The 57,671-nt window shown below is 64.8% G+C and carries 44 protein-coding genes (1 of these 44 running past the window's edge); 33 read left to right on the top strand and 11 right to left on the bottom strand.

What is annotated here, in order from left to right; all coding sequences use genetic code 11:
* Positions 1 to 1,551 carry the 3' portion of a bifunctional [glutamate--ammonia ligase]-adenylyl-L-tyrosine phosphorylase/[glutamate--ammonia-ligase] adenylyltransferase gene (gene glnE / locus V7D81_RS04080; RefSeq protein WP_324314683.1) on the top strand. Its footprint begins 1,359 nt before the window's first position, so the window shows 1,551 of its 2,910 coding nt (coding positions 1,360-2,910); its start codon lies off the left edge, out of view; it ends in the stop codon at positions 1,549 to 1,551.
* Between the two features lie 264 nt (positions 1,552 to 1,815).
* Entirely contained in the window at positions 1,816 to 2,019 is a 204-nt protein-coding gene (locus tag V7D81_RS04075; protein WP_324314682.1) for a zinc-finger domain-containing protein, read from the top strand.
* An 82-nt stretch (positions 2,020 to 2,101) separates the two neighbouring features.
* Here the strand turns inward: V7D81_RS04075 and V7D81_RS04070 are convergent, their stop codons facing one another.
* The 3 genes from V7D81_RS04070 to V7D81_RS04060 are packed head-to-tail and all read right to left on the bottom strand — an operon-like array spanning position 2,102 to position 5,320.
* A complete protein-coding gene (locus V7D81_RS04070; protein WP_324314681.1) occupies positions 2,102 to 2,494 on the bottom strand; it encodes a DUF6165 family protein in 393 nt (130 codons plus the stop codon).
* The gene (gene asnB, locus V7D81_RS04065) at positions 2,460 to 4,448 is read right to left on the bottom strand and encodes an asparagine synthase (glutamine-hydrolyzing) (RefSeq protein ID WP_324314679.1); all 1,989 of its coding nucleotides are present in this window, start codon (positions 4,446 to 4,448) and stop codon (positions 2,460 to 2,462) included. Before asnB ends, V7D81_RS04070 begins: the two co-directional genes overlap by 35 nt.
* 14 nt (positions 4,449 to 4,462) lie before the next feature.
* Positions 4,463 to 5,320: a glycosyltransferase family 2 protein gene (locus V7D81_RS04060; protein ID WP_324314676.1), complete on the bottom strand. Its 858-nt coding sequence runs from the start codon at positions 5,318 to 5,320 to the stop codon at positions 4,463 to 4,465.
* Between the two features lie 22 nt (positions 5,321 to 5,342).
* Between V7D81_RS04060 and V7D81_RS04055 the strand changes: the two genes are divergently transcribed.
* Positions 5,343 to 6,377 (top strand): CDP-glycerol glycerophosphotransferase family protein, encoded by a 1,035-nt coding sequence (locus V7D81_RS04055; protein ID WP_349257605.1) that lies wholly within the window; start codon positions 5,343 to 5,345, stop codon positions 6,375 to 6,377.
* A gap of 14 nt (positions 6,378 to 6,391) precedes the next feature.
* Here V7D81_RS04055 and V7D81_RS04050 read toward each other — a convergent pair whose 3' ends face one another.
* Together V7D81_RS04050 and V7D81_RS04045 are read right to left on the bottom strand one after the other, a co-directional pair.
* Positions 6,392 to 7,216: a glycosyltransferase family 2 protein gene (locus V7D81_RS04050; RefSeq protein WP_324314672.1), complete on the bottom strand. Its 825-nt coding sequence runs from the start codon at positions 7,214 to 7,216 to the stop codon at positions 6,392 to 6,394.
* A gap of 60 nt (positions 7,217 to 7,276) precedes the next feature.
* Positions 7,277 to 8,341, bottom strand: a complete 1,065-nt coding sequence (locus tag V7D81_RS04045; protein WP_324314670.1) for a glycosyltransferase family 9 protein — start codon at positions 8,339 to 8,341, stop codon at positions 7,277 to 7,279.
* Positions 8,342 to 8,472: 131 nt separating this feature from the next.
* Here V7D81_RS04045 and V7D81_RS04040 point away from each other — a divergent pair, with 131 nt between their 5' ends.
* A complete protein-coding gene (locus V7D81_RS04040) occupies positions 8,473 to 9,201 on the top strand; it encodes a 3-deoxy-D-manno-octulosonic acid kinase (RefSeq protein ID WP_324314668.1) in 729 nt (242 codons plus the stop codon).
* 140 nt (positions 9,202 to 9,341) lie between these two features.
* Here V7D81_RS04040 and lpxL read toward each other — a convergent pair whose 3' ends face one another.
* The gene (gene lpxL / locus V7D81_RS04035; protein WP_324314667.1) at positions 9,342 to 10,247 is read right to left on the bottom strand and encodes an LpxL/LpxP family Kdo(2)-lipid IV(A) lauroyl/palmitoleoyl acyltransferase; all 906 of its coding nucleotides are present in this window, start codon (positions 10,245 to 10,247) and stop codon (positions 9,342 to 9,344) included.
* Positions 10,247 to 11,233: an LpxL/LpxP family acyltransferase gene (locus V7D81_RS04030; protein ID WP_324314665.1), complete on the bottom strand. Its 987-nt coding sequence runs from the start codon at positions 11,231 to 11,233 to the stop codon at positions 10,247 to 10,249. Before V7D81_RS04030 ends, lpxL begins: the two co-directional genes overlap by 1 nt.
* Before the next feature lie 64 nt (positions 11,234 to 11,297).
* Here V7D81_RS04030 and waaA point away from each other — a divergent pair, with 64 nt between their 5' ends.
* From waaA to V7D81_RS03965, 13 genes are all read left to right on the top strand, one after another.
* Positions 11,298 to 12,644, top strand: a complete 1,347-nt coding sequence (waaA, locus tag V7D81_RS04025) for a lipid IV(A) 3-deoxy-D-manno-octulosonic acid transferase (protein ID WP_324314664.1) — start codon at positions 11,298 to 11,300, stop codon at positions 12,642 to 12,644.
* A gap of 406 nt (positions 12,645 to 13,050) precedes the next feature.
* Entirely contained in the window at positions 13,051 to 13,611 is a 561-nt protein-coding gene (locus V7D81_RS04020; protein WP_324314662.1) for an RNA polymerase sigma factor, read from the top strand.
* Positions 13,612 to 13,639: 28 nt separating this feature from the next.
* Positions 13,640 to 14,653, top strand: a complete 1,014-nt coding sequence (locus V7D81_RS04015) for a FecR family protein (protein WP_324314661.1) — start codon at positions 13,640 to 13,642, stop codon at positions 14,651 to 14,653.
* 56 nt (positions 14,654 to 14,709) lie between these two features.
* Entirely contained in the window at positions 14,710 to 17,682 is a 2,973-nt protein-coding gene (locus V7D81_RS04010) for a TonB-dependent siderophore receptor (RefSeq protein WP_324314660.1), read from the top strand.
* Between the two features lie 94 nt (positions 17,683 to 17,776).
* On the top strand, positions 17,777 to 20,692 hold the full coding sequence (locus V7D81_RS04005; protein WP_324314659.1) for a TonB-dependent receptor: 2,916 nt from the start codon (positions 17,777 to 17,779) through the stop codon (positions 20,690 to 20,692).
* A 66-nt stretch (positions 20,693 to 20,758) separates the two neighbouring features.
* The gene (locus V7D81_RS04000) at positions 20,759 to 22,408 is read left to right on the top strand and encodes an amidase family protein (protein WP_324314658.1); all 1,650 of its coding nucleotides are present in this window, start codon (positions 20,759 to 20,761) and stop codon (positions 22,406 to 22,408) included.
* Positions 22,409 to 22,434: 26 nt separating this feature from the next.
* The gene (locus V7D81_RS03995) at positions 22,435 to 24,072 is read left to right on the top strand and encodes an amidase family protein (protein ID WP_324314657.1); all 1,638 of its coding nucleotides are present in this window, start codon (positions 22,435 to 22,437) and stop codon (positions 24,070 to 24,072) included.
* A gap of 29 nt (positions 24,073 to 24,101) precedes the next feature.
* The gene (locus V7D81_RS03990; RefSeq protein WP_324314656.1) at positions 24,102 to 25,730 is read left to right on the top strand and encodes an amidase family protein; all 1,629 of its coding nucleotides are present in this window, start codon (positions 24,102 to 24,104) and stop codon (positions 25,728 to 25,730) included.
* Positions 25,731 to 25,733: 3 nt separating this feature from the next.
* Positions 25,734 to 27,464 (top strand): hypothetical protein, encoded by a 1,731-nt coding sequence (locus V7D81_RS03985; RefSeq protein WP_324314655.1) that lies wholly within the window; start codon positions 25,734 to 25,736, stop codon positions 27,462 to 27,464.
* Positions 27,465 to 27,488: 24 nt separating this feature from the next.
* Positions 27,489 to 29,024 (top strand): amidase, encoded by a 1,536-nt coding sequence (locus V7D81_RS03980; RefSeq protein ID WP_324314654.1) that lies wholly within the window; start codon positions 27,489 to 27,491, stop codon positions 29,022 to 29,024.
* Between the two features lie 9 nt (positions 29,025 to 29,033).
* Complete coding sequence (locus V7D81_RS03975; RefSeq protein ID WP_324314653.1) at positions 29,034 to 31,007, top strand: amidase; 1,974 nt, start codon at positions 29,034 to 29,036, stop codon at positions 31,005 to 31,007.
* 73 nt (positions 31,008 to 31,080) lie between these two features.
* The gene (locus V7D81_RS03970) at positions 31,081 to 32,112 is read left to right on the top strand and encodes an asparaginase (protein ID WP_324314652.1); all 1,032 of its coding nucleotides are present in this window, start codon (positions 31,081 to 31,083) and stop codon (positions 32,110 to 32,112) included.
* A 31-nt stretch (positions 32,113 to 32,143) separates the two neighbouring features.
* Positions 32,144 to 33,268, top strand: a complete 1,125-nt coding sequence (locus V7D81_RS03965) for an asparaginase (protein WP_324314651.1) — start codon at positions 32,144 to 32,146, stop codon at positions 33,266 to 33,268.
* Between the two features lie 39 nt (positions 33,269 to 33,307).
* Here the strand turns inward: V7D81_RS03965 and V7D81_RS03960 are convergent, their stop codons facing one another.
* Positions 33,308 to 33,460, bottom strand: a complete 153-nt coding sequence (locus V7D81_RS03960; protein ID WP_324314649.1) for a hypothetical protein — start codon at positions 33,458 to 33,460, stop codon at positions 33,308 to 33,310.
* A gap of 62 nt (positions 33,461 to 33,522) precedes the next feature.
* On the opposite strand from V7D81_RS03960, the gene V7D81_RS03955 reads away from it, so the two are divergent.
* The 15 genes from V7D81_RS03955 (at position 33,523) to V7D81_RS03885 (ending at position 52,146) form a co-directional block, all read left to right on the top strand.
* Positions 33,523 to 35,100 carry an amidase gene (locus V7D81_RS03955; RefSeq protein ID WP_324314648.1) on the top strand — a complete coding sequence of 526 codons (1,578 nt, stop codon included), beginning with the start codon at positions 33,523 to 33,525 and terminating at the stop codon, positions 35,098 to 35,100.
* Between the two features lie 10 nt (positions 35,101 to 35,110).
* The gene (locus V7D81_RS03950) at positions 35,111 to 36,211 is read left to right on the top strand and encodes an acetamidase/formamidase family protein (RefSeq protein ID WP_324314647.1); all 1,101 of its coding nucleotides are present in this window, start codon (positions 35,111 to 35,113) and stop codon (positions 36,209 to 36,211) included.
* 8 nt (positions 36,212 to 36,219) lie between these two features.
* Positions 36,220 to 37,761, top strand: a complete 1,542-nt coding sequence (locus V7D81_RS03945; protein ID WP_324314646.1) for an amidase — start codon at positions 36,220 to 36,222, stop codon at positions 37,759 to 37,761.
* Positions 37,762 to 37,768: 7 nt separating this feature from the next.
* A complete protein-coding gene (locus V7D81_RS03940) occupies positions 37,769 to 39,784 on the top strand; it encodes an amidase (protein WP_324314644.1) in 2,016 nt (671 codons plus the stop codon).
* A 174-nt stretch (positions 39,785 to 39,958) separates the two neighbouring features.
* A complete protein-coding gene (locus V7D81_RS03935; protein ID WP_324314643.1) occupies positions 39,959 to 40,744 on the top strand; it encodes an energy transducer TonB in 786 nt (261 codons plus the stop codon).
* Positions 40,741 to 41,883 carry a cupin domain-containing protein gene (locus V7D81_RS03930; RefSeq protein ID WP_324314642.1) on the top strand — a complete coding sequence of 381 codons (1,143 nt, stop codon included), beginning with the start codon at positions 40,741 to 40,743 and terminating at the stop codon, positions 41,881 to 41,883. The genes V7D81_RS03935 and V7D81_RS03930 overlap by 4 nt, the downstream gene beginning before the upstream one ends.
* A 133-nt stretch (positions 41,884 to 42,016) precedes the next feature.
* Positions 42,017 to 43,111 (top strand): efflux RND transporter periplasmic adaptor subunit, encoded by a 1,095-nt coding sequence (locus tag V7D81_RS03925; RefSeq protein ID WP_324314640.1) that lies wholly within the window; start codon positions 42,017 to 42,019, stop codon positions 43,109 to 43,111.
* A 30-nt stretch (positions 43,112 to 43,141) separates the two neighbouring features.
* Entirely contained in the window at positions 43,142 to 46,276 is a 3,135-nt protein-coding gene (locus V7D81_RS03920) for an efflux RND transporter permease subunit (RefSeq protein WP_324314639.1), read from the top strand.
* 287 nt (positions 46,277 to 46,563) lie between these two features.
* Positions 46,564 to 47,340, top strand: a complete 777-nt coding sequence (locus V7D81_RS03915; RefSeq protein ID WP_324314638.1) for a DUF3450 domain-containing protein — start codon at positions 46,564 to 46,566, stop codon at positions 47,338 to 47,340.
* Complete coding sequence (locus V7D81_RS03910; RefSeq protein WP_324314637.1) at positions 47,340 to 48,731, top strand: MotA/TolQ/ExbB proton channel family protein; 1,392 nt, start codon at positions 47,340 to 47,342, stop codon at positions 48,729 to 48,731. Before V7D81_RS03915 ends, V7D81_RS03910 begins: the two co-directional genes overlap by 1 nt.
* Complete coding sequence (locus tag V7D81_RS03905) at positions 48,724 to 49,248, top strand: MotA/TolQ/ExbB proton channel family protein (protein ID WP_324314636.1); 525 nt, start codon at positions 48,724 to 48,726, stop codon at positions 49,246 to 49,248. The genes V7D81_RS03910 and V7D81_RS03905 overlap by 8 nt, the downstream gene beginning before the upstream one ends.
* Positions 49,249 to 49,264: 16 nt before the next feature.
* The gene (locus V7D81_RS03900; protein ID WP_349257604.1) at positions 49,265 to 49,675 is read left to right on the top strand and encodes an ExbD/TolR family protein; all 411 of its coding nucleotides are present in this window, start codon (positions 49,265 to 49,267) and stop codon (positions 49,673 to 49,675) included.
* 60 nt (positions 49,676 to 49,735) lie between these two features.
* Complete coding sequence (locus tag V7D81_RS03895; protein ID WP_324314633.1) at positions 49,736 to 50,146, top strand: ExbD/TolR family protein; 411 nt, start codon at positions 49,736 to 49,738, stop codon at positions 50,144 to 50,146.
* Positions 50,147 to 50,159: 13 nt separating this feature from the next.
* Entirely contained in the window at positions 50,160 to 50,861 is a 702-nt protein-coding gene (locus V7D81_RS03890; protein ID WP_324314632.1) for an energy transducer TonB, read from the top strand.
* A 16-nt stretch (positions 50,862 to 50,877) separates the two neighbouring features.
* A complete protein-coding gene (locus V7D81_RS03885; protein WP_324314631.1) occupies positions 50,878 to 52,146 on the top strand; it encodes a tetratricopeptide repeat protein in 1,269 nt (422 codons plus the stop codon).
* A gap of 90 nt (positions 52,147 to 52,236) precedes the next feature.
* Here the strand turns inward: V7D81_RS03885 and V7D81_RS03880 are convergent, their stop codons facing one another.
* The 3 genes from V7D81_RS03880 to V7D81_RS03870 all read right to left on the bottom strand — a co-directional run bounded on the left by V7D81_RS03880 (position 52,237) and on the right by V7D81_RS03870 (position 54,874).
* The gene (locus tag V7D81_RS03880; RefSeq protein ID WP_324314630.1) at positions 52,237 to 53,700 is read right to left on the bottom strand and encodes a TolC family outer membrane protein; all 1,464 of its coding nucleotides are present in this window, start codon (positions 53,698 to 53,700) and stop codon (positions 52,237 to 52,239) included.
* Positions 53,701 to 53,847: 147 nt separating this feature from the next.
* Positions 53,848 to 54,168, bottom strand: coding sequence for a rhodanese-like domain-containing protein (locus tag V7D81_RS03875; protein ID WP_324314628.1), 321 nt, complete (start codon positions 54,166 to 54,168; stop codon positions 53,848 to 53,850).
* A 55-nt stretch (positions 54,169 to 54,223) separates the two neighbouring features.
* Positions 54,224 to 54,874 carry a protein-L-isoaspartate O-methyltransferase family protein gene (locus V7D81_RS03870; protein ID WP_324314627.1) on the bottom strand — a complete coding sequence of 217 codons (651 nt, stop codon included), beginning with the start codon at positions 54,872 to 54,874 and terminating at the stop codon, positions 54,224 to 54,226.
* 515 nt (positions 54,875 to 55,389) lie between these two features.
* Here V7D81_RS03870 and V7D81_RS03865 point away from each other — a divergent pair.
* Entirely contained in the window at positions 55,390 to 57,666 is a 2,277-nt protein-coding gene (locus tag V7D81_RS03865) for an EAL domain-containing protein (RefSeq protein WP_324314625.1), read from the top strand.
* Positions 57,667 to 57,671 lie beyond the last annotated feature (5 nt).

Genomic DNA, 57,671 nt, shown 5'->3' with positions numbered 1-57,671 from the left:
TGGTTCGCGCAAACCGTGTTCGGGCCCGTGGCCGGTGCACCCGACCAGCGACCCGAATCGAACGGCGTCCTGGATCTCGATGCGGCACCGGAGGATTTCGCGCGGGCGCTGCAGCGGCTGGGCGTGTCGCAGCCGTTGTTCGAGCCGCTCGAACAGTTGCGCAACTCGGGTTACTACCGGCGTCTGGACGACACGGGCCGGCGGCGCCTGCGTGATTCGCTGCCGCGCATCCTGCAGAGCGTCGCGGCAACCAGCGACCCGGTGATTTCCTTCGGCCGCATCGCGCGCATCCTCGAAATGATCGGCGGCCGCACGGTGTATCTCGCACTGCTGAACGAGAACGCGGCCGCATTGCAGCGACTGGTGCAGCTGTGTTCGCAGAGTCAGTTCCTGGCCGATCAGGTCGCTGCGCATCCGCTGCTGCTGGATGAACTGATCGACGAACGTCTGATCGAAGAGCCGCCGAGTCGCGCCCAGTTCGTCCAGGACATGGAGTCGCGGCGCGGCGCAATGCAGGGCGAGGACGCAGAGCGGCAGGTCGAACTGCTGCGGCACTTTCAGCGGGCCGCGCTATTCCGCGTCGCCGTCGCGGATCTGACGGGCCGCCTGCCGCTGATGAAAGTGAGCGACCGGCTCACCGACATCGCCGAACTCATCGTGGGCGAAGCCCTGTCTCTGGCGTGGGCCCAGATGACCGAGAAGCACGGCGCGCCGCGCTACCTCGATGCCGCGGGCAACGAGCGGACGGCCAGCATGATCGTCGTGGCCTACGGCAAGCTCGGCGGCCTCGAACTCGGCTACAGCTCCGATCTCGATCTCGTCTTCCTGCACGATTCCGTCGGCGAAACGCAGCGCACCGACGGCGCGCAGTCCATCGACAACAGTGTTTTTTTCCAGCGGCTGGCGCAGCGTCTCATGCACCTGCTGACGGTGCACACGTCGGCCGGTCGCCTGTACGAGGTCGATACGCGCCTGCGTCCGGGCGGCAATCGCGGCCTGCTGGTGCAGACGCTGCAGAGCTTCCGCGAGTACGAATTCCAGGAAGCCTGGACCTGGGAACACCAGTCGTTGCTGCGCGCCCGCGCCATCGTCGGCGAACCGAAGTTGCGCGAAGCCTTCGAGGAAGCCCGCGTCGAAGTCCTGCGCAATGCCGTGCGGCGCGGCGACCTGCGCAATGAAGTGCGCAACATGCGCGCGAAGATGCGCGAGAACCTGTCCAGGGCGAAGCCGGGCGAGGTCGATCTGAAACAGGATGCGGGCGGCATCGCCGACCTGGAATTCCTGGTGCAATACTGGATGCTGAAATGGGCGGATCGCCATCCGGAAATCGTCACCTTCTCGGACAACATCCGGCAGCTCGAAAGCCTGGCCTCCGGCAATCTCGTCCCGCAGTCGCGCGTGGACTTCCTGGTAAGCACCTATCGGCGCTACCGGGAACGCCTGCATCACCTGTCGCTGAACGGGGCGAAGAACATCGTCGATGCCGCGGAGTTCGTCGAGGAGCGGCGCGGCGTGGTGGCGATCTGGGACGAGGTGATGGGGGAGGGGTGAAGAGGTTTCACACGGAGATCACGGAGACCACGGAGAAGGAGATCAAGAGAGAAGAATTTCCACGGGGGAAGAAGGGGGACACGGGGAACACGGGGAAAGAAAATTTCTGTTCCGAGACCCCGTGCTCCCCGTGTCCCCCTTCTTCCCCGTGGAAACTCTTTACTTCTTCTCCGACCTCCGTGGTCTCCGTGAACTCCGTGTGAAATTCCTGAAGCTCCATGGCTACAATGCAGCCCGTCCGATACGTCGCAGCCGAGCTGACCCATGTCCACCCCCGAGCCCGTCGCCAAGCTGATCCAGCCCAACGCCAAGAGCCAGTACACCGTGACGGCGGCGGATCTGCCGCTGTCGTGCCCGATGCCCGGCATGTACCTGTGGAATTCGCATCCGAAGGTGTTTCTGCCGATCGAAAAGACCGGCTGGGCGAAGTGCCCTTACTGCAGCGCGGAGTACACGTTGCAGAGATAAGTGACGAGGGTGACGGAAGTCACGAAAGTGACGAGGGTTCGGATCTCATCCCCGTCACTTTTGTGACCCCTCGTGACTTTCGTCACTTGTATTCCTTGTAGCTCTTCTCCTCCACGATCCGCGATCCCAGCTTCGTATTGATCTGGCGCTTCACGGCCGCCCGCTCGTCGTTGATGACGTAGACGGCGCGGGCCAGTTCGATGAACTTCGCATCGAATTCCTTCGCGCGTTCCTTGTCGCGGATGTCGTCTTCGACGACCCAGAGTTTTTCGTTGATCTTTTTCAGTGCCGCCCATTCGGCGCTGATGTCCTGCTTGCCGTGCGCCGAATCGCGCCACGTCGATTCCAGCAGCTGCAGCTCGACGCGCACGTTGGCGACCTTCGCCGCGTCGCTCATGCGTTCGGACTTGATCTGCAGGATGGTGATCTTGTCGATCAGTTCACCGGGAGAGATGGGGACGAGGATGTCTTGCATGGGAAAGTTCCGTCGTGGCCGATCGATGATGCAGCGCCTGCTGCTGTTGCGCCCACTCCAGCCACGCCTGGAACATGAGCACATTCCAGAGGTGAGTGTGCCATTTTCTCTGTCCGCCGAGGTACTGAGTCCAGAGGTCCGCGATGGGCCCCGGTGCCAGATAGCCTTCGCGCGCGATGCGTGCGGGATCGAGCAGCGCCTGCGCCCAGGTCCGCAGCGCGCCGGATAGCCAGGCGCTGACCGGTGCGGCGAATCCGGTCTTGGGACGCTTGATGAGAGTTTCCGGCAGGTAGCGCCGCAGCAGCTGGCGCAGGATCCATTTCTGCTGGCCATCGCGCAGTTTCAGCGAGGTCGGAATCCGGAAAGCGAGTTCGACCACGCGATAGTCGAGCAGCGGCGCACGCGCTTCCAGCCCGACCGCCATGCTGGCGCGATCGACCTTGGCGAGGATGTCTTCCGGCAGGTAGGTGACGAGATCCAGGTACATGAGACCGTGCGCCATGTCGCGGCCGGGAAGCTGCCAGTCCGCGTGCGTGAACGGCGTCGCATGCTCGTGGCTGTGCAGCGCGACGCTCCCGGGATTGCGCCACTTCGACATGCGATTGCGATAGATGTCGGCGGCGGATTTCGTGCCGAGTTCGGCGGCGACCATTGCCAGCTTGCTGACGCGCGCCTCGCGATTCGCATGCGATCGCAGCGCCCAGGCGAGCGAGCTGCGCACCGGACCGGGAATGCCATGCACGAGCCGCGCGACGCGCAACGCGCGCTGATAGCGCATGTAACCGGCGAACAGTTCATCGCCGCCATCGCCGGACAGAGACACCTTCACGCTCTGTCGCGCCAGGCGCGACACCAGGCAGGTCGGAATCTGCGAGGAATCGGCGAAGGGTTCGTCGAACAGCCGCGGCAGATCGGGCACGAGGTCGAGTGCGCTTTCGCCCGTGACATAGAGCTCGGTGTGATCGGTGCCCAGGTGCGTGGCGATGGCGCGTGCTTCCGGGGCTTCGTTGTTCTTCGAATCGTTGAAGCCGATGGAAAACGTCTGCACCGGTCGCGACGACTGGGCCTGCATCATGGCGACGATCAGCGAGGAATCGACGCCGCCCGACAGGAATGCGCCCAGCGGTACGTCGGCATGCATGCGCATCGACACGGCATCGCGCAGCAGCGTGTCGAGCGTGTCGATGGTGGCGGCGGTGTCGGTGCGCAGGGGATCGGATACGGCGGCACCGAGTACCTGCCGCGAATCCCAGTACGGCCGGCACGCCTCGTGCGGCGAGTGATCGCGACCGCCGCTGGCGGCGTCCGCGGACGTGAGCGTCAGGCTGCTGCCCGGCGGCAATTTGTAGATGTTCTGCAGGATCGACCACGGCCCGGGAACGTAGCCGTGTCGCAGGAACAGGGCCAGCGAGTCGCGGTCGATGCGCAGCTCGAACGCCGGATGGGCGAAGAACGGTTTCAGCTCGGAACCGAACACGATCGTGTTGCCCAGCCAGCCGTAGTACAGCGGCTTCTTGCCGATGCGATCGCGCGCCAGATGCAGACGGCGTTCCTGGCGATCCCACAATGCGATGGCGAGCATGCCGTTGGAGCGGCGCAGCGCTTCTTCCAGTCCCCAGGTTTCGACCGCGGCCAGCAATACTTCCGTATCGGAATGTCCCTTGAAGCGTCGTCCGGCCCGGCTCAGTTCGGCGCTGAGTTCGCGATAGTTGTAGATCTCGCCGTTGAAGACGATGGCGTAACGCTGTGATGCCGAGAACATCGGCTGATGACCGTCGGCGGACAGGTCGATGATGGAGAGCCGGCGATGACCGAGGCCGATGCCGCTGTCGGCGTCATGCCAGATGCCGCGATCGTCGGGGCCGCGATGCTCGAGCGCATCGGTCATGGCATCGAGCGTCCGGTGCGCGTGCAGCGACGCCGAAGCGGAGAGGAACCCGGCGATGCCGCACATTCAGCGCCCGCCGGTCACGGCAGGAAGCCGTCATTGAATTTGTCGACGTGATCCCGCGATGCCGGGTTGCGAACCATTTCGTAGTAGCGCAGCCGCTTGTACACCGCGTACGAAGCCGCCACCTGCGAAACGACGTAACCGCGTCCGCCGTCGAGAAATCCAAGCCGCAGCACGTAGTCCTTGAGAAATGCCGCCATGAAAACGAAGGGAGCCAGCCACAGGCGCGTGGGCCGCTGCTTGTCGAGCCAGTCGCGCGTCTTGAGTTCGGTGTAGTGCAGGATCTTGAGCTGCCGATGCAGCAGCGTCGGATTGTGATGGTGAATCATGCGCTGCCGGAACGTGCGGGTCGGTCCATCGAACCGCAGCGATTCATGCACGCGCACGTCGCTCCAGCGCGCGCGCCGGCGATCGTAGATGCGCCCGAGCTTTTCGCCGACCATCGGCCGGTACCAGCGCATCGGCTCGCCCATGTACCAGGTCTGGCGGCGCAGAAACGCGCCGGCCGACGGCGACTTCATGAGTTCGGGCAGTTTCTCTTCGAGTTCGCGTGCCAGTTCCGGCGACAGCACTTCATCGGCGTCGAGCGCGAGGATCCAGTCGTGACTTGCCTGGGTCGTGGCGAAGTTGCGCTGCGCGCCGAACCCCAGCCAGTCCTTGTGAACGACTTTCGCGCCGTGCCGGCGTGCGATGTCGGGCGTGCCGTCGGTGCTGCCCGAATCGATGACGAGTTTCTCGGCGGCAAATGGCACACTGTCGAGGCATCGACCGATGACAGCGGCTTCGTCACGGGTGATGACCAACAGTGTGATGGGCAGGGTCGCCGTGGCCGGTACGTCGCGATTCGCACGCGCGGGCTCCGGACTGTCGTACAAGGGCTGAAGCGGAAGAGGCTGCATTGTGTCGCGATATCTTTTCTTCGTTTCCGAACTCTATGCGCTAGCGATCCTGCGACCATTGCAGGAGGCGATTCGTGCGCGCGGCGATGCCGTGGCCTGGTTCTTCGAGCGGGAGTCGCTCGCCGGACATCTTCGCCCGGAGGAAGTGCGGCTGGCATCCGTGGAAAGTGTCATCGAATGGCGACCGGACGCCGTTTTCGTCCCGGGCAACTGGGTGCCGCAGTTCTTTCCGGGGTTGAAAGTGGAAGTCTTCCATGGGTTCAGCGTCGGTAAGCGGAGCGAGTCGCGCGGACATTTCCGCGTGCGTGGATCCTTTGATCTCTACTGTACACAGGGTCCCGATACAACACAGCCATTTGAACGCCTGCAGCAGCAGCTGGGTTTCTTCCGCGTTGCCGAAACCGGCTGGTCCAAGCTCGATCCGCTGTTTTCCGGGCGTTATGTGCGCGAGCCGGCCGGCCGGCCCGTCATCCTTTTTGCATCTACTTTTACCGAGAGCATCACCAGCGCCCGCGTGCTGCGGGATACGGTCGCCGCCGCGGCGCAGCGCGGCAGCTGGCAATGGCTGGTCACGCTGCATCCGAAGATGGCGCCGGACATCGTCGACTCGTATCGCGTCCTCGAAGGGCCGCACCTGCGCTTCGCGATGACCGACGACATCCTCGCGCTCTATGCGCAGGCGGACGTCCTGCTGTCGGACACGTCATCGGTGGTGCCGGAGTTCCTCACCCAGCACCGGCCCGTGGTGACTTTCCGCAATCGACGCCCGGGTCCGCATCTGCTGGATGTCCAGAACGTCGCCGACGTCATTCCGGCCGTGGAGCATGCGCTGCAGCGCCCTGAATCCCTGATGAATGCGATTCGCGAGTATGCCAACCGCATTCATCCCTGGCGCGACGGCCGCTCCAGCGAGCGCGTGCTCGAGGCCACCGCTCGCGCCATCGCCGCCGGTCGTGGCGGCCTGAAACGCAAGCCGCTCAATCTGTGGCGACGAGTGCAGGCGCGCCAGCGGCTCGGGTATTGGGGATTCTGAAATAGCAGGCGGTCTCAGGGATCGAGGCCGCATCGCTTCAGCGCCAGCGTAGCCTGTTCGCGCGAAACGGGATTGCGCTGCATCTCGTAGTAACGCAGCCGCTTGTAGACGGCGTACGAGGCGGCGACGTGGGCGGCGACATAGCCTCGCCAGCCGTCCAGGAACGCAAGACGCAGAAAGTAATCCTTGATGAAGGTCGCGATGAATACGAACGGGCACGTCCACATGGACTTGCGCTTCCCTGTGTCGAGCCAGTCACGTGCCTTGAGTTCCGAGTAACGCAGGATCTTCAGATGCCGATGGACCAGCGTGGGGTTGTTGAAGTGGGCGAACGGTTCGCGCATCAACAGCGTCGTTCCGTCGAAGATCAATGATTCGTGTACGCGTGCGTCGGTCCAGCGGGCGCGCTTGCGGTTGTAGATTCTGGAAGACTTGTCCGCGACCATCGGCCGGTACCAGTGCATGGGTGCGCCCATGTACCACGTCTGCCGCACGAGGATCGCGCCGGCGTGGGACGACTGCAGCAGGGAGGGCAGTCGTGCCTGCAATTCGGCCACCGATGCTGGCGTGAGTACTTCATCGGCGTCCAGCACCAGAATCCAGTCGTGGCTGGCCTGGGTGTTGGCGAAATTCCGCTGCGGTCCGAACCCCAGCCAGTCCTGATGCACGACGCGTGCGCCGTGCCGCCGCGCGATTTCCGGAGTGCCATCGGTGCTGCCTGAATCGATGACGACTTTCTCGGCTGCAAAAGGCACGCTGTCGAGGCAACGTCCGATGACCTCCGCTTCATCGCGAGCGATGACCAGCAACGTGATGGGCAATGTCGGGGTTTGCGTCATGCAGAAAGTCTTGCACAGCCACAGTCGCCTGCACAGCAAGTCCGCTCGGCAGCAGGCGCTTCAGCCGCGCCGCCGCAAGGCCAGCAGCACGGCGTGGAGCTTCCGGTTGACCTCATCCGGCGCGATCAGGTCCATGACGCCGGGCTTCTCGATCTTGGTCGTCCAGGGAATCTCGCTGGCGGGTTTGCCGAGCAGGCGACGCGCAGCGGCGTCGTACTTGTCGACGCACCACTGGCGGCTGAGATAAGGCCCGCTGCGTGCCGGATTCGTGGCTGCGTAGAGGCCGATGACGGGAGTGCCCACCGTGGTCGCCATGTGCGCGGGTCCCGAGTCGGGGCTGAGCAGCACGGTGGCGCGCGACAGGGTCGCGAGGAATTCCAGCAGCGTGTCCTTGCCGATGGCGTTCACGCAGGCCTGCTTCATCTGCGCCTGGATCTGTTCGCCCATCTGGCGCTCCAGTTCGCTGCGACCGCCGCACAACACGACCTGCAGGCCGAGCGAGGCGGAGGCGTAGTCGGCGACCCGTGCGTAGTATTCGGCGCGCCAGTTGCGCAGCGGATGACTCGAGCAGGGGCTGATGACCAGCGTCTGCACGCCGTCGGGAATCAGCTTGCGTGCGTATTCGTGCGCGGCGGCGGGAATCGGAATGTCCCAGCGCAGCAGCTTCTCGTAGACGCCGAATTTCTCGGCGAAGCCGAACAGCGAATCCATGACGTGCTGGTTCGCTGCGGGACGAATGCGATTGGTCGTGAACAGCCATTGCAGTTCGCGCGCGCGGCGGCGGTCGAAGCCGAGCTTGATCTTTGCGGGAATGACGGTCGAGAGCAGGCTGGCCCGCAATGCCAGCTGCATGTGCATGAGAACGTCGAACTGCCGGCCGCGCATCGCGGCGCGCAGGGCGCGATACGATTTCAGCTTGCTGCCTTTGTCGATGGGGATGAATTCGATGTCGGGAATGTGGCCGAGCAGCTTCGCCTCGACGCGCCCGATCACCCAGGTGAAGCGCGTCTCCGGCCAGGCGCGCTGCAGCGTGCGGATGACCGCGAGCACATGGCAGGTATCGCCGATCGCGGACAGCCGCAGGATGCAGACGGAGCGGGGAACGGTCTTGAAGTCGGCGCGCATCAGTGCGGGCGCTGCGATGTCAGGCAGGGATATGCAGAGGGATTCCGCGGTAAGCTCAGCGCCAGCATGTACGACATGACCTTCTCGGATATCGCCAGAGTTCCAGCCCCGGTGCGCCGCCGTCTTTCTGCATGAATGCGATTCGCGAACAGCGCGACGCCATCGACGGCGGCGGCATCCTATACGACGCTGCGTCAATCCCCAAGGCGCAGCCCGAGTGGTTTTCCCGCGATTACTGGACACGACGCGGCGCCCTGACGGAAGTCGCCGGCGGTCGCGGTTCCGTGCGTTTTCTGCAGACCGATACGGGCCGCTGGGTCTGGCGCCACTATCGTCGCGGCGGGCTGGTCGCGAAGCTCTTCCGGGATCGCTACCTGTGGACCGGCGAAGCACGCACGCGCTCGTTTGCGGAGTGGCGACTGCTTGCCGAACTGCGAGGTCGCGGGTTACCCGTGCCCGCGCCGATCGCCGCTGCGTATCGACGCCGCGGGCTGACTTATGAAGCGGACCTGATCACGGCGGAGCTGCCGCCTTCGACGACGCTCGCGCAGGCGATGGCGGCACCGCTTTCCGCGGAACGCTGGCAGGCCGTCGGTCGGACCATCGCGCAGTTCCATGCGCAGGGCGTCCAGCACGCCGATCTGAATGCGCACAACATCCTGCTGGGCAGCGACGGCGCGGTGTATGTGCTCGACTTCGATCGGGGCCGACTGCGTGCGCGCGGCGCCTGGGAAGGGCGAGTGCTGGCGCGCTTGCGACGTTCGCTGGAGAAGGTGAGTGCGCAGCACGGCGTCGTATTCGATGACGGCGGCTGGCGGGCGTTGATGGCGGGGTATTCGCTCTCCCCGCAGGCCGGCTGAAGCCCCATGGCATCGACCTGTGGGGCCGGCTTCAGCCGGCCTGAAAACAGTCAGTCAGGCTAAAGCCCGGCTTCAGCCCGGCTTCCGAAAAGAGGCCGGCTGAAGCCGGCCCCACAGGAAGAGAAGGAAGTCTCCGTTTCTTACGGAGCCTGTTGCCTGCGGTAGTAGTCCGGATAGTCCGCCGTCAGCCCCTTGAAGCGGCGATGGATCCACAGGTACTGCGCCGGCACTTTCCGCACCTGCGCTTCGATCGCGCGATTGAAACGCTCCGCATCGGCCACGGCGCTGTCGCTGGGAAAGTCTTCGAGCATCGGATGAATGACCATGCGATAGCCCTGCGAGCCCGGCAGCCGCTCGGGGAAGTAGGGCAGCACGGCAGCGCCGGTCATACGCGCCAGTCGCGATGTCGCCGTATTCGTCGCCGCGGCAATGCCGAAGAAGGGCACCATCTCCGCCCCCTTCTTGCGATAGCTCTGGTCCGGCGCATACCACACGGGTTCGTTGGCCTTGAGCGCGGAGATCAAGGTACGGATGTCGTCGCGCTTGATCGCGCGCTTGGCGCGCCGGCTGCGATTGCGCATCAGGAATGTTTCCAGCACCAGGTTGCTGGTCGGCCGATACATGATGTTCGTGGGCAGGCGTGCCGCGAGTGCGCGGGCGCCGATCTCCAGCGTCGTGAAATGCGCGCTCAGCAGCAGTGCGCCCTTGCCGCGGGCCAGCGCAGCCTGCAGATGGTCTTCGCCTTCGAGCTGCGTCAGTTCGAGAATGCGCTTGTCCGGGCTCCACCAGCTGATCGCGGTTTCGAACAGGCCGATGCCGACGCTGCGGAAATGTTCGCGCAGGATCCGCTGGCGCTCCTCTGCGGATTTCTCCGGAAAACACAGCTCCAGATTGCGCCGCGCGATGCGCACGAACGACAGCGGCAGGATCACCAGCAGATCGCCGATCCGGCGTCCCAGCCACAGCAGCAGCGGATAAGGCAGCGGCTCGAACAGCCGCAGAATGCCGAGCGCGATCCAGGTGGGCCAGTAGCGGGGGTGAAGCATCACGCTTCCCTCCGATAGGGATCGTGGCCCTCGCGCCGGAAGCGCTTGTAGGCCCACAGGTACTGTTCCGGAAACTCGCGCACGTGTGCCTCGATCAGTTCGTGAAAGCGGCGCGTGTCGGCGACCGGATCGTCCGACGGAAACCGCTCGAACGGCGGATGGATGCGGATGGCGTAGCCGCGATTGTCGGCGCGACGCGCCGGAAAATACGGCAGCACCGGCGCCTTCGAGATTTTCGCCAGGCGCGAGGTGGCGACGTTGGATGCAGCGGGCTGATTGAAGAACGGCACCAGCTCGCTGTTCTTTTCGGTGTAGCGCTGATCCGGCGCATACCAGACGGGCAGGTTGTTCTTCAGGTTCTGCAGCAGATCGCGGATCTGGTCGGACGAAATCGCCTGCACCGTGTGACGCTGTCGCCCGCGTCGCGACAGTTCGGCGATCAGGGCATTGCCCGGCGTCAGATACATGATGCTCGTCGGCCCCAGCAGCGTCAGGCCGCGGGCGCCCATTTCGAGCGTCGTGAAGTGCGCGCTCAGCATCAATGCGCCGCGACCCTGCGCCAGCGCCGCCGTCAGATGTTCGGTACCCTCGAAGCGGATGAGCCGCCTGAGACGCGCGTCGCTCGCCCACCAGACCAGGCCGGTTTCGTAGAGCGTGCAGCCGAGGGATTCGAAGTGACGGCGCAGCAACTGCTGTCGCTGACGGGCATCGAGTTCAGGCAGACACAGTGCGATGTTGATGGCGGCCACGCGCCGGTCGCGTCGTGCCAGCAGGCGCGCCAGCCGGCCGGTGGCGCGGCCGATGCACATCTGTGCGGGCAGGGGCAGCAGGTTGACCAGGCGTACCAGGCCGATGCCGAACCAGACACCCCAGTAACGCGGGCCGAGAAACCGGTAGAGCGGCACGCGTTCCGGGTCGGTCGGGACCGCAGGTCGCGCGGTCCGCGGCGCTGCGGGCGGGGTCGCGGCCGTATTCTGGTCGGGCATGCTCATGGGGCCGCGAATAGTAGTATGGATTCGCAGGCGCGACAGCCTGTAGCCTCCCGGCCGGATGCTGCGCCTGATCTACACCTTACTTATATACATCGCCGCGCCGATCGCCTTTGCGGTCCTGCTCTGGCGCGGGATGCGCGATCCGGCGTATCGCGACCGCCGCCTCGAACGCTTCGGCCGGACGTCGTTGACGCTGCCCGCGCCGTCGCTGTGGGTGCATGCCGTGTCGGTGGGCGAGGTACAGGCCGCCGCGGCATTGATCCGGGAACTGCAGCGCCGCCATCCGGATCGTCCGCTCGTCGTGACGACGGCCACGCCCACGGGCGCACAGCGGGTCAAGGCGCTGTTCGGCGATACGGTGCGGCATGCCTATCTGCCCTACGATCTGCCGGGCGCGGTCCGTCGATTCCTGGACCGGATCCAGCCGCAGATCGCCGTCATCCTGGAGACGGAGGTATGGCCCAACCTCTACCGCGAACTGGGACGTCGCAGCATTCCCATCGTGCTGGCGAGCGCCCGCCTGTCTGAAAAATCGGTGCGACGCTTTCGCCGGATCGCCGGCCTGTTTCGCGATGCCCTGAATCAGGATCTGACCATCGCCGCGCAGACCCGCCTCGATGCGGATCGATTTCTGGAAGTCGGCGCTTCGCCGCAGCGGACGCACGTCACCGGCAATATCAAGTTCGATCTCGAGATTCCCGCCGAAGTGCAGCAGCGCGGCACGCAGTTGCGCGAAGCCCAGTTTCCGGGACGCTTCGTCTGGGTTGCGGGCAGCACGCACGAGGGAGAAGAGCAGATCGTCCTCGATGCGCATCGGGAGCTGCTGCGCTCGCGGCCCGATGCACTGCTCATCCTGGTGCCGCGACATCCGAATCGTTTCGAACGCGTGCGCCAGTGGCTGGCTGATGAGCAGCTCACCTTCGCTGTGCGATCGCGCGGCGAGCCGGCGAATCCGCAGACTCAGGTGCTGCTTGCGGACACGCTCGGCGAATTGCTGATGTTGTACGCGGCTGCCGATGTCGCCTTCGTCGGCGGCAGCTTCGTGCCGATCGGCGGGCACAATCTTCTCGAACCGGCGGCGCTCGCGCGGCCCATCCTGACCGGCCCGCACAATTTCAATGCGCCGGACATCGCGCGGCTGTTGTTCGACAGCGGTGCGGCGCTGCAGGTCGATTCGACCGCTTCGCTGGCGCAGACACTGCGCGAACTGCAGGGCGATCCGGTGCGGCGTGAACAGATCGGCCGCGCGGCGCGTTCGATCGTCGAAAACAACCGCGGCGCGCTCGAACGACTGATGACGCTGATCGAAATGATTGAGATGAGGTCGAATCGAGCGTCCCTTCCTCCGCGCAGCGGGGGAAGGACAGGATGGGGGTCTCACACCAGGCAGCGCAGTTTGCATTGATGCCCCCACCCTGACCCTCCCCCGCTTCGCGGAGGAGGGGATCAGACCAGAGGCGCGCAACGCAGAAGATCCATCTCCACAGGAAGAAGCATTGCACCTTCCTTGACGATCGCCCGTACTCCCAGGCACTGCGCCAGCGCACATCGCGATGACGCAGACGAGCGTCCACTTCCGCGAACGACCTCGCGCGCATTTCTCTTCGACGTGCGACGAACGATGCGTCGCGGTCGCCATGCAGTAACAAAATCGCAGCATCTATCCGACCTTAGGGTCATTTGTCGGATCTGCGTCGTATACAGAACCACTCGATGCCACGCGCGGGGCAGACGCGTTGCAGACAGACCACGCCAGTCTCTGGCACGCAACGTGCTTATACAGACGCGGGGATGGATAAAGAGTGCTGCTGATGAGCGTCACGTCCGACAACGTGCTGGCGAGCGATGTTCCGTTCCGTGTCGAACCGGTGTGCGAGGCACTGTCGGTTCACGAAACCATCCGTCGCTACCACGATTCCTTGATCCGCTTCCTGCGGCAACGGCTGCGCGTGAAGGAAGACGCCGCGGACGTGGCGCAGGAGGCCTATATCCGCATGATGCAGTACGAGGGTTCGCGGGAAATCCAGTCGCCCTCGTCGATGCTGTTCCGCATCGCCATCAACGTGGCCAACGATCTGGGTAGGGCAGAGCAGGCGCGCCGCGTCTCCGATCAGACGCCCATCGACGGGCTCGAACTGGCCAGCGGCCAGCCCGCGGTCGAGCGCGAGATCGCTGCGGAACAGGATCTCGACCGGCTGTACGACGCCATCGAGCACCTGCCGCCGAAGTGCCGGCATGTGTTCCTGCTGAGCCGCGTCCACGAGATGACGTATCCGCAGATCGCCGCTCACTGCGGCATCTCGGTGAAGATGGTCGAGAAACACATCAGTCATGCACTGGCAATCTGCATGAAGAAGGTAGGGGGAGGCTGAGCACATCCGTCTTGGCCGCATGGAGTCAATGAACAACGAACGCACCTTGCAAGAGGCGGCGCGCAGATATGCGCGGCTGCAGGCTGACGACTGCACGCCATCACAACAGGATGAAGTCGACCGGTGGCTGGCCGAGGACGCCGGGCACCGCGATGCGTACTCGCTGGCGCAGCAGGTGACTGCCGGCATCGCGCGCATGGCGGCGGACGAACGTCTGAACCAGAAGCTGCGTGCGCTGGCGGACGAGGCCTTTGCGGCATATCCGACGCCGGTTCCGGGGGCTCGCTCCCGTCAATGGAAGGTGGCCGCCAGTCTGGCGGCGAGCGTCGCTGTGGCGACGATCGCCTGGATCGCGCATCCGCTGCTGCATTCGCCGGCAGCGGACCCCGTCGCCTATGCGGCCGGGGAACTTCAGCGACGCAGCGTGACGCTCGATGACGGCTCGCAGGTCGAGCTGGACGTCGGCACCCGCATCGAGGTGCGCATGAGTCGCGATTCCCGGCGCATCGAGCTGCTGTCGGGCCGCGCGCTGTTCGATGTGGCCCACGACTCGAACCGGCCTTTCTCGGTCACCGCCTCCGGCGCGCGCACCACCGCGCTGGGAACGAAATTCCAGGTGCAGCGCGACGCCGGCCGCGTCGTCGTCACGCTCGCCGAGGGCTCCGTGTCGATCGATCGCGAGCGCAGCGAAGCCGGCGCCGCCTCGTGGCAGGAACGCCTGGTGCCGGGCGAGCAGTTGACCCTCGATGCTGCATCCGCCGCGCGTTCGCGCCAGTTCGTCGATACGCAGCTCATCACGAGCTGGACCCACGGTCGCCATGCGTTCCGCGGCACGCCGCTGCGCGAAGCGCTGGATGAAGTGAATCGCTACGCCATCCGCAAAGTGCGGCTCGGCGATCCGTCGCTGGCAGATCTGCCGGTGGCCGGCAACTTCATCGCCGGCGACAGCCAGGTCGTCGTCGAGGCGTTCGCCGCGGTGCTGCCGCTGCGCATCGTCGATGGCGGCTCCGAGATCATCGTTTTCCGACGCTACAGAGATTGACCTGCCGGCGACTCTTCGATCGCAGGACGCCATGAGTTACGCCGCACCAAGCAACCATGCGCTTCCAATGTTGTGGATTCCTCGCCACGGTGCTGCTGCTGATCTGCGCGGGTTCGGCAGGCGCAGGCAATTCACCGGTCAGGTTCAATATCCACGCGCAGTGCCTGGCCGACGCGCTCGATCGTTTCAGCGAACAGAGCGGACTGCAGATCATCTACGACCAGGCGGCCCTCGAATGCCTGCGCACGCCGGCAGTGCAGGGAGAAATGCCGGCGGACCAGGTGCTGCGACGATTGCTGTCGGCTTCCGATCTGCAATGGCAGTACCTCAACGACCGCACCGTCGTCGTGCGCAGGAACGGAGCGGCGCACGACAGTCCGCGCAATGCGTCCGCCGTTGCGGATTCGCAGGCGCCGCGTTCTGCCAATGCTGCGGTGACCCGGCTCAGCATCATCGAGGTCAATACCGATCCGCGGCGCATCCTGCCGAACGCCGCCAGCGAATCGGCCTTCGGCTTCGCCAAGCCGCTGCTCGAAACGCCGCGCTCGGTTTCCTTCATCAGCGAGGAAGCGATCGACCTGTTCGGACTGTCGGCCGTCGAAGATCTGGTGCGGATGGTGCCCGGCGTTTTCACCACGACGCGCTTCGGCATCCAGGGCGCGGTCGATGTCAGGGCGGTGCCCGCCGATACTTTCTTTCGCGGCATGCGTCGCCTGAGCCTGCAGGGCAACGGCCGCAGCGTGCTCGCGGCGATGGACACCATCGAGATCGTCGGCGGCCCGGCCTCGCCCATCTACGGCATGGGCAAGATCGGCGGTTACACCAACATGGTGCCGAAGTCCGGACGCGCCAAGACGGGCGGCTATCTCGAAGAAATCGAAGGCTTCGTGCAGGCCATCGGCGGACAGTATCAGCGACGCGAACTGTCGTTCGGCGCGGGCGGGCCGCTGCGTGCGCTGGAGCGGTACGACAAACGCGGCGGTTACTACGTTTACGGCCTCGGTGAAGATTCCGATTCCTATGCCGAGGGTGTGCCCATCAGGCAGACGGTGCTGCAGGCCGCAGTGAGCATCGATGATTTCGCCGGACCGTTTCGTCTCGAAGCAGGCGTGAACTACCAGATCTCGCGCACGGCGGGTGCGCTGACCGGGCGCTTCACGCAGGCGCTGGTCGACACGGGCCGCTATATCCGCGGCACGCCGCTGATCGATCTCGACGCGAACGGCGGCGGTCGCATCGGCTACCTGGAGATGCAGCAGGGATCGCCCGTCAAGGGCAATCTCAGCACCGACAATCAGCCGCTGCTGCAGACATGGAAGTGGCCGCTCGATGCGAACGGCCGGCCGCTGCCGCTCGATCAGTTTCCCGTCGTCAGCGGCATTCCGCAGGCAATGTACGACTATCTCGTCGCGCATCCGGAAGCGGACCCGACGGGCCTGCTGCGCGCACAGGGTGTCGGTGGTCCCGTGCCGCAATCCGGCGCGGTGCCGATCGGCATGGTGCTCGACCCGCGCACGGTGGGTTACGACACGCTCGACCTGCGGCGCGCCGGCGCCTTCGAAAAGGAACTCGAGGCGCGTTTCGCGACGCTGTTCTTCGATCTGGTGTTCGATGCCGATCCGGACTTCACGATGAAGAACCAGCTGTTCTTCGATCGCATGGATCAATGGAAGAACTCCCACCAGCCGTTCGTGCAGGAGCAGGACGTCTACGTGATCGAAGACAAGTTCACCGTCACGCGCCGTCTCGGCAGCCTGCCTTCCTGGGTGCGGATCAATGCACTCGCTTCGCTGAACGCACGCAATACCGTTGCCGAGGGCGCGAGCGCCGGCATGGATTTCGGTTCGCATCGTTCCGATGTAATGGCCGACACCTGGAGCGCAGCTGCCGGTGGCATGACGCCGAACACGACGTTCGAAAGTCCGCTCGACAACCCGCATTTGCAGAACGACGGCTATCCCTGGGGCACGATCTATCGCACCGAATTCTCCGAATTCGGACTCGGCCTGCTGTTCGACATCGATCTGTGGACGCGATGGAACCTGCTCGTCGGCGGTCGTGTCGATGTGTCGCGCGCGCAGAACATCGACTATGCCGAAAGTTTCAATCCGGCCGTCGGCACGGCGGCGAATCCGGGCGCATATTTCGGCAGCGACGTGCGTGCCTGCGCGTGGGACGACGGCACGTCATGGAATGCGAGTCTTTCCTACGCGCCCACGCCCAATGTCCGCACGTACGTGACGTCGGCGCAATCGAGCATCGTGCTGGACGGCAACAACAACGCGCTGACCAAGGCCGTCATCGATGCCGGGCACATCGGCACCTCGCGACTCGACGAAGTCGGCATCAAGGCCAGCCTGTTCGACGAAAGATTCTTTGTCACTGCCGCCGCATACGAGCAGGCGCGCGTGGATGTGGATCAAAGCGATCCCGCGGCGCTGCTCTACGCCTATCCGACGGCAACGCGTGCGCGCGGATGGACCACTGAGGTCAAGTGGGTGCCTTCGCCCCACCTTTTCCTGTCGCTGTTCGCGATGCATCAGGTCACGCGCTACGACCCGAACGCGAGCAGCACCCAACTGGTGGATGCCCGCACCCTGGGCTTTCAGGACATCGTCGATGCCGAAGGCAATGTCATCTATCCGGCGGAAGCGTTTCTCTACGGCGGTCGCAGCCGCATCGTATTGCCGGCGAACATGGCGCAATACGCACGCAAGGAAGGCAATCCGGAAGACCAGTTCGGATTCAGCACCAGCTATGTCTGGTCGAACGGACTGGGCGCTTCGCTGAGCGGCAACTATTTCTCCGATACCTGCACGGGCCGGCTCTGCACCGTGCGCCTTCCGGAAACCTTCGTCGCGAATGCCGGCGTCTTTCTCGGTACCGGTCGCTGGTTGTTCAAGCTCGACATCAGCAATCTGTTCGACGAACGCTACTTCCGCGCACGCACCGGCGAAACGCTCGGCAATCCGCTCGCACAGGCGCTGCCCGGTCGTCGCTGGCAGTTCACGGCGAAGGCGGAGTTCTAGGGAACGCCTCGTTCGTGCGGGTAGGGTGACAAAACCTCTCCTCGTCTGTTTCTGCAGGCACTGCCTGCTGGCAGAGACAAGATGGGGAGTTCACATGCAGACATCAGTTCGTCGGCGTTCCACTTTTCTGGCGCACGCCGTTTCCGCCGTGCTGTGGGGCGCCGTCGCAGCGACGTTGCCTGCGACTCTGCACGCGCAGCAATCCGCGGAAGAAGCAGCGGAGAAAGTCGCCGAAGGCGAGCCCATCACCGGGAAGGAAGCAGAGGCACTGGGCGACGACGTCACTGCACTCAGCGACATCTCGGTGACGGAAGATCCGATGCGGGCGTTCGGCAACGAGCCTTCCGCCTCGTCGTTCGGCTTCACCAAGCCGTTGCTGGAAACGCCGCGTTCGGTGTCGTTCGTCAGCGAAGAACAGATCCGTCTGTTCGGCATCTCCACGGTCGAAGATCTCACGCGCGTCGTGCCCGGCACCTACACCACGACGCGTTATGGCTTGCAGGGCGGCGTCAACGTGCGCGGCGTCTCGGCGGACATGTACTACCGCGGCATGAAGCGCCTGCAGATGCAGGGTCACGTGCGCACGGTGCTGTCCGCGATGGACAACATCGAGATCGTCAAGGGGCCGCCGTCGCCGCTGTTCGGCATGGGCCGCATCGGCGGTTATGCGAACCTCGATCCGAAGTCGAGCCGTGCGCGCACCGGTAAATATCTGATGCAACCGTCCGGCTCCTTCCAGGCGACCACCGGTTCGTACGACAAGAGCGAAGTGCAGATCGGTACCGGTTTTCCGTTTGCGCTCGGCGAAGACCGGCCGGGCGGCCTTTACGTGTTCGGCCTGGTCGAGGATTCGGACACGTACGTGAAGCACGTCGAGGCAAAGCAGAAGTTCATCCAGATGACGACGAGCATCGACAACATGGTCGGGCCGTTCCGTCTGGAATTCGGCGGCCAGTTGCAAAACTCGGTGACGTCCGGTGCCTACATGAACCGCGTCACCCAGAAGCTGATCGACAACGGCGAGTACATCCGCGGCAATCCGCTGAAGAATCTCGATCTCGATGCCGATGGTCGCATCGGACTGCTGGAGCACGCGTTTGCCTCGCCGGTGCGCGGCAATTTCTCGTCGACGAATCTGCCGCTGCGTCAGAGCTGGGCTTTCCCGTTCGCCAACGGCGCCACGGGTGCCGCGACGGTGCCCGGTATTCCCGCCGCCATGCTGGCGTACCTGAATTCTCCCGAAGGCATGCAGGCCGCCAACTGTCGTGCCGCGGACGTGATGCGCGCCATGCCGGCCGGTGGCCCCACGCCGCAGAGCGGCGCATTGCCGATCGGCTTCGTGCTCAACCCCTGCACCGTGAGCGTCGCGCCCGTCGACTGGCGCGGCAACGGCGCGTACGAACGCGAACAGAACGGCGACCAGAAGCTCGGCTACATCGATCTCATCTACGACATCAATCCGGACTTCACGGTCAAGAACCAGTTCTTCTACGACAACATCGATTCGTTCAAGGATTCGTGGCTGCCATACGGCGAGAACCAGTACATCAAGACGATCGAGAACAAGCTCACGGTCACGAAGAAGGTTCCGGCCGAATGGCTGCCGCAGTGGCTCGACGTCAATACCCTGGGTTCGGTGAACTATCGCCGCACCAGCGGCTGGATCCTTTCCGGCGGTGTGTCCGGCAACGACTACGACTATCGCCAGGACGTGCTGTTCGACGGCGGCACCGGCACCGGCGGGCACTATCCGAACACCATGTTCTGGACGCAGTTCAGCAATAGCGGCTATGCGACCGGTTCGCCCGCCGAGCGCTACAACGATTCGGTATTCGACGAGAAGGGCGTGGCATTGATGCTGGACATCGACATGTGGCGCAACACGAACCTGGTGATGGGCATGCGCTACGACAAATCGCACGCGGAAGCGCGCGACATGCGTACCAGCAACCAGACGGTCGGCAACCTGATCGATCCTGCAACCGGACTGCTGCGTCCCGAGTCCCAGTACGGCACCGCCTGTCAGACGCCGGTCGAGGCTGCCGCGAATGCCGAGGGTCAGGCTGCAGCGCGCGCAGCAGGATGCATCGGCTTCCTGTACACGGCGCCGTTCCAGGTGGCCGAGGACACCGATTCCGGCAAGTCGTGGAGCATCAGTCTGTCGCAGCAGCTGCCCTGGGGCCTGCGACCGTACTTCACCGCGGCCAACTCGAGCCTGACGCTCGACGGTTCCAACAACATCATCACGGCGTCGACGATCCAGAACGCGACGACGGGCGTCTACAACGGCTTCATCGGCGAAGCGTTCCTGCGCGAGGTCGGCATCAAGGGCAGCTGGTTCGGCGGCAAGTTGCAGGGCGGCATCGCGGGTTACCGGCAATCGCGCAATGACGTGACGCAGCCCGACGATCCCACCGCCGGCGCCGACGTCAGCGCTACCGAGGCCGAGGGCATCGAACTCGAAATGAAGTGGATGCCGATCAAGGATCTGTTCCTCTCCGGCTACTGGTCGCGTCAGACCCAGGAATACGTGACGGCGCCGGCCAGTTCGGCCACGTTCGAGGTCGACGGCAGACAGGTCGGATTCCAGGACATCTACGATCCCGTCACCGGCGAACTGCTGTATCCCGCCGAGGCATTCCTCTACGGCGGTCGCTCGACGACGGCGCTGCCCGCGGGTTCGACCGGCTATCAGGAACGGGTCGGCAATCCGGAAACGCAGGCGTCGATCCAGGCGACGTACCGGTTGCGCAATGGCTTCGGCTTCCTGCTCTCGAGCAACTATTTCTCCGAGGTGTATGCGAACCGGCAGAAGACGATCCTGCTGCCGGAGGCGCTGGTCTACAACGCCGGCGTGACGTGGGACAAGGGCAAGGTGCACGTCAAGCTCAACGGCTACAACTTCACCGACGAGCGCTACTTCCGTCCGGCTTCGGGCGATACCAACGGCCAGCTGGTTTCCGTCATGCCCGGTCGACGCTGGGAGGCATCGCTGAAAGTGGATTTCTGATCGATGCGGATCTCCTACGGCCCGCAACGACCGACAGCCATCTGCAACATCTCGAGGAAGCCAACCATGCGCGCGAGTCGCCGCCTTCTTGCCTGTGTATGCGCCGTTCTCACCGGCGCTGCCCTGCAGGCTCATGCCGATGCCGTGCTGTTCGATCTTTCGAAGGCGACGGTCGCCGATGTCCAGGCGGCGATGGACAAGGGCGCACTCACTTCGGAAAAGCTCACGCGTCTCTACCTGGAACGCATCGCCGCGTACGACAAGAAAGGTCCGGCCATCAATTCGGTGATCGCGCTGAACCCCAAGGCGCTCGCGACCGCGAAGGCGCTCGATGCCGAACGCAAGACGAAAGGCCCGCGCTCGCCACTGCACGGCGTGCCGATCGTGCTCAAGGACAACTTCGATACGTTCGATCTGCCCACCACGGCCGGCTCGCAGTTGCTGGCAGGTTCGATTCCGCCGGACGATGCCTTCGTCGTGAAGAAGCTGCGCGCTGCCGGCGCCGTGATTCTCGCCAAGGTGAACCTGAGCGAGTTCGCGGGCGGCGGCGGCAGCGTCAGCGGCGCCACCGATCCGGAAGTGCTCAAGGCCGGCGCGATTCCCAACGGCTTCAGCTCCATGGGCCTTCAGACCCGCAATCCGCACGATCTCACGCGCGGTCCCGCGGGATCGAGCGGCGGCACCGGCGCGGCGATCGCCGCCGATTTCGCGCAGCTTGGTCTCGGCACCGACACGGGCGGTTCGGTGCGCGGGCCGTCCGCGGCCAATGGCATCGTGGGGCTCAAGCCGACGCATGGTCTGATGAGTCGCGACGGCATCGTGCCGCTGGCGCTGACCTTCGACACCGGTGGACCGATGGCGCGCAGCGTCTACGACGTCGCGGTCGCGCTCGGCGTCATGACCGGTGTCGATCCGGCCGATCCGGCGACGAAGAAGAGCGCCGGCAAGTTCGATACCGACTACACCCGCTACCTGAAAGACGACGCCCTCGAAGGCGCACGCATCGGCGTGGCGCGCGACTTCATGGGCAGGAATCCGGAAACGGACCGCATCATCGAAAGCGCCATCGCGACGCTGAAGCAGCAGGGTGCGGTCATCGTCGATCCGGTTGCCTATCCCGACTACTTGCTGCAGGGAAAGCAGGGACTGTCGACGCTGATCATGGCCTCGGAGTTCAAGGCGCAGATCGCCGACTACCTCAAGACCACGGCGCCCGAATATCCGAAGACGCTCGATGATCTGATCGCCCGCGCCAACGATCCGAAGACGGGTTATCGCAGCGCCGGCAAAGCCTATGGACTCAAGTACACGGCATCGATCGCACTCGATCTGACCGATCCGGTGTATCTCGCGGCGCGGGATCAGGGCCTGGCCCTGACGACGTCCACGATCGATGCGCTGTTCGCCAAGTACAAGCTCGACGCCATCGTCTATCCGACTTCGCCGCAACCGGCCGCGCTGATCTCGCCGCCGGATGGCGCACCGCGCGCGCCGACCGGATCGGCCACCAATATTGCCAATCAAACCGGTTACCCCGATCTGATCGTGCCCGCCGGCATGACCGTCGAGGGTCTGCCGGTGACGATCTCCTTCTTCGGCCCCGCCTTCAGCGAAGGCAAGCTGCTCGGCTACGGCTATGACTTCGAGCAGGCGACGCACGCGCGCGTGCTGCCGAAGACCACGCCGCCGCTCGCCGGCGACAAATTCACTTACTGACGCGACTCTCGAATGGGGAACAGGACATGCACTACAAAAAACTCGGCGGTCTGCGCGCGGTCATGCTGGCCGTGGCGCTGGCCGTGGGCCACGTTGCCGCGCAGGCGGCGACGCTGGATCTCGACGACGCCACCATCGCCGACATCAATGGCGCGTTCGCCGACGGCACGCTGACCTCGGAGAAGCTGGTCAAGCTGTACCTGAAACGCATCGAAACCTACGACCAGAAAGGTCCGGCGATCAACACGGTCATCACGCTCAACACGCATGCCATCGAGCAGGCGCGCGCGCTCGACAAGGAGCGGCGCACGAAGGGGCCGCGCTCGCCGATCCACGGCATCCCGATCGTGCTCAAGGACAATTTCGACACCTACGACATGCCGACCACCGCCGGTTCGTTGCTGCTGAAAGGCTCGATTCCGCCGGACGATGCCTTCGTGGTGAAGAAGCTGCGCGATGCCGGCGCGATCATTCTCGCCAAGGTGAATCTCAGCGAGTTCGCTTCCGGTTCGGGCGGCCCGAACGGCTTCAGTTCGATGGGCGGTCAGACGCTGAATCCGCACGATCTGACCAAGGGACCGTCGGGTTCCAGCGGCGGCACGGGCGCGGCCATCGCCGCCAACTTCGCGCAGTTCGGTCTCGGCACGGACACCGGCGGTTCGGTGCGCGGCCCGTCTTCGGCCAATGGCATTGCCGGCCTCAAGCCGACCTACGGATTGATGAGCCGCGACGGCATCGTGCCGCTGGCATTGAGCTACGACACCGGCGGGCCGATGGCGCGCAGCGTCTATGACGTGGCCGTGGCGCTGGGCGTCATGACGGGCGTCGATCCCGCCGACCCGGCGACGCAGGCGAGCGTAGGCAAGTTCGACACCGACTACACCAAGTACCTGAAACGCGGCTCGCTGAAGGGCGCGCGCATCGGCGTCGCCCGCGACTTCTTCAAGCAGAGCGTCGAGACGGACTACGTCATGGAGTCCGCCATCGCGACATTGAAATCGCTCGGCGCCACTGTCGTCGATCCGGTCAACTATCCCGACTACCTGCTCAACGGCCGCAATGCGATCACGCAGGCCATCAGCGGCCGCGAGTTCAAGGTGCAGGTGAGCCAGTACCTCGCGACGCTCGGTCCGCAGTATCCGCACTCGCTGGCCGAACTGATCACGCGCGCTGAAGCGCCGGGTTCCGGCTACACGAATCCGTGGCGTCTGAATGCCATGAAGGAGGCGCAGGCGTCCGTCGGCGGCCTCGACGAACCGGAATACCTCGTCGCCAGAAATGAAGGCCTCGCGCTGCTGCGCGCAGCGGTGACGGCCACGTTCGAGAAGCATCAGCTCGATGCGCTGATCTATCCGACGTCGCCGAAACCCGCGCAGCCGATCGAACCGGCAGCACCGGGCGCGGCGGCAGGCGGCGCGGGCTCGGCGACCAACATCGCCAATCGCACGGGCTTTCCGGATCTGATCGTGCCCGCGGGCATGACCAAGGATGGCCTGCCCGTGACGATCTCCTTCTTCGGTCCCGCCTTCAGCGAGCCGAAGCTGCTGGCGTACGGCTACGACTTCGAACAGGCGACGCACGCCCGCGTGCTGCCGAAATACACACCGGCACTGGCGCAGGACCGCATCACCACCGGTCAGTCCTTCGCCGCCGCGGCTCCCTGATCGCTCATCGGACAACAAAGGACCCGGCCATGAACCTGCGACGATCCGCTTCCGGTTTGGCAGCCTGTGCCCTGGGCATGGCGTTGTCGGTGCTCGCGCCTGCATGGGCGCAGGCTGCCTCCTTCGATCTGTCCACGGCGACCATCGCCGACATCCAGGCGGCGATGGAAGAAGGCTCTCTGACCTCGGAGCGACTGGTGCAGATGTACCTGGCGCGCATCGAGGCCTATGACCAGAAGGGGCCGAAGCTCAATTCGATTCTCACGCTCAACAGGAATGCGCTGGCCGAGGCGCGCGTACTCGATCTGGAGCGCAAGGAAAAAGGCCCGCGTTCGTCGCTGCACGGCATCGTCGTCCTGGCCAAGGATGTCTTCGACACCTACGACATGCCGACCACCGGCGGCTTCAAACCCATGGCGACATCGCAGCCCTCGCGCGATGCCTTCGTCATCGATCGGCTGCGCAAGTCGGGCGCGATCATTCTCGGCAAGCTGAATCAATCGGACTGGTACGGCGTGGCACCGAGCGGCGGCAGCACGCTCGGCGGCCAGCCGACGAGTCCCTACAACCCGAAGAAGATGACCGGCGGTTCGAGTTCGGGCACCGGCGTATCGATGGCGGCATGGCTCGGCACTGTCGGCCTCGGCAGCGATACCAGCGGCTCCATCGTCATCCCGACGACGCTCAACAATCTGGTGGGTTTCTCCACCACGCACGGACTCGTCAGCCGCACCGGCATGATGTGGAGCTCACCGCGCCAGGAAAGCGGCGGCCCCATGTGTCGCAGCGTCTATGACTGTGCAGCGGTGCTGGATGTCATTGCCGGCTACGACCCCGCGGACCTTGCGACCGAGGCCGGCCTGGGCAAGATCCCGAGCCAGTCCTACACCAGCTTCGTCGCGCCCACTGGACTCAAGGGTGCACGCATCGGCGTGCTGCGCGAGATGGTGCGCGCAGGTCCGAAACACACCGAAGGCGTGGCGCTGTTCGAGAAGGCGATCGCCGACTTCAAGGCCGCCGGCGCACTCATCGTCGATCCGGTGCTCACCGGCATCAATCTGCCCGCCGCGCTGAGCGATGCAGGCGCCGCGACCTACGAACGCGCCGATGCGATCAACAAGTATCTGGCGGACCTGCCGCCGACCGCGCCGATCCGCACCGTCGAGGAGATGATCGCCAAGGGCGGCGCGCTGGTGAAACCGGCCATCGTCACTGCCGCGCAGATCGGTTCGCTCGATCATCATCCGCAACTGGTCGCGGCCTACAGGCAGCAGGACATGCTGCGCGCCGCGATGATCGAAGTGATGGACAAGTACCAGCTCGATGCGGTGATCCTGCCGTATCGCACGGTGCTCACCGACGATCGTCCCACCGCGCCGAATCCCGCGGGCGGCGGCGGTTCGAGCGGCGAGGCGGCGAATCCGCTCGCGTCCTACACCGGACTGCCCACCATCATCGTGCCGGGCGGCTTCTTCGCCTCCGACGGCATGCCCTTCGGCGTGCAGTTCCTCGGCAAGCCGTTCGCGGAGCCGCTGCTGATCAAGGTCGCGAGCGGCTACGAAGCGGCGACTCATCATCGCAAGGCGCCCGCGCTGACGCCGCCGCTGGCGGGTGAGCGCTTCGACTATCCGCTCGCAGCGACAGGCGGACACGAATAGACGATGCCGACGCCCATGCAATCGCCGGCAGCGGATGGCAGTGCGGCCCTGCCATCGCTCACGCTCGGGACGCGGACGACACGGCAACGCCCGGCGCAGAACTGGATCCTGAATCCGCTGCAGGATTCGCTGTTCGTCATCGGCACGCCGCTGCTGGTGCTGACGGCCGCGCTGGTCCTGTTTCGCAGCCTCGGCGCCGCGGCGGCGACCTCGCTGATCATCGTGGCGCACATCATTTTCACGGTGGCGCATCACCTGCCGACGTTCATTCGCATCTATGGCGACACGGAACTGTTCCAGCGCTATCGCTGGCATTTTCTGATGGCGCCGGTGATACCGCTGACGTTCTCTGCGCTCGTGCTGGGCTATCTCAATCATCGCGACTACGCAGTCGAGAACTTCCTTTATCTCTACATCATGCTGGCGCTGTGGGATCCATGGCATTTCATGCGCCAGCATTATGGTTTCGTGCGCATCTACGATCGCCACAATGTCGCGCCGCGGGCGCTAGCAGCGCGCATGGATCTATGGCTGTGCGCGATCTGGTTCGGCTACATCATGCTGGCGAGCAGCGCGTGGCTGGCGGACCTGTTGTCGGACTTCGAATACAACGTCGGCCTGCCATTCGTGCGCTACCTGCCGGTCGACGCTGTAGCGACCGTCATCCAGGTGGCAGGTGTCGCGGCCGTGCTCACGACGTTCGCTTACGCGGCTTATCTGTTGTGGTGTCGTATCAACGGCTACTACATCAGCGTCGCCAAGCTCGCCCTCCTGGCCACGACCTTCGGCGTGATGTACCTGGCCTATGTGCCGAACGCCTGGATGCAGGCGACGGTGCCCGGCTGGAGCTTCAAGGTCGGCTTCGCCATCGTCGGCCTGGTGCACATGACGCAGTACCTGGCGATCGTCTGGCGCTACAACCGCAATCTCGCGACACGTCCGGGAGCGGCCCGCGCGGGATGGTTCCAGCATCTGCATCGGCGCGGCGGCTGGCTGATCGGTGCGGGCTACGTGATCGTCTGTCTCGCTTACGGCGAACTGGTAACCACCGAACGCGCCGGCCGCTGGATCATGTCCGTACTGCTGGCGATCGGTTTCACCTCGACGCTGCTGCACTACTACTTCGACGGCTTCATCTGGAAACTGCGCCAGCAACGCAATCGCGAGCACCTGTCGCTGGACGAGTCGCCGAGGATGACTGAAGCGCCCACGACACGGCCGGAAGCGAGCGCACGATCGATGCTGCTGCGACAGACGGCGTACTTCGGCGTGCCGATGCTGATTCTCAGCGTCGGTGCTTTCTCGATCCTCGAATCTCCGACGGTCCGCTCCGTCGACCGCATGTATCAGGCCCAGGCGCTGAGCGACGCCGGCCGCCTCGATGAGGCGCTGCGCGAAGCGAGGCTCGCGCTGACGTCGATGAATGACGAAGCGGTCATCGCACACAAGCTCGCGCAGCTCGATCCGAGCGCCGCGCGCCAGGCGGAGCTTGCCTTCCTGATCTACAACCGATCGTTCTACGGCCATGTCGTGCTGCCGGCGGCGTCCGGTCGCGGGATCACGTCCGCCGATCGTGAGGCTCATCGCCGCGACGCCGGCGTCGCCGCCGCCTTGCTCGAGCACGCGCTCGCACAGCACACATCGCTCGCGCATCCCGGCCGCCTGCACTTCGACCGGCCAGACGCAGAACGCACCCTGGCGGCATGGCAGCGCACCGCCGCCCCGATTTCCTGAATTCTCTTCGCAACGGAGTCCGTCATGAGCGCATCGGTGTTCGATTCCCAGGCTGCATCGGCGGCGATCGACCGCTCGCGGCGACGTTTTCTTCGTACCACTGCTGCCGCCGGTGTCGCCGTGGCGCTCGCGCCCTATGCACGTCATGCGTTCGCCACGGTGCCGCGCGACGAGTTCATCGGTCTGTCGGTAGTCGATGTGGCGAAGCTGATTCGCGAGAGACAGATTTCCGCGGTCGACGCCGTGACTGCGTGCTACGCGCGCATCGACGAGGTCAACCCGAAGCTCAATGCCGTCGTCGCCACCTGCCGTGAGCGGGCATTGGCCGAGGCCCGCGAAGCCGACGCATTACTCGCGGCCGGCAAGACGCGCGGTCCGCTGCACGGCGTGCCCTTCACGGTCAAGGATTCCTTCGATACGGCGGGTGTCGTCACTACGGGCGGAACCCTCGGGCGCAAGGACTTCGTGCCAGGCAAGGATGCGACCGTCGTTGCACGTGCGCGCGCCGCGGGCGCCATCCTGCTCGGCAAGACCAACACACCGGAGTTCACGCTCGGCGGCGGCGCGCGCGGCACCTACAACCTGGTGTATGGGCAGACCTACAACCCCTACAACACCGCGTACTCGCCTGCAGGTTCGTCCGGCGGCGCCGGTGCGATCGTGGCCGCAGGCGGCGCGTTCTTCGACATCGGCTCCGACTACGGCGGTTCGATCCGCAGTCCGGCGTACAACAATGGCATCGCGGGCATCAAGCCGACGCTCGGACGTGTGCCGCGCACCGGTCACATCGTCGGTTACGGCGGACCCTTCGATTCCTTCCAGGAAACGGGACCGATGGCGCGTCGCGTCGAGGATCTCGCGCTGCTGCTGCCGATCATGGCCGGCCCCGACAACTGGGATGCAACGATGGCGCCGGTGCCGCTCGGCGATCCGCGTACCGTCGAACTGAAAAAGCTGCGTGTGGCGTACTACACCACCAACGGCGAGGCTGATCCGACGCCGGAGATTCAACAGCTCGTGAAGCAGTGCGCCGGCTATTTCCGGGATCTCGGCTGCAAGGTGACGGACGACCGCCCGCCGAAGATGAAGGAACTTGCCGAAGCGCGACAGAAGTTCAGCGGCGCCAACGATGCCGATCACATGCGCCGCATGTTGAAGAAGTACGGCACGACGCAGGCCTCGCCCGGCCTGCGGATATCCGGCGAACTGCAACCCAGCGCCGAGTTCACGGGCTGGTGCGAAGTGATGGACAGCATCAAGAGCGAACAGCTCGCGTGGTTCGAGAAATACGATCTCATTCTCTGTCCCGCGAATGCCAAGCCGCCGCAGAAGGTGCCGGCGGAATTCACGCGCGCGCCAGGTTCGAATCCCAGCTACACCAGCCAGTACAACACCACCGGCTGGCCTGCCGGAGTCGTGCGCGCCGGCACGTCGACCGAAGAGACAGGTCTGCCGCTCGGCATCCAGATCGTGGGACAGCCGTGGCGCGATGACGTCGTGCTCGCGGCGATGGCGTACGTCGAGAAGCAGACAGGCGGATGGCAGCGGCCGCCGCTCTGAGGTGCGTCGATGAATCATCGCATTGCGGCGGCATCCGCCATCGTGCTGCTGTTCGTCGGTTGCGGGCGTGCGCCCGAGGCGCCGCCAGGAAAGTTCGAGATACTGGAGGCGCGCATCGGCGATGTGCACGCAGCGATCATCGCCGGGCAGCTCACCTCTGAGCAGTTCGTGCGCCAGTACTTCGCGCGCATCAAGGCGTACAACGGCACCTGCGTCAATGAACCCGAAGGCATCCTCGGTCCGATCACTACTATTCCCGACGCCGGCCAGATCAATGCACTGTCGACATTGAATCTGCGCCCGGCCGCGCGCCAGCGGCTCGGCTTCGACGAGCGCAAGGCACGCAGCATGACGGATGCTGCCGACGACGATCCGATGATGCCGGACGCGCTTGAAGTGGCAGTGGAGCTGGACCGCAAGTTCGCGCAGACCGGCAGGCTGGTCGGTCCGCTGCACGGCATTCCCATCGCGATCAAGGATCAGTTCGATACCTTCGACATGCGCACGACCTCGGGCGCGGACGCGGCCTATGCCAACGATCGTCCGCCCGACGACGCGACGTTCGTGCAGCGCCTGCGCGAGGCCGGCGCGATCATCATCGCCAAGGCCAACATGGGCGAATACGCCAGCGGCGATCGCAGTTCGTTCGGCGGCACGCTGTGCAATCCCTACGACACCGAACGCACGCCGGGCCGCTCCAGCGGCGGTTCGGGTTCGGCGGTCGCCGCCAATCTCGCGATGTGCGCGATTGCCGAGGAGTCCGGGCCGTCCGCACGTAATCCCGGCAAGAACAACAGCACCGTCGCGCTGGCGCCCACCCAGGAACTGGTGAGTCGCGACGGCATGATTCCAGCCTCGTTCATGAACGACCGGGTGGGTCCGATCTGTCGCACGGTCGAGGATGTGGCGCGCGTCCTCGATGTGATCGCAGGCTACGATCCGAAGGATGAACTGACCGCCTTCAGTGTCGGCCGCGCGCCGCTGCGTTCCTATCACAGCTACGCACAGGAGCGTTCGCTCGCGGGCATGCGCATCGGCGTGATGCGCGAGTACATGGACAAGCGGCTGTTCACCGCGGCCGATGCGCAGAGCATCGACATCGTGGCGCAGGCCCTCGACGACATCCGCAAGCTCGGCGCCGAAGTAGTCGATCCCGGTCCGGAGGGCGCGCTCTTCCAGGACTGCGTGCGCAAGTACGATCCGTCGGCCCACAACTCGCTTTTCATCAAACAGTTCCCCGAGCTGTTCCCGGTCGATCGCAACGGCAAGCCGGCGGCCGATCATGTGGCGACGCTCGTCGACCTGTTCTTCGAACCCGGGAAGTTTCCCGATGGACCGAGCATCCGCGGTCTCGGTCCGGCGCCGACGACGGGCGAACGCAAGTACGCTATGAACCGCTACCTGCGCGAGCGTGGCGACAGCCGCATCCACACGATGGCGGACCTGGCCGAACACAGCAGCTTCTTTCGTGACACGCGCGCGGGTTCCGGCTTCTCCGACAAGCGGCAGGGGCTGATCGAGCGCAGCGCGGACATGACGCTCGACATTGCCGCGCGCCTGCAGACCCGCTTCGCGCTGCAGCAGGTCGGGCTGCAATGCATGGCCATGCTGAAGCTCGATGCCGTCATCTATCCCACCAGCAACATTCCTCCCTCGAAGCTCGGCGCGCCGACGGAGCCGACGGTCAACGAACGATCGTCGAATGCATGGACACTGCTGGGAGCGAATGGCTTCCCGGCGATCACCGTGCCGGCGGGATTCACCACCGAGGTCTACGACCGCGTCGTCGATGCGACGGCACCGGGAGGGACGCGCCTTGTGGGGCCGATTTCTGCGGTGTTGCCCGTCGGCATCGATTTCCTCGGCAAGCCTTTCGATGAGCCGACCCTGCTTGCCATCGCTTCCGCGTACGAAACTGCGACGCGTCATCGTCGACAGCCTGCAGCATTCGGCCCGTTGAGCTCAGCGGACGAACATCAGTGACAGTGGTGGGGTGATCGGTACGAGCGTCGTCTGAAATGCAGTGAGGCCGCCAGTGCCGGCCGGGACTGCATTCATGAGCAAGCTGTTCGTCGCGCTCGCGCTGTCGTCGTTGTTCGTTGCGTATCAGGCGCGCGCGGATGTCGATCTTCCCGGCGTCGCATTGTTCACCACGGGCGGCACCATCCAGAGCAAGGGAGCGCACCGCCAGAAGTTGATGGAGTACAGCGACGGTCGCGTCACGCCGCAGGAGCTGCTGGACGATCTGCCCGAGCTGCAGGGCATCGCGAAGATCGACGTCACCGAGATCAGCAACATCGGCAGCGGCGGCATGAATACGGCGCTCCAGCTCAAGCTGGCGAAGGCGATCAACGCCGCGCTGGCGAAGCCTGGCGTGACCGGCGCGGTCGTGACGCACGGTACGGCGACGCTCGAAGAGACCGCGTACTTCCTGAACCTCGTCGTGAAGTCGGACAAGCCCGTGGTGCTGGTCGGTGCCATGCGGCCGTTCACTGCCGTCAGCCGCGACGGGCCCTTCAATCTGTACAACGCCGTGCGCGTCGCCACCTCGCCGCAGGCGAAGGGCATGGGCGTGCTCAACATGCTCAACGACGAGATCAACGCCGCGCGCGACACGACCAAGAGCAACACCTATCGCATGGAGACGTTCGTGGCGCGCGATCTCGGACCGCTCGGCTATGCCGATTCCGATCGCATCGTCTTCTACCGCCGCCCGCTGTATCGCCACACGACGAAGTCGGAATTCGATGTCGGCGCGCTCGATGACCTGCCGCGGGTCGATGTCACCTATGCCTATCAGGAATCCGATGGCGTGGCGATCGATGCCTTCGTCGCCGCGGGCGCCAGAGGTGTGGTGCTGACCGGCAGCAATGCCGACGCCGTCAAGAAAGGGCAGACGAAAGGGGTGGTGTTCGTGCAGAGCGATCGCAAGGGCGCCGGACGCGTGGTCGAGAGCGCCCGACAGATGGAGCGCGGCATCGTCACGTCCGACAACCTGCCGCCGCAGAAGGCGCGCGTGCTGCTGCGTCTGGCGCTTACCAGGACCACGGACCTGAAAGAGATTCAGAGGATGTTCAATGAGTATTGAGCGGAGGGCGGTGAGTAATGAGCGGCGAGCAGTGAGCCGGAAGCAGTGGCTGCGTATCTGCAGCGTGGCCTGCCTGCTCGCGGGACCGGCTGCCGTTGCGCAGGAGATTCCAACCTATGCGCCACCGCCGGCCATGCCGGCGGACATGGCAAAGCTGCCGCACGTCGTGCTCATGTCCATGGGCGGCACGATCGCCAGCCGTGGCGATACGCGGCTCAATATAACCAACTACGGAGGTAAGGGCGCGCCGCGGGTCGACCCACAGCATTGGGTAACGGATCTGCCGGAGCTGAAGGGAATCGCCAGTATCACGCTGGAAGATCAGCGCGCGCCGCAGGATCGGCCCACCGGCAGCGAGACGCACGAGGATTTCGCGCGTGTCGCGAAGCGGCTCAATGAACTTGCAGCGGATCCCGGCGTCGATGGCATCGTGGTCACGCACGGTACCAACACGATGGCGGAAACCGCCTACTACATGAGCCTGGTGGTGAAGACCGACAAGCCGGTGGTCTTCGTCGGCTCACAACGTCCGTGGACGGGATTGTCCGGCGACGGTCCGCGCAATCTTTACGACGCCGTGCGCGTCGCCGCGTCGAAGGAAGCGCGCGGCAAAGGTGTTCTGCACTGCATGGATCAGTTCATCAACACGGCACGCGATGTCGACAAGACCAGCGCGTATCGCGTCGACACGTTCAAAGGCGTGGATGTCGGTGCCATCGGGTTCGCCGATCCCGACAAGGTGGTGTTCTATCGCGAGCCGGTGCGACGTCACACGTCGGGCTCGGAGTTCGCGGGCAAGGACTTTCAGTCGCTGCCGGCAGTTGAGGTTGCTTTCGCGTATCGCGATGCGCCGGGCTATCTGATCGATGCCATGGTCGAGCACGGTGTCAAAGGCATCGTCGTCGAAGGCACCGGTGCGGGCAGTCCCACCGGCAGCGAGACCGAAGCGATCAAGCGCGCGCAGGAGAAGGGCGTGGTGGTCGTCGCGACCGCACGTACCAACAGTGGCCGCGTGCAGGACACGCCGCGGCGACGCGAAGCGAAGATCGTGCCGGGCGACAACCTCGTGCCGGAGAAGGCGCGCATCCTGCTGCAACTCGCGCTGACGCAGACCAGCGATCTCGCTGAAATCCAGCGCATCTTCACTGAATACTGAGAGTCGGATTTCACACGGAGATCACAGAGATCACGGAGGTCAGAGAAGAAAAATTTCCACGCGCTCTGGCTCTGCCTGTGGGGCCGGCTTCAGCCGGCCTTCTTGGGGATGGTGATCCAGTTGGCCGTGAGCGCCGGTGGCGTCGTTGAGTGCGATGAAGAGAAGAAAAGGAAAAGCGCCATGAAATTCCATCGAATGGTCGGTGGGGGACGCGCCACGCGACGCGTCAATCAGACGGAGCAGCGGGAGTGTGCATGAACAAAGAACTCGCGATCGAAGAGAGCACGTCGAATCGAATGCAGCGCCGCGATCTGCTGCGCATGTTCTCCCGAAAGGCGCTGGCTGCCACTGCCGCTGCAGCGACTTCAGTCGCACCGACGATCACCTCTGCCGCGAGCAAGACCGACGAGATCATTTTCATGTCGGCGACGAAGCTCGCCGCGCTCATCCGCGCCAGGAAGATTTCCGCCAGCGAAGCCGTCGAGGCTTACATCAATCGCCAGCTATCAGTGAACGACCGCTTGAACGCCGTCGTCACCAATTCGTATGAGCGGGCGCGCGCGGAAGCGAAGGCGCTGGACGCGAAGGCGGCACGCGGCGAGTTCGTCGGGCCGCTGCATGGCGTGCCGATGACGATCAAGGATTCGCTCGACACTGAAGGCGTGATCTCGACGGGTGCCACGGTCGGGCGGCAGCAGTACGTGCCGCAGAAAGATGCGACCGTCGTCGCTCGCGTACGCAAAGCAGGCGCGATTCTTCTCGGCAAGACCAATACGCCGGAGTTCACGCTCGGCGGGCTGAGCGGCATCAGTACCGCGAGCAATCTGCTGTTCGGCGGTTCGCACAATCCGTACGACCTCACGCGCAGCACGTCGGGATCGTCCGGCGGCGCCGGCGCCATCGTGGCGGCGGGCGGCGCGGCGTTCGACATCGGCTCCGACTGGGGCGGTTCGATTCGCGGTCCGTCGCACAACAATGGCATCGCCGGCATCAAGCCGACCAGCGTGCGTGTACCTCGCACCGGTCACATCGTCGATTACGGCGGCGTGTTCGATCTGTGGCAGCAGCTCGGGCCGATGACGCGCTGGGTGGAAGATCTGACGCTGATCACGCCGATCATCAGCGGTCCGGATTTTCACGATGTGTCATGCGCGCCCGTGCCCTGGGCCGACCCGGCGAAGGTCGATCTGAGCAAGCTGCGTGTTGCGTACTGCGTCGACAACAAGGCTACCGGCAACGGCGCCACGGACGAGGACACGCGCAAGACCGTGCAGCAGGCAGCGGCATGGCTGAAGAGTGTCGCGGCCAGCGTCAACGAAGACGTGCCGCAGCAGATCCTGCTCGATCTGAGCGCGGCGCGTTCCAGGCTGACCAGCGGCGATGCCTGGCAGTTCTATCAGCGCCTTGCCGATCGCTGGGGCACGAAGAATTTCTCGCCCTCGGTGAAGGAGCGCATGAAGAACATGACGCCCATCACCAGCGCCGAGTACGTCGAGGCGTGGGAAAAGCAGGACGAGGGCAAGTCGCTGATGCTCGAGTGGATGACGCAGTACGACGTGTTCCTGTGTCCCGTCGCCGGCAAGCCCGCGCAGCCCATCGATGCCGAGCCTGGCACGGGCGGTTTCGGCGGGCCGGGAATGACATGGCAATACACCGGTGTGTTCAACAGTACAGGCTGGCCGTCGACGGTCGTGCGCTGCGGCAGTTCTGCCGACGGCAAGCTGCCCATCGGTGTGCAGGTGGTCGCGGCGCCCTGGCGCGACGACATCACGCTCGCGGTGGCGAGCTATCTCGAAAGCAGGAGCGGTGGCTGGCAGAAGCCGCCGATCTGAGATGCGCATCATGAGGATTCACTTGCGTTGGCTGATGGGTGCGATGCTGGCGATCGGCAGCGCGCAGGCGGCTGAACCAAAGTTCGATCACCTGCTGCCGCTGACACCAGCCAATTCGGCCATCGGCAACTTTCCCGCGCAGAAGAGCGCGGTGCTGACGATCAAGTCGGGCGATACCGTCAAGTTCGAAACGGGCGGCGGCAATCGCTGGGGCGACAGGACGCCGCAGCAATGGCTCGATGAAAACGGCATCCAGCTCGATGCCGAGGATGCGCGTGCGATCGGCGAGATCGACAGGGTGGTGAAGGAAACCACGCGCTACGCCGGCATCCAGAACGGTCATCTGCTGGTGGGGCCGGTCGCGATCGAAGGCGCGATGCCCGGCGATTCGATCGAAGTGCGGATTCTGTCCGTCGTGCCGCGCATTCCTTACGGCACGGTCGGCATGCGCCCCGGCGCCGGCGGCATTCCGGATGCCGTGCCGCAGCCCTTCACCAAGGTGGTGAAGCTCGATCGCAAGCGCAACGTCGGTCTGTTCGAGCCCGGCATCGACGTGCCGCTCGGTCCGTTCATGGGCGTGATGGGCACGTTGCCGCCGCTGTCGGATGGCGCGAATCGTCGCAGCGGTCCGCCCGGGCTGTTCGGCGGCAACCTGGATTGCAAGGAGCTCGTGTCCGGCGCGACGCTCTACCTGCCGGTGTTTCATCCCGGCGCACTCTTCTATACGGGCGATTCACACGCGGCTCAGGGGGATGGCGAAGTCACGGTCAATGCCATCGAGACTGCGAACACGGCGATCCTGCAGTTCGTTCTTCACAAGGGGAAGACACTGCGGGCGCCGCGGGCCGAGACGCCGACGCATTACATCGCGTTCGGTCTCGATCCCGATCTCGACAATGCCATGCAGATGGCCATTCACGAGACCAATGCCTGGCTCGGCGAACTGAAAGGGCTGGATTTCTACCACGCCTTCGCGCTGTCGAGCATTGCGATCGACTTCCGGGTCACGCAGGTGGTGGACGGCACCAAGGGCATTCACTCGATGATTCCCAAGTCGCTGCTGTTCCCCAGGGGCGCGCCTGCTTATTGGTACAAGACGGCTGCCAAGTAACGAACCGCATGAGCATCACACGACGCCAGTTCACGCTCCTCGCCGCCGGCACGGTGGCAACCCAGTTCCTTTCCCAACGCGGTCTCGCTGCCGCTGCGGCATCCGACCCGACCCAGCTCACGCTGGCCGAAGCGGCAGCGCGCATCCGGGCCGGTTCGCTGTCCGCGGTGGAACTGACTGAGGTCACGCTGTCGCGCATCGCCACCTACAACCCGAAGCTCGATGCCTTCATCACCGTGATGAAGAACCAGGCGCTGGCGCAGGCGCGACAGCTGGATGCCGAACAGAAAGCCGGCAAGCTGCGCGGCCCGCTGCATGGCGTGCCGATTGCGATCAAGGACATCATCGACACCGCGGATGCGCGCACGACCGGCGGCAGCGCGCTGTTCGAGGATCGCGTACCCGACGAGGATGCGACCGTGGTCGCGCGGCTGCGCGCCGCCGGCGCCGTCATCGTCGGCAAGACCAACACGCAGGAATTCGCGATGGGCGGCGGTGAGACCTCGTTCTGGGGTCCGGCGCGCAATCCCTGGAATCTCGCGCACAACACCGGCGGTTCGTCGTCCGGTTCCGGTGCGGCCGTCGCGGCCTTCCTGAGCCACGGCGCGCTCGGCACCGACACAGGCGGTTCCGTGCGCATGCCGGCATCGTTCTGCGGCATCGTCGGACTCAAGCCCACCTACGGCCTCGTGCCCATCAAGGGCATCATGCCGCTGACGCTGTCGCTCGATCATTGCGGTCCGATGACGCGCACCGTGGAGGACACGGCGCTGATGCTGAATGCGATGGCGGGTTACGACCAGCTCGACATCACCAGCGTGCCGCACGAGAAGGAAGACTACGTCGCGCAGCTCGCCCAACCCGTTTCGGGATTCCGGCTCGGCAAGCCCATCAGCTATTTCGATGGCGTCGATCCGGAAGTGGAGGCGGCGGTCGAGAAGGCCATCGATCTGCTGGCGACGCTGACCAAGGGCGTTGCCGACGTCAACCTGCCCGGCGTCACGCATCTCGGCAGTCTCGGCACGCTCGGCGAAACGCTGGCGTGGCACGAGGAATATTTCAAGAACGCGCCGGGCAAGTACATGCTGGCCGAGCGCCGGCGTCTGGCGAGCATCGCCGAAGCCGAACCGAAAGCCGTCGACTACATTCGCGCCCGTTGGGAAGTCGAGCTGCTGCGTCGCAAGGTCGACAGCGCCTTCAAGGATTTCGACCTGGTGGTGCTGCCGACGCAGCGCATCGTCGCACCGACGCTCGACGAACTGCTGGCGCGCGCCGCCGAATCGGCGCCGGCCAATCCGCGCGTCGTCTCCAACTGCCAGCCCTTCAACGTGATGGGCCTGCCGGCAGTGTCGATTCCCTGCGGCTTCAGCCGCAGCGGTCTGCCGATCGGTCTGATGATCGCCGGTCCGACGTTCTCCGAAGGCAAGGTGCTGGCGCTGGCGCAGGCCTACGAGAAGGCCACCGACTGGCATCTGCGCAAACCGCCGCTGACTTCGACCACACCGGTGCCCGAGGTCGGCAAGTCGCTCAACATCCGCTGGAACAGGTAGGCCCGCCATGCGCATTCGTTCGCTGCAGATCGTAGTGCTCGCCGCCGGATTCGCCGCCACGGCGGTGCATGCCGATGCGCCGATGAAATTTCATCTGGAAGAGGCGACCATCCCGCAGATCCAGCAGGCCATCCTGTCGAAGCAGATCACCTCGGTCGAACTGGTGAATCTGTATCTGAAGCGCATCAAGGCCTACGACGGCACCTGCGTGAATCAGCCGCAGGGGATTCTCGGTCCCATCACGACGATTCCGAATGCCGGTCAGATCAATTCGCTGGTGACGCTCAACCTGCGGCCGGCGAAGCTCAAGTCCTGGGGCTTCGATCCGCGCAAGGCGCGCAGCCTGACGGACAGGAAGGATGATTCGCCGTCGCTGCCGGACGCACTGGAGATTGCCGCCGCGCAGGACGCCGAGTTCGCGAAGACCGGCAAGCTCGTCGGTCCGCTGCATGGCGTGGTGATGGCGATCAAGGATCAGTACGACACCATCGACATGCGCACCACGTCGGGCGCCGATGCGCCGTATGCCAACGATCGTCCGCCGGAGGATTCGACCTTCGTCGAACGGCTGCGCGCCGCGGGCGCGATCATGCTCGCCAAATCGAATCTGGGCGAGTACGCCTCGGGCGTGCCGCGCAGTTCGTACGGCGGCACGTTCTGCAATCCCTACGATACGGAGCGCAGTCCGCGCGGTTCGAGTTCGGGTTCGGGCTCTGCCGTGGGTGCGAACCTCGTGACCTGTTCGATCGCGGAGGAGTCGGGTTCGTCGATCCGCGGTCCGGCGAGTGCGGCCAGCGCCGTCGGCATCGCGGCCACGCAGGAACTCGTCAGCCGCAAGGGCATGGTGCAGATCGGCATCAACACGCGGGTCGGGCCGATCTGTCGCACGGTGGCCGATGCGGCGCGCGTGCTCGATGTCATTGCAGGCTATGACCCCAAGGACGAGCTGACCGTGTTCAGCATCGGCCGCACGCCGTCGCACTCCTATGAAAGCTTCGCGCACGAGAAGCGGCTCGACGGCATCCGCATCGGCGTCGTGCGCGAGTACATGAACAAGAAGCTGTTCACCAAGGCCGACGAGCAGACCATCGACATCGTGTCGCAGGGTGTCGAGGATCTGCGCAAGCTGGGCGCGACCATCGTCGATCCGGGTCCGGAAGGCGAGCTGTTCACGAGCTGTCTGCGCCAGTACGTGCCGCAGGCCGACAACAAACTGTTCACCAAGCGCTTTCCGGAGCAGTTCCCCGTGGATGCCAACGGCAAGGCCACGGCCGACCACACCGCAAAGCTGCTCGACATGCGCATGAACCCGGCGCGGGTGCCGGAGAAGGTGACGCTGCGCGAGTTCGGCAGTGCGGATGCGGACGGCCAGAACAAGTACATGCTGAACCTGTACCTGCGCGAGCGCGGCGATACGAACATCACCAGCAATGCCGACCTGATCGCCAAGTCGAGCTTCCATCAGGATCCGACCTTCCCCGATCGCAAGCGGGCCCGCGAGAACGTCGAGAAAGTGACCGAGTACGACATGTCGGAACGCCTGCTGCGCCGCTTCGGCGTGCAGCAGGTGATCCTGCAGTGCATGGCGGAGCAAAAGCTCGATGCGCTCGTGTATCCGACCAGCAACCTGCCGCCGACCAAACTGGGCGCGCCTGCCGGTCCGCCGATCAACGGCCGCAACGGCACGGGCGTGTGGAGCTTCCTCGGCGCGCAGGGTTTTCCGGTGATCACGGTGCCCGCCGGTTTCACGACGGAAGTGTATGACCTCATCCGCGATCCCACCGCGCCGCAGACACCGGCTTCCGCATGGCCGTCCGGCGGCGGTGGCGGCGGCGAGCGCCTGGAAGGCGACGATCGCACGCGGCTGGTCGGACCCGTGCCGGCGAAACTGCCGGTCGCCATGGACATCGTGGGCCGCCCCTTCGACGAACCGACATTGCTCAAGATCGCATCGGCGTACACCGCGGCGACCCGTCATCGCCAGCCGCCGTCGGCGTTCGGTCCGCTGAAGGGAGAACCGTAGAGAAGAATTTCCACGGCGATCCTCTTCTTCCTGTGGGGCCGGCTTCAGCCGGCCTCTTCGAGTACAAGAGGCCGGCTGAAGCCGGCCCCACAGAAGAAGCGTGTTCTCCGTGTGAAACTCTTTATCGAAACGCGCACGTAGGGGCCGGCCGGCGACAGCCGTCTGCCATCACAGATGAAACCTGTCCTGCAGCAGATTCTGTCGATGACGGCGACGCTGGTGGCCGGTGCCGCGGTGGCCGGGCCGTGGGATTTCAGCAGCGGTCCGCCCGCGAGTCTGCCGGCGCTGAGTCGCTACGAGGCGCCGGTGTTTCCGGCCAGGCTGCGGCCGACGACAGTGACGGCCGGCTACGCCACCGTCGTGTTCACGGTGAAGGCCGATGGGCGGGTGGAAGATGCCGTCGGACTGGAAGCCAGCGATCCGGCCTTCGTCGAAGCGACGCTCGATGCGCTGATGAACTGGCGCCTTGCCGCCGCGCCCAGTACCACGGTGCCGCGGCGTGAAATCATTCAGTTCGACTACCGGCGTTCCGGCACGGTGGCATCGCTGAGTCACGGCGATGCCATCAAGTCCGTGTTCGCGGCCGCCGGGGATTCCACGCCGGTGGTGCGCACCCTGGAATGGGAACGGATGAATCGTGCGCCACGCCGCATTGCCGGCGACATGCCCGCCTATCCCGAGGCGCTGCGCAGTCGTCCCGTGCGCGGTCACGCCATGATCGATTTCATCATCGATGCGACGGGACGCGTGCGCGTGCCGACCATCGCCGACAGCAGTGCCGCGGAATTCGGCGAAGCCGCATTGGCTGCCGTGCGCTCGTGGCGCTTCGAGCCGCCGCAGGAAGATGGCGTCGCCGTGAACGTGCGCGCCATCCGCTCGTTCTCGTTCGGCGGCGGTGTCGCCCGCCCGAGCGAGGCCAGGGTGCCGCTCGACAGCGAGAGGATTGCGCAGAATCCATGATCGAATTCGCGCTCAGCGCAGCCGATTTCCGCGGCCGCTATTTCGAGCGCGAGCCCTGGCTGATGCGCGGCGCACTGCGGGAACGACCGGTCGACTGGCCGGCGCTGGACGAACTGCTGTACCGCATCGAACCGACGCCCGCCGGCATGCAGCTGTTCAATCGCGGCGCGATTCCGGCCGAAGCCTATACACACGAGCTGGTCGAACTCGGCCAGCGTCGGCGGCGGCTGAACAAGATCGGCTTCTACAGTCACATGCGCGGCGGCGCGACGCTGGTCATCAATCGGCTGGAAACGCAGGCCAGTTTCGCGCGGCGCCTGTGTACCGAGATCGGCCGGTTTGCCGGCGCGCCGAGCAGCGGCAATGCGTATCTCAGTTTCAGCGGCGACGGCACGTTCGGCCGGCACTGGGACACGCACGATGTGTTCGCGATCCAGCTCATCGGTCGCAAGCGCTGGCAGGTCTTCGCGCCGACCCTGCCGCTGCCGCTCAGTCATCAGACCAGCGAACGCAGCGACCAGCCCTGCCCGGTGACGCCGGTGCTCGACTGCACGCTCGAAGCGGGCGACGTGCTGTACGTGCCACGCGGCTGGTGGCATCAGGTCATTCCATTGCAGGAAGGCAGTTTTCATTTTTCCGTCGGCACCTATCCGCCGACCACGCAGGACTACGTGGGCTGGGTCTGCTCCCGCGTGCTGGCCGCGACGATCGACGGCCGCCGCTCGCTGGCGAATGCAACGCCGGACGGCCTGCAGTCCGTCATGCGACAGCTCGCAAGTGCCGTCGTCGATCCGCAGGTGCAGGCCGAATACCAGCAGTGGATCGGCGCGCAGGAGACGCTGGCGGCTCCCTTCGACATCGGCCTGTTTCTCGACCAGCGTCTGCCGATGCTGCAGGAGACGTCGCGGCTGGCGGCGAACGTCCGCGCCGTTCCCGATGTGCAGGGACGTCTCTCCATCAACGGTGTGCTGACGCCGCTCGATCCCGCGGCCATTGCGGTGCTGCGCGCACTGGCGCAGGGTCCGCTCGACTTCGCAACGCTTGCCCAGCGACTGCGCGAGCTGCCGAAGGAATCGGTGCATCGAGCGGTGCTCGATCTCATCGGTCGCGAGGTGGTCATCGCGCTGCCGGACGTATAGGTGGGGGCCGACCCCGCGAACCCGTCTGACAGGAAAGTAGTTCTTCCTGCTCCCAGCGAGGTTCGCGGATCTGCATGAGTGTGCGTTCATCGATGAAGGCCGCGCTCGTCCTCGTGGCGCCGAGAACGTCGCTTTGAAACCGCCGCTGAAATATTCCCTGTGGTCGCTGGTGGCGCTGGTGGTGTTGCTGGGCATCGCCGCGCCGAAAGTACTGCCACTGCTGCATGCTTCCGAGCCCATTGCAGCCAGGTCGTCACAGCCCGCTGGCGAAAAGGGCCGTGCGCCGTTGCGCGTGTCCGCCGTGCTGGTCGAGCCGGCAGTGTTTGCGGAAACGCTGAACTCCACGGGTACGCTGCTCGCCGAAGAAGCCGTCGAGCTGCAGGCGGAAACGAATGGCAAGGTGGTGGCCATTCACTTCACTGAAGGCGCCCGCGTTCGCAAAGGCGATCTGCTGGTCAAGCTCAACGACGCCGATCTGACGGCCACGCGAGCGCGTGCGCAGTACCGCAAGGAACTCGCAGTGCTGCGCGAACGACGTATCGCGCAGTTGCTGAAGCAGGGCGTAGCGCGCCAGGAGGAATACGACACCGCGCTCAACGAACTCAATGTTCAGGACGCCGAGATCGCGCTGACCGAGGCGCAGATCGCCAAGACGGAAATCCGCGCGCCCTTCGATGGCGTCGTCGGCCTGCGCTACGTGAGTGAAGGATCGTTCGTGAATGCCGCGACGCGCATCGCGACCCTGCAGCGCCTCGACCGGCTCAAGGTCGACTTTTCCATTCCCGAGAAATACGCCACGCGGCTCAAGGTCGGCAGCCCGATCGCCTTCGCGGTCGCCGGCGCCGAACGCAAGTCGCAGGGACAGGTGTATGCCATCGATCCGCGCATCGATACCGCAACCCGTACCGTGCTGATCCGCGCGTTGTGCCCCAATCCGGAAGCGCGTCTGCTGCCCGGCGCGTTTGCCAATGTCGAGATCACCTTGACGCAGCTCAGCGATGCGCTGCTCGTGCCGGCCGTCGCCGTCGTGCCGGGCCTGCACGAGAAGAACGTCTTCATCGTCCAGGACGGCAAGGCGCAGCCGCGTGCGGTACAGACCGGGACGCGTACGCAGAGCGCCGTGCACATCCTGTCGGGGCTGGCGGCCGGCGATCTCGTGATCACGTCCGGACTGCAGCAGCTGCGCCCCGGCCAGGCAGTGGTGGTGATCGGCGAGGCGTCGACCTGACGCGGGCCGCAGGCTGAACCAGAGGTCGTCATGACGCTCGCCGAAATCAGCATCCGCAGGCCGGTGCTCACGATCGTGATCTCGCTGTTGATCGTGCTCGCAGGCGCGATCAGCCTGCTGCAGCTCGGCATTCGCGAATATCCGGCCGTCGATCCACCGACGCTGTCCATCACGACGAGCTATCCCGGCGCCGCCGCCGAAGTCGTGCAGGCGCAGATCACCGAACCGATCGAAGAAGCGGTGAATTCCGTCGCCGGCATTCGCACGCTGACCTCGACGAGTCGCGAAGGAGCGAGTTCGATCTCGGCCGAGTTCTCGCTCGACACCGATCTGGATACCGCGGCCAGCGACGTACGCGATCAGGTCGCACGCGCCGTCCGCAATCTGCCGCCCGATACCAATCCGCCGATCCTCAACAAGTCGCATGCGGATTCGCAGCCGATCTTCGGGCTGGCGCTCAGCAGCGCGACGCGCTCCCAGCTCGAACTCGGTGCCTACGCCGACTCGTTGCGCGAGCGGTTGCAGACCGTGCCCGGCATCGCCGGCGTCGATCAGCCTGCCGAGAAGCGCTATGCCATGCGCCTGTGGATGGATCCGGAAAAGCTAGCCGCCTATGGACTGTCGCCGCTCGACGTGCGCCAGGCGCTGGCGCGCGAGAACATCGAGCTGCCTTCCGGGCGCATCGAAGGCGAATCGGTCGAACTGCCCGTCAAGACGCTGTCGCGCCTCAACACCGCCGAGGAATTCAATGCGCTGATCGTCAAGCGCAGCGGCGACAGCATCGTGCGCTTCCGCGACATCGGCTATGCCCAGCTCGGCGCGCAGAACGAACGCGGCGCATTGAAGATGGGCGATGTGCCGATCGCCGGCCTGTACTTCAAGCAGCAGCCGGGCGCCAACCAGATCGAGATCGTCGACGAGCTGCGTCGTCGCCTGGAACAGATCCGCAAGGAAGTACCGCCGGACATCGACGTCAAGGTCGCCTACGACAATACCGAGTACGTACGCCGCTCGCTGCTGGAAGTCACCGAGACCATCTTCATCGCCTTCGTGCTGGTAGTGCTGGTCGTGTTCGCCTTCCTGCGCGAATGGCGCACGACCCTGATTCCCGTGATCGCGATTCCGGTATCGATCATCGGCACCTTCGGCGTCATGTTCGTCGCGGGCTTTTCCATCAACACGCTGTCGCTGCTCGGCATCGTGCTGGCGATCGGACTGGTGGTGGACGACGCCATCGTGGTGCTGGAGAACATCTACAGCAAGATCGAGTCGGGCATGCCGCCCGTGCAGGCGGGCATCGACGGCACCAGGGAAATCTTCATGGCCGTGATCTCGACGACGATCACGCTGGCCGTGGTGTTCCTGCCGCTACTGTTCATGGGCGGGCTGTCGGGCCGGCTGTTCCGCGAATTCGGACTGACCATCGCCGGCGCCGTGATGATTTCCGCGCTGGTGGCGCTGACGCTGACGCCGATGCTCTGTTCGCGGCTGCTGCGCCCGCACCAGTCGCACGGCGCCCTGTTTCGCAGGACGGAGGAACTGTTCGCCGCGATGGAGCAGGGCTATGCGCGCGGGCTGGCAGGATTCCTCAATCGCCGCCGGCTGGCCCTCGGCGTGCTGGCCGTCGCAGCGATCGTCATCGCCCTGTTCTTCGAGGTACTGCCGCGCGAGCTGTCGCCCATGGAGGATCGCGGCCGGATCTGGGTGCGCGCCACGGCGCCGGAGGGCGTGGGTTACGAATACATGCAGCGGTTCATGGACGATCTCACGGCGGCCACTGCCGATCGCGTGCCGGAAGCGAACATGATGATGACGCAGGTGCCGGGCGCGGGCGGCGGCCCCGGCATCCAGGGGCCGATCAACAATGGCTTCGTTCGCGTGTTCCTGAAGGACAAGACCGGGCGCGAACGATCGCAGGCGCAGATCGCCGACGATCTGCAGGGGCTTACCCGGCAGTTCACTGCAGCGCGCGTGAACATCACGCAGGAGGCCAGCATCGGCGAGCGCCGCTCGAACCAGAGCGGCGTGCAGTTCGTGGTGCAGGCGGCGGATTTCGAACAGCTTCAGGAAGTGCTGCCGAAGTTTCTCGAAGAAGCCCGGCAGAGTCCGGCATTCACATTCGTTGACAGCGATCTGAAGTTCAGCAAGCCGGAGGTACGCGTCAGTCTGGAACGCGAGAAGGCGCAGGCGCTCGGCGTCAGCACGCTCGATATCGCACAGACGCTGCAGTCGGCGCTGAGCGGGCAACGCTTCGGCTATTTCATTTTCAACGGCAAGCAGTACGACGTCATCGGACAGCTCACGCGGGATTTCCGCTCGCGGCCGGACGACTTGAGCAATATCGCCGTCCGCTCGGTGGCCGGCGACGACATGGTGCGACTCGACAATCTGGTGAGCTTCGAGGAAAGCAGTTCGCCGCCGGAGCTGTACCGCTTCAACCGCTACGCCGCGGCCACCGTCTCCGGAACGCTCGCCAACGGCCGGACGATGGGTGAGGGCATTGCCGCCTTCGAGCAGACCGCACGCGATGTGCTCGATGAGCGCTTCACCACGTCGCTGACCGGCGCGGCGCGCGACTTCGTCGAAAGCGCCTCGTCCCTCGGCTGGGTCTTCCTGCTCGCACTCATCCTCATCTACCTGGTGCTGGCCGCGCAGTTCGAGAGCTTCGTCGATCCCTTCGTCATCCTGCTGACGGTGCCGCTGGCGCTGGCCGGTGCGCTGTTCTCGTTGTGGTACTTCGGCCAGACGCTGAACATCTTCTCCCAGATCGGACTCATCATGCTGGTGGGGCTGGTGACCAAGAACGGCATCCTGATCGTCGAGTTTGCCAATCAGCGTCGCGATGCCGGCGACGGCGATGCGCTCGCGGCCGTCAAGGAAGCGGCCGCCGCGCGCCTGCGTCCCATTCTCATGACGACGCTCGCCACCATTCTCGGCATCGTGCCCATCGCGCTGGCGCTGGGTGCGGGTTCGGAGAGCCGCGTGTCCATGGGCATTGCCGTCATCGGCGGCCTGCTGTGCGGCGGCTTGCTGACGCTCTATGTCATTCCGGCCATGTACGTGCTGTTGAGCAGGAAGCGCGGCGCCGCTGCCGCGGAATCGACGATCACGAATCCTGCTGGCGCTTTGCCGCCGTCGCTCGCACTCGCGCCTTCGCGTGATTGATGTGCGTGGCGCTGACGTAGGGTGAAAAAAACTGTCCCCGTCTGAATCCCAGAAGGCGCCGGCAACACCGCAGGCGTCGCAACGACGGGACAGCAAGCGCGGATGACGCCGCTCTCACGAATATCGGACGAATGCACGCAGAACGAGCGCGCGACATGCGCGAATGCTGCGAGTCTGTGCAGTCCCGATCCGGACGCATCGATGCGGCGCCGCTGCGGCGCGGGAACGCGATTTGCAAGTCATCGCAGCAAGACACTCATTCCATCGAGGTCATCAGGTATCCACACATGAGCAAGACGAAGAGTCATGGTGCAGCGGCGGCGCTGACGGCAGCGTGCACGTTCGCGTTATGGAGCGCCGCGGGGTTCAGCGCCGAACCGGCCAAGGTCAACGCGGTGCTCAGCGAACAGGTCAAGGCGGAAGAGGCGGCGCGCGCCTCGCAGAAGCGCGTCGAGCAACTCGATGACGAGAGCACGAAGATGCTCGCGGACTACCGGCAGATGACGGCCGAAGCATCGAGCCTCAAGAGTTACAACGAGCAACTCGCCACGCAGGTGTCCTCGCAGCAGCAGCAGATCGACGAGATGAGCCAGCAGCTGGGCGAGATCGAGACGACTGCGCGCGAAGTACTGCCGATGATGGAGAAGATGCTGGCGACGCTCGATCAGTTCGTGAAGCTCGACGTGCCCTTCCTCACCGAGGAACGGGAAGGCCGCGTGGCGCAGCTCAAGGACCTGATGACGCGTGCCGACGTGTCGACTTCCGAGAAGTATCGACGCATCGTCGAGGCTTACCAGATCGAGATGGAATACGGCCGGACGCTCGAGTCCTACCAGGGCCAGGTTGGCGACAAGACGGTCGACTTCCTGCGCGCCGGGCGCATCGCGCTCATGTACCAGACGCTCGATGGCAAGGAGACGGGCTACTGGGACATCGAGAGCAAGAGCTGGAAGCGCGATTCCGGCTACGCAGAAGCCGTGCGTCACGGCCTGAAAGTCGCCAAGAAACAGGCCGCCCCCGATTTCATTGCCGTTGCCGTTCCCGCTCCGAAGGAGATCACCTGATGTTCAAGGTCAAGTCCACCCTGGCCAGATCCTTCGCGGCTGGCGCACTCGCTGTCCTGCTGGCGCAGACGGCGCTCGTTCCCGCGACACAGGCCGCACCGGCCAGTCTCGAAGAGCTGCTGGAGCAGACACGTTCGGCGCGGACGCGCGAGGCCAAGGCCAACGAAGAACGCGAAGCCAAGTTCCTCGCCGAACGCAACAAGCAGGCAGCGCTCATGACGGAGGCGCGTGCGGCATTGAACGAGCAGCAGCGCCGCAGCCAGTCGCTGTCCGCGGCCTTCGATGCCAACGAGAAGAAGCTCACCGAACTGCAGGCGCAGCTCGATTCGCGCGCCGGCAATCTCGGTGAAATGTTCGGCGTCGTGCGTCAGGTGGCCAACGACTTTTCGTCGGTGGTGCACAACTCGATCATCACCGCGCAGTTCCCGGACCGCGGAGAGTTCGTCACCAAGCTGGCGGCTTCGAAATCGCTGCCGTCGATGCAGGACCTCGAACGTTTCTGGTTCGAACTGCAGCGGGAAATGACCGAGACGGGCAGCGTCCTGAAATACAAGGCGCAGGTCGTGACGCCGCAGGGCGAGGCGACCGAGACGGTCGTGACGCGCGTCGGTCCGTTCAACGCCACCACCGATGGCCAGTATCTGAACTACCTGCCGAGCCAGAAGCAGTTCGCCATCATGGCGCGCCAGCCGGGCGCCAAGTTCGAAACGCCGGCCGGGCATCTGGAGGCGGCGACCGCAGGCGTCGTCGAGTCCTTCGTCGATCCGACGCGCGGCGTGCTGCTGTCGATCTATGCGCAGCGCCCGAACGTGGTGGAGCGTCTGGAGAAGGGCGAACTGGTGGGCTTCATCATCATGATCGTCGGTGCGGTCGGCGCCGCGCTCGCCATCTACCAGCTGTTCTATCTCTCAACGGTGCGTGGACGCGTCCGCAACCAGCTCAAGTTCGCCAACGACCCGGTGCCGGACAATCCGCTCGGCCGCGTACTCGCGACTTTCAAGGGCGACAAGGAGAAGCTCGAGCAGGATGCCGAAATCGTCGAACTGCGCATCTCCGAGGCCGTCATGAAGGAGGTGCCGAAGCTGGAACGCTTCCAGGCCTTCCTGCGGCTGGCGGTGGCTGCCGGTCCGCTGCTCGGCCTGATCGGCACCGTCGTCGGCATGATCGTGACCTTCCAGAGCATCACCGAATCCGGTTCCAGCGATCCGAAGCTCATGGCGGCCGGCATCTCGCAGGCCATGATCGCCACGGTGCTCGGCCTTGGCATCGCGATTCCGCTGCTGTTCGCCAACGCCTGGCTGTCGTCGATCTCCAAGTCGATCGTGCAGGTGCTCGACGAACAGAGCGCCGGCCTGCTTGCCGAACGCCTGGAGGCGAAATCCCATGCTTGAAGTACTGACAGCGCCTTTCGCGGCCTTCCACCAGATGCGCGAGCTGGGAGGGCCGGTGGTGAACGGGATCTTCGCGGCCTGCGTGCTGATGTGGGCGATCGTGATCGAACGCTACTGGTACTTCCGCAGGATCCTGCCGGGCGAAGCCAGCCGCATGCTCGGCGAATGGCTCGCCCGGCCGAACCGGCACAGCTGGACTTCGCAGCAGGTGCGGCGCGCGATGATCTCGCGGTTGAACACGTCGATGAGCGCCAACCTGCAGGTGATGCGGGTGCTGGTGCCGATGTGTCCGCTGCTCGGTCTGCTCGGCACGGTGGGCGGCATGCTCGAAGTGTTCGACTCCATGGCGGCGCGCGGTTCGGCCGATGCACGTTCGATGGCGAGCGGTATCTCGGAAGCGATGATCTGCACGCTCACGGGACTCGCCGTCAGCATTACCGGGCTGTATCCCGTCTACTACTTCCGCCGGCGCGTGCGCGTCGAGACGGAACTGCTCGCCGACAAGTTCTCGTACTGACGGAGCGACCATGCGACTGAAACGTCAACGCGTCCAGCACAGCACCGAAGAGACCGGCATCGATCTGGCGCCGATGCTGGACTTCGTCATGAACCTGCTCATCTTCTTCATCATCACCGCGGTGTTCGCCAAGGAGGTCGGCCTCACCGTCAGCCGCCCGAGCGCGACCAATGCCGAGAAGAAGGAGGCCGGCAACATCGTGGTGGCCATCGATTCCGCCGGCGACATCTGGATCGAAAAGCGCCGCGTCGATGTGCGCGCCGTGCGCGCCAATATCGAGCGGCTGCATGCGCAGAAGCCGGACGATGCCGTGGTGGTCGCAGCGGAGAAGGGCGCGCAGACCGGAATCCTCGTGCAGGTCATCGATCAGGTGCGCCAGGGCGGCGTACAGAGCGTCTCCATTGCGGCGACGGAGAGAACGGGCTGAGGCGAGTACGAGCCGCGTCGTCGCGCAATCCAAGGTTAACGAGAAGGTTTCCACAATCCCATGCAGACCCGCCAACACACCGAAGAATCCGAAGAGACTGGCATCGACCTGGCGCCGATGCTGGACTTCGTCATGAACCTGCTCATCTTTTTCATCATCACCACCTCCTTCGTCAAGGAGGCCGGCATCATCGTCAACAAGCAGGAGGCGCTGACGGCCGAGAGCAAGGAGAGCGGCAACATCCTCATCGCCATCCGGCCGAACGGCGATATCTGGATGGACAAACGCCGTGTCGACATCCGCGAAGTGCGTCCGGCGATCGAACGCCTGCATGTCGAGCGTCCCGAGGATACGGTCGTGATCATCGCCGATCGCGAAGCCAACACGGGAATGCTCACGCAGGTGATGGACCAGGTGAAGCTCGGCGGCATCAGCGAAGTATCGATCGCCACCGCGCCGATTGCGGGATGACAGGAGAACAGGAATGCATGCCACCACTGCCACGTTCGACCCGGTGACGACGGCGCGAAAGACCGACGTCAGGGGCATTCTGTCGCGCAGCCCGATGCTGTTGGCATTCGTCGCTGCCGTGTTCGTTTCCCTGATCCTGTTCGCGCTGCTGTATGCCGCGATCCATGCCGGCGAATTCGTCGCCGACAAGCGCGAGGCGCTGCAGACCATCGACTTCGTGCGGCTGAAGCGCGATTCGGAAACTGAAACGCTGTCGCGGCGCAAGCCGCCGCCTCCGCCGGCACAGCCGCCGCCGCCGGCAAAGATGCGCGTCGCGGCGGAAGCCGTGCAGCAAGGGCCGAGTGCGATGGAGATTCCGTCGTTGAACCTCGCCGCCACGGTGGGCGGCGGACCGATCGGCGGCCAGGTGGGCAAGGGCGGCGGTGCGATGTTCGATGGCGATCTGCTGCCGCTGCAGCGTATCCCGCCGCAGTATCCCCGCGATGCGGCGCGCGGCGGCATCACCGGCTGGGTGCAGCTCGAAGTGCTGGTGAATGCCGATGGCTCGGTGCGCAGCGCCAAGGTCACCGATGCCAAGCCGCGCGGCATCTTCGAAGCGTCAGCGGTGCAGGCCGTGATGCGCTGGAAGTTCAAGCCGAAGATCCAGGACGGCAAGCCCGTCGAACAGCGCGGATCGCAGAAGATCGAATTCAATCTGAACGCAGCAGCCGGGTAGTGCCATGACGAAGTCGATGCCTCAGTCTCTCCGTCGCGCCGTCCACAGTGTGCTGCTGCTTGCGGCATGCACCTGCGGGATCGCAGTCCACGCCGCCGATTGTTCGACGCCAGAGAAGGCCGGCGGCGACATGAGCGAGGGCGTCTACCAGGACACCCAGGCGGCGATGGAACTGCTGTCGAAGCAGAAATACGCCGAGGCCATCGAGAAGCTCGTCAAGATCGCGGACAAGGGCACCGACTACGAGAAGGCCGTGGTGAACTACAACCTCGGCTTCGCCTACAGCTCGAAGAACGACATGCCGAGTGCCGTGAAGGCCTTCGCCAAGGCACTGTCCTACAAGGCGCTGCCGCGTTCGCAGAGCGAGCAACTGCAGTACAACCTCGGGCAGCTGTACATCGTCACGAGCCAGTTCGACGACGGCATCAAGACGCTGCAGGACTACATCGCAAATGCCTGCGGCAAGGTGCCGGCAGAGGCGCACATCTTCCTCGCCAATGCGCTGTCGGAGAAAAAGCGCTACCAGGAGGCGCTGCCGCAAATCGATCTGGCGCTGTCCAAGTCGAAGGAGCCCAAGGAACTGTGGGTGCAGATGAAGCTGGCGATCGCATATGAAATGAAGGACTACAAGGCCTGCGCCGACGCGCTCGTATCGCTGATCGCGCTGGTGCCGAACAAGCCCGAGTACTGGCGTCAGCTGTCGAGCATGTTCTACGAGATGAAGCAGGACGCGGAATCGGTGGCGGCGCTGGCGCTGGCCGAGCGCCAGGGATTCGTCGACAAGCCGAACGAGATCAAGAATCTCTACAGCATCTACATGACCATGGAACTGCCGCTGAAGGCCGGCCTGCTCATGCAGGAGGCGATGGAGAAGAACAGGATTCCGGCCGACGAGACGAATCTCAGTTCGCTGGCCGATGCCTGGATCAACGCGCGTGAGGTGACGCGGGCGGAGACGGTGCTGACGAAGCTCGCGGGCATCTCCGAGAAGGGCGACTACTACTTCAAGCTCGGCGCCATGTATGGCGACGACGAGCGCTGGCAGGAGTCGCAGGAGATGCTGAAGAAAGCCATCGAGAAGGGCGGACTGAAGCGTACCGGCGAAGCCTGGATGCGGCTTGCGGTCGCGCAGTACGGCATGAAGAACACGCAGGCCGCGGTGGCTTCATTGCAGAAGGCCGTGGGCTATGACGAAACCCGCAAGCAGGCCGGGGAATGGCTGCGGCATCTGAGCAGCCAGGTGGCGGCGGGCGAAACGCCGGCGGCGGATGCCACGACGAGCTGACGGGTTTGCTTCTTCTTGTAGGTCAGGCTTTAGCCTGACTCCCCAGAAGGCCGGCTGAAGCCGGCCCCACAGGAAGAAAGAGCGACGCCATCACCTCGTGATGACGCGCTCCGTCAGATAGCTGTTGATTTCCTGCAGGTCGGCCTGCTTCAGCGTTCCCGTCGCCAGCTGCAGGTTCAGCACATTGATGATGTAGTCGTAGCGGCTGCGCGAGTAGTTCGTCTGCGCTTCGAACAGACGGCGGCGCGCATCGAGCACGTCGACCGTCGTGCGCGTGCCGACTTCGAAGCCGGCTTCGGTGGCCTGCAGCGCCGTCTTGCTGGATTCGAGCGCCTGCTTCAGCGCCTTGACGCGCGACATTTCGCTCATGACGCCGAGATAGGCGTCGCGCGCGGCGCGTTCGGTCTCGCGATTCGCGCGTTCGAGACGCTCGCGCGCGGCGCGGTGCAGATACACGCGCTGACGCACGCGCGACGACGTGGCGCCGCCGGAATAGATGGGCAGCGTGACCTGCACGCCGATCGAATCATCGACGCCGTCGCGATCGGCAGGGTAGGTCTGTCGTGTTTCAGGTATCGGCCCGATCGGCGGATTCGTGATGGTCTGATCGCCCGTGATGTCGTTGCCCGATCGTCCGGCGACCAGGTCGATGGTCGGAAAGTGACCCGAGCGGGCGACGCGCACGTCCTGCTTGGCGATATCGGTCGCGAGCCGCGCGGAAATGATGCGCAGGTTCTGTTCCAGCGCCGTGGTGACCCAGGTCTCTTCGTTCTCGGGATCAGGCGACTTGAGCGGCATGTCGTCGATGGGCGCGGACAGCGAGCTGAAGGATTCGCCGGTCAGTTCGCGCAGCAGTTCCAGGGCGGTTGCCAGCTGGCGTTTTGCAAGAATGACGCCGGCCGCTGCCTGGTCGTGCGCGGCGCGCGCTTCCTGCACGTCCGTGATCGCGATCAGACCGACTTCGAAGCGCTTGTCGGCCTGCTCGAGCTGGCGGCTGAAAGCTTCGAGGGTGGCCTGCGCTGCGTCCACCGTGTCCTGCGCGGCGAGCACATTGAAATAGCGCTGCGCCGTACGCTGGATCAGATCCTGCTGGGCGGCCTGATAGTCGGCTTCCGCCTGCGCCACCTCCGCATCGGCGCGCTTCAGCGTCTGCCACTGGTCCCAGCGGAAGATCGTCTGCCGCAGCTGCAGCTGGTAGGCCTTCGTGTCGATTTCCGTTTCGGTGTCGCGGTTCAGGATTTCCACTTCACCGAGAATGTTGGTGTTGGGAAACACGCTGGAGCCGTCCGACTGGCTGTGTTCGTAGGACCCGCTGGCATTGATCTGCGGCAGCAGTGCCGCGAGCGCCTGCGGCTTGGATTCGCGGCTGGCCAGACGATTGGCGTCGGCTTCGCGGATCTGCGGATCGTTCTGGACCGCGCGCTGGTAGACCTCTATCAGGTCGGCGGCCGACGCGGGCGCGGCGAGCGCCAGGAATGACAGGCCGCCGAGGACTGCCGCGGGAATGCGGTGGTGACGGTTGAGGCAGGCCAGGATCTGCGCGCGCAATTTCATTGATGGTTCCTGTTGGTCGTTTCGCAAAACACCGCGATCGGATCGTTTGTTACCGCGGCCAGAGCATTCATTGTTGCGGAACAAGTCCCGCTTCTCGTCGCGCCGGTGGTTTCCGGCGAACGACCCCGAAAGCGTCGATTGGACGCGTCAGTACGTCGGAATGGTTGCATCCAGGTCGCGCGACCACGCCAGGATGCCGCCGGCCAGATTGACCGTGTTGAAGCCCTTTTGTTGCAGGTAGCGTGCAACTTCCAGGCTGCGGCGACCGGATCGGCACAGCACCACGACCTCGACCGCCGGATTCAACTCGTTCACCCGCGCCGCGACTTCGCCCATCGGTATGTGTACGACGCCTGCAACGCTCGCCACCCCCAGTTCCCAGGATTCGCGTACGTCGAGAAGCGTCATCGCATCGCCCCGATCGCGGCGGGCCACGAACTCGGCGGGCGTAATTTCGGGGATGTTCATCGGGAAGAGAAGGGTATTGCGGCGAATGGCCGGTGAAGATCGGTGAATGACGCCGTCAGAAGACGAATTCGGGCGGACGCGGCGCGTTCGCCAGGGGCTGGACCACCGTTTCGAACAGGCCTTCGCGCTGCCATTCGCGCTCGCCGAGCCGGGTGATCTTCCAGGCTTCCATGACCGGCGACTGTCCGACCACCACGAACAGGCGTCCGCCGACCTTCAGGGCGCGCTGGAAGCGTTCGTCGTACAGGGGAAGCGAGCCGGTCACGGCGATCGCATCGTAATGACCCTGTTCGTCGAGCTGCATGCCGTCGGCGGTTTCCACGCCGGCGTTGTTGATCGAGGTTGCCAGCAGCTGGGTGCGGGCGAAGTCGGCGAGTTCGGGAACGATCTCCAGCGAGCGTACGCGGGCGGCCAGCCGGGCCATGCAGGCGGTGAGGTAGCCCGAGCCGGTGCCGATTTCCAGGGCGACGTCGTTCGGTCCGAGATCCAGGGCCTGCAGGATGCGGCCGTGCACCTTGGGCGGCAGCATCGTCTGACCGTGGGGTAGCGGGATCGGCGCATCGGCAAAGGCGACGCCCTGCCAGGCCGTAGGAATGAAGCGCTCGCGCGGTACCTCGCGCATCACGGCCAGCACCCGCTCATCGAAGACATCCCAGGTGTTCACCTGCTGTCCGATCATCTGTTCGCGGGCCAGTTCGATGTTCATGCGTCGCAAATCTATTCGGTGCGGATCAAGGACTTGAAACCCGGCGGCGGTCCGGGTGAGGGGCCGGGAAATGCGGGCGGCAAAGCGTACGGGCTTTGTCCCCGGCAGACAAGGTTATGCAGCCTTCGCCGGCCGGTGTGGTCTGCCTGTGGGGCCGGCTTCAGCCGGCCTCTTGCAAGGTGTGACCATGGCCGGCTGAAGCCGGCCCCACAGAAGAAATCTAAAGAAGCATTTCCCTGAGTGCGAGACGCGCTTCTGCAAGAAAAACCGACAGCAGATTCGCAGGTCATTCGCGCGGCAATATGGTCAATCTCCGCAGCAGAAATCCTGCGGTTCGCTATGCTGCAACGGCGTTGTTCACGCTGCGATTGCGCAGGTGCGACGCACGGAAAAAAGCGCATCGTTCCGGCGGGTAATCGAATGCGCGATGCGGGGATGAAGGGCAAGAATGGCGGTTCTGTCGTGAGGGCTCCTGCGGCATGGTAGGGGCGGGCAATCTTTCGATTCTCAGTACGTTGCTGATCGCAGCGGTCGCTGTGCTGGCCGTCGTGCTGGTATGGCGCGAACGTCGCGCCCGCCAGCTGTCCGCTGCAGCGAAACAGCTCGACGGCATCGTGCGCGACGGACGCTATGCCGAACGCGTGCGCAGCGTCGGCGATCCGGCGCAGCCCTTCGCCGCCAGCGCCAACAAGCTGCTCGAACAGATCGCGGTCAAGGAACTGCTGATCACCGAACGCGAACGCGCGCTGGTCGGCCTGCTCGGGGGCCTGCACGAAGCCGTGGCCGTGCATCGCGACGGCATCGTGTTCGCCAACGACCGGTTCGCCGCGCTGTCGGGGCAGGGACAGCCGACGCAGCTCATCGGTCGCTCGATGGCCGATCTCGTGCATCCGGACTATCGCGATCTCGTCGACGAACAGCTTCGTCGCGTGCTCGAAGCCGTTCCCGCGATGGACCGGCTGGAAGTCGAACTGCAGCCGCAGCGCGATCACCCGATCCGGGTCGAACTCTCGGCGGTCCGCATCGACTACCAGGGCGGCGCGGCGTTGCTGCTCACGATGCTGGAGATGGGGCCGCGGCCGGTTGCGGCACCTGCCGCGGCGGCGCGCGGTCGCCCGACGGCCTGGGACACGCTGGATTCGCTGGGCGAAGGCATCATCACCACGGACATCAGCGGTCGCATCGATTACCTCAATCGCGCCGCCGAACAGCTCGTCGGCATCTCTGCGGCCGATGCGCTCGGCAAGACCATCACCGACATCATCATGCTGGTGGACGAAAGCGATCGCCGCTCGCTCGGCGATCCCGTGCGCCAGTGCCTGACGACGCAGTCGAAAGTCACCGTCGGCCGGCGCGGCCTGATGATTTCGCACGACGGCAGCGAGGAGCGTTCGGTCGAGCTGACGGTCACGCCGCTCAAGGGCCAGCGCGGCGATCTCGCCGGCACGGTGGTGGCGGTGCGCGATGTCAGCGAGCTGCGCGGCATCACGCGGCAGATGTCGTATCAGGCCAGCCACGATGCGCTCACGGGACTGGTGAATCGCCGCGAGTTCGAACGGCGGCTGGAGGAGGCGCTGGAAGTCACGCATGCATCCACCGTGCGTCACGTCATGTGCTATCTCGACCTCGATCGCTTCAAGGTCGTGAACGACACCTGCGGCCACATGGCGGGCGACACGATGCTGCGCGAAGTGGCGGCGCTGGACGAGCAGGCCGTGCGCGACTCCGACACGGTCGGTCGTCTCGGCGGCGACGAGTTCGGTCTGTTGCTCGCCGGCTGTCCGCTCGACAAGGCGCGGCAGATCGCCGACGACGTGGTGCGCAAGGTGAGCGAGTACCGCTTCGTCTGGAAGGACAAGATCTTCAACATCGGCGTCAGCGTCGGCCTGGTCGAAATCACGCGCGACAGCGGCGCTGCCGACGAAGTCATGAGCGCCGCCGATTCGGCATGCTACGTGGCGAAGAAGCAGGGCAACCACGTCCACGTCTATTCGGCGCGCGACGAATCGCTGGCGCGGCATCGCGGCGAGATCCAGTGGCTGCAGCGTCTGCAGGTCGCACTCAAGGAAAACCGCTTCGAGCTGATGGCGCAGCCCATCGTCGCCACGGCGTCCGCCTCGCAGGGCCCGGCGCTCGAAGTCCTGCTGCGCTTGCAGGACGAGGCGATTCCCGGCGGCATTTCGCCCGTGGAATTCCTGCGGGCGGCGGAGCGCTATCGCCTGATGGCCGACGTCGACCGCTGGGTCGTGCAGGCGGCGCTGACGGCGCTGGCCCGCGGCGCCATCCGCGTACCGCCCGATCGCAGCATCGCCATCAACCTGTCGGGCCAGACCCTCGGCGATCCGCAGTTCCTGGAATTCGTCGTCGAAGTGCTGGACCGCACCGGCGTCGAAGCGGACAAGGTGTGCTTCGAAGTGGCAGAGAATTCAGTGATCACCAACATCGAACATGCCCAGCGTTTCATCGGCGTGCTGCACGGCATGGGCTGCCGCTTCGCGCTCGACGACTTCGGCCGCGGCCTGTCGTCCTTCGGCAATCTCAAGAATCTCTCGCTCGACTATCTCAAGATCGACGGCTCATTCATCCGCAACCTCGCGCTCGACACCGTGAACCAGGCGATGGTCGCGGCCATGATCAAGCTGGCGCGCACGTTGAACTTCCAGGTCGTGGCCGAGCAGGTCGAAGACGTCGGCGCGCTGGAGGCGGCGACGCGGATGGGCGTCGATTTCGTGCAGGGTTACCACCTGGGAAGGCCGCAGCCGCTGGCGCGGGTGGTGGCGAGGGCGAGCTGAGGAAG

This window comes from Povalibacter sp., assembly GCF_036735925.1.
Taxonomy (GTDB): Bacteria; Pseudomonadota; Gammaproteobacteria; order Steroidobacterales; family Steroidobacteraceae; genus Steroidobacter.
Note: the sequence above shows the minus strand (reverse complement) of the source record. Positions and strands in the feature narration are given on the sequence as shown.

Excerpts from the sequence above, each read along its gene's own strand:
- V7D81_RS03970 (WP_324314652.1), top strand. The coding sequence starts at position 31,081 with ATGAGCAAGCTGTTCGTCGCGCTCGCGCTGTCGTCGTTGTTCGTTGCG.
- V7D81_RS03955 (WP_324314648.1), top strand. The coding sequence starts at position 33,523 with ATGAACAAAGAACTCGCGATCGAAGAGAGCACGTCGAATCGAATGCAG.
- V7D81_RS04070 (WP_324314681.1), bottom strand. The coding sequence starts at position 2,494 with ATGCAAGACATCCTCGTCCCCATCTCTCCCGGTGAACTGATCGACAAG.
- V7D81_RS03975 (WP_324314653.1), top strand. The coding sequence starts at position 29,034 with ATGAATCATCGCATTGCGGCGGCATCCGCCATCGTGCTGCTGTTCGTC.
- V7D81_RS03885 (WP_324314631.1), top strand. The coding sequence starts at position 50,878 with ATGCCTCAGTCTCTCCGTCGCGCCGTCCACAGTGTGCTGCTGCTTGCG.
- V7D81_RS04015 (WP_324314661.1), top strand. The coding sequence starts at position 13,640 with ATGAACAACGAACGCACCTTGCAAGAGGCGGCGCGCAGATATGCGCGG.
- V7D81_RS03890 (WP_324314632.1), top strand. The coding sequence starts at position 50,160 with ATGCATGCCACCACTGCCACGTTCGACCCGGTGACGACGGCGCGAAAG.
- V7D81_RS03935 (WP_324314643.1), top strand. The coding sequence starts at position 39,959 with ATGAAACCTGTCCTGCAGCAGATTCTGTCGATGACGGCGACGCTGGTG.
- V7D81_RS03960 (WP_324314649.1), bottom strand. The coding sequence starts at position 33,460 with ATGGAATTTCATGGCGCTTTTCCTTTTCTTCTCTTCATCGCACTCAAC.
- asnB (WP_324314679.1), bottom strand. The coding sequence starts at position 4,448 with ATGTGCGGCATCGCCGGGTTCCTCTCCGCTTCGGCGTCGCTGCACGCG.
- V7D81_RS03945 (WP_324314646.1), top strand. The coding sequence starts at position 36,220 with ATGAGCATCACACGACGCCAGTTCACGCTCCTCGCCGCCGGCACGGTG.
- V7D81_RS04050 (WP_324314672.1), bottom strand. The coding sequence starts at position 7,216 with ATGACGCAAACCCCGACATTGCCCATCACGTTGCTGGTCATCGCTCGC.
- V7D81_RS03875 (WP_324314628.1), bottom strand. The coding sequence starts at position 54,168 with ATGAACATCCCCGAAATTACGCCCGCCGAGTTCGTGGCCCGCCGCGAT.
- waaA (WP_324314664.1), top strand. The coding sequence starts at position 11,298 with ATGCTGCGCCTGATCTACACCTTACTTATATACATCGCCGCGCCGATC.
- V7D81_RS03940 (WP_324314644.1), top strand. The coding sequence starts at position 37,769 with ATGCGCATTCGTTCGCTGCAGATCGTAGTGCTCGCCGCCGGATTCGCC.
- V7D81_RS03915 (WP_324314638.1), top strand. The coding sequence starts at position 46,564 with ATGAGCAAGACGAAGAGTCATGGTGCAGCGGCGGCGCTGACGGCAGCG.
- V7D81_RS04010 (WP_324314660.1), top strand. The coding sequence starts at position 14,710 with ATGCGCTTCCAATGTTGTGGATTCCTCGCCACGGTGCTGCTGCTGATC.
- V7D81_RS04020 (WP_324314662.1), top strand. The coding sequence starts at position 13,051 with ATGAGCGTCACGTCCGACAACGTGCTGGCGAGCGATGTTCCGTTCCGT.
- V7D81_RS03980 (WP_324314654.1), top strand. The coding sequence starts at position 27,489 with ATGAGCGCATCGGTGTTCGATTCCCAGGCTGCATCGGCGGCGATCGAC.
- V7D81_RS03990 (WP_324314656.1), top strand. The coding sequence starts at position 24,102 with ATGAACCTGCGACGATCCGCTTCCGGTTTGGCAGCCTGTGCCCTGGGC.
- V7D81_RS03910 (WP_324314637.1), top strand. The coding sequence starts at position 47,340 with ATGTTCAAGGTCAAGTCCACCCTGGCCAGATCCTTCGCGGCTGGCGCA.
- V7D81_RS04075 (WP_324314682.1), top strand. The coding sequence starts at position 1,816 with ATGTCCACCCCCGAGCCCGTCGCCAAGCTGATCCAGCCCAACGCCAAG.
- V7D81_RS04045 (WP_324314670.1), bottom strand. The coding sequence starts at position 8,341 with ATGCGCGCCGACTTCAAGACCGTTCCCCGCTCCGTCTGCATCCTGCGG.
- V7D81_RS03880 (WP_324314630.1), bottom strand. The coding sequence starts at position 53,700 with ATGAAATTGCGCGCGCAGATCCTGGCCTGCCTCAACCGTCACCACCGC.
- V7D81_RS03995 (WP_324314657.1), top strand. The coding sequence starts at position 22,435 with ATGCACTACAAAAAACTCGGCGGTCTGCGCGCGGTCATGCTGGCCGTG.
- V7D81_RS04040 (WP_324314668.1), top strand. The coding sequence starts at position 8,473 with ATGAATGCGATTCGCGAACAGCGCGACGCCATCGACGGCGGCGGCATC.
- V7D81_RS03905 (WP_324314636.1), top strand. The coding sequence starts at position 48,724 with ATGCTTGAAGTACTGACAGCGCCTTTCGCGGCCTTCCACCAGATGCGC.
- V7D81_RS03930 (WP_324314642.1), top strand. The coding sequence starts at position 40,741 with ATGATCGAATTCGCGCTCAGCGCAGCCGATTTCCGCGGCCGCTATTTC.
- V7D81_RS03985 (WP_324314655.1), top strand. The coding sequence starts at position 25,734 with ATGCCGACGCCCATGCAATCGCCGGCAGCGGATGGCAGTGCGGCCCTG.
- V7D81_RS04005 (WP_324314659.1), top strand. The coding sequence starts at position 17,777 with ATGCAGACATCAGTTCGTCGGCGTTCCACTTTTCTGGCGCACGCCGTT.
- V7D81_RS04000 (WP_324314658.1), top strand. The coding sequence starts at position 20,759 with ATGCGCGCGAGTCGCCGCCTTCTTGCCTGTGTATGCGCCGTTCTCACC.
- V7D81_RS03950 (WP_324314647.1), top strand. The coding sequence starts at position 35,111 with ATGAGGATTCACTTGCGTTGGCTGATGGGTGCGATGCTGGCGATCGGC.
- V7D81_RS03920 (WP_324314639.1), top strand. The coding sequence starts at position 43,142 with ATGACGCTCGCCGAAATCAGCATCCGCAGGCCGGTGCTCACGATCGTG.
- lpxL (WP_324314667.1), bottom strand. The coding sequence starts at position 10,247 with ATGCTTCACCCCCGCTACTGGCCCACCTGGATCGCGCTCGGCATTCTG.
- V7D81_RS04030 (WP_324314665.1), bottom strand. The coding sequence starts at position 11,233 with ATGCCCGACCAGAATACGGCCGCGACCCCGCCCGCAGCGCCGCGGACC.
- V7D81_RS03895 (WP_324314633.1), top strand. The coding sequence starts at position 49,736 with ATGCAGACCCGCCAACACACCGAAGAATCCGAAGAGACTGGCATCGAC.
- V7D81_RS03870 (WP_324314627.1), bottom strand. The coding sequence starts at position 54,874 with ATGAACATCGAACTGGCCCGCGAACAGATGATCGGACAGCAGGTGAAC.